At 43.8% G+C, this 57671-nt stretch carries 47 protein-coding genes; 25 read left to right on the top strand and 22 right to left on the bottom strand.

Annotation, left to right across the window (positions count from 1 at the left end; genetic code table 11):
* Nucleotides 1-302: 302 nt before the first annotated feature.
* Nucleotides 303-1058 (bottom strand): uroporphyrinogen-III C-methyltransferase, encoded by a 756-nt coding sequence (gene cobA / locus NG798_RS15165; RefSeq protein WP_317619604.1) that lies wholly within the window; start codon nt 1056-1058, stop codon nt 303-305.
* Between the two features lie 439 nt (nt 1059-1497).
* Here cobA and NG798_RS15160 point away from each other — a divergent pair, with 439 nt between their 5' ends.
* Nucleotides 1498-1947: a ubiquinol-cytochrome c reductase iron-sulfur subunit gene (locus NG798_RS15160; RefSeq protein WP_261224515.1), complete on the top strand. Its 450-nt coding sequence runs from the start codon at nt 1498-1500 to the stop codon at nt 1945-1947.
* Nucleotides 1948-2180: 233 nt separating this feature from the next.
* Entirely contained in the window at nt 2181-3509 is a 1329-nt protein-coding gene (locus NG798_RS15155; RefSeq protein ID WP_261224514.1) for a HEAT repeat domain-containing protein, read from the top strand.
* A 110-nt stretch (nt 3510-3619) separates the two neighbouring features.
* On the opposite strand, the gene NG798_RS15150 is transcribed toward NG798_RS15155, so the two are convergent.
* Nucleotides 3620-3811 carry a hypothetical protein gene (locus NG798_RS15150; protein WP_261224513.1) on the bottom strand — a complete coding sequence of 64 codons (192 nt, stop codon included), beginning with the start codon at nt 3809-3811 and terminating at the stop codon, nt 3620-3622.
* A gap of 723 nt (nt 3812-4534) precedes the next feature.
* On the opposite strand from NG798_RS15150, the gene NG798_RS15145 reads away from it, so the two are divergent.
* From NG798_RS15145 to NG798_RS15115, 7 genes are all read left to right on the top strand, one after another.
* Nucleotides 4535-6124 (top strand): glycoside hydrolase family 57 protein, encoded by a 1590-nt coding sequence (locus tag NG798_RS15145; protein ID WP_261224512.1) that lies wholly within the window; start codon nt 4535-4537, stop codon nt 6122-6124.
* 209 nt (nt 6125-6333) lie between these two features.
* On the top strand, nt 6334-6525 hold the full coding sequence (locus NG798_RS15140; RefSeq protein ID WP_263012993.1) for a hypothetical protein: 192 nt from the start codon (nt 6334-6336) through the stop codon (nt 6523-6525).
* 53 nt (nt 6526-6578) lie between these two features.
* A complete protein-coding gene (locus tag NG798_RS15135) occupies nt 6579-6719 on the top strand; it encodes a hypothetical protein (protein ID WP_261224511.1) in 141 nt (46 codons plus the stop codon).
* 62 nt (nt 6720-6781) lie between these two features.
* Complete coding sequence (locus tag NG798_RS15130; RefSeq protein ID WP_261224510.1) at nt 6782-6904, top strand: hypothetical protein; 123 nt, start codon at nt 6782-6784, stop codon at nt 6902-6904.
* A 350-nt stretch (nt 6905-7254) separates the two neighbouring features.
* Nucleotides 7255-8475, top strand: a complete 1221-nt coding sequence (locus tag NG798_RS15125; protein WP_261224509.1) for a pentapeptide repeat-containing protein — start codon at nt 7255-7257, stop codon at nt 8473-8475.
* A 46-nt stretch (nt 8476-8521) separates the two neighbouring features.
* Nucleotides 8522-9571 carry a pentapeptide repeat-containing protein gene (locus NG798_RS15120; protein ID WP_261224508.1) on the top strand — a complete coding sequence of 350 codons (1050 nt, stop codon included), beginning with the start codon at nt 8522-8524 and terminating at the stop codon, nt 9569-9571.
* Nucleotides 9572-9750: 179 nt separating this feature from the next.
* A complete protein-coding gene (locus NG798_RS15115) occupies nt 9751-11073 on the top strand; it encodes a pentapeptide repeat-containing protein (protein ID WP_261224506.1) in 1323 nt (440 codons plus the stop codon).
* Between the two features lie 72 nt (nt 11074-11145).
* On the opposite strand, the gene NG798_RS15110 is transcribed toward NG798_RS15115, so the two are convergent.
* The 5 genes from NG798_RS15110 to NG798_RS15090 all read right to left on the bottom strand — a co-directional run bounded on the left by NG798_RS15110 (nt 11146) and on the right by NG798_RS15090 (nt 24034).
* Nucleotides 11146-15027, bottom strand: coding sequence for a tetratricopeptide repeat protein (locus NG798_RS15110; protein WP_261224504.1), 3882 nt, complete (start codon nt 15025-15027; stop codon nt 11146-11148).
* 390 nt (nt 15028-15417) lie between these two features.
* Nucleotides 15418-19605, bottom strand: a complete 4188-nt coding sequence (locus tag NG798_RS15105) for a fibronectin type III domain-containing protein (protein WP_261224501.1) — start codon at nt 19603-19605, stop codon at nt 15418-15420.
* Nucleotides 19606-20396: 791 nt separating this feature from the next.
* Nucleotides 20397-21017, bottom strand: coding sequence for a heme-copper oxidase subunit III (locus tag NG798_RS15100; protein WP_261224499.1), 621 nt, complete (start codon nt 21015-21017; stop codon nt 20397-20399).
* Between the two features lie 135 nt (nt 21018-21152).
* Nucleotides 21153-22973 carry a cytochrome c oxidase subunit I gene (gene ctaD, locus NG798_RS15095; protein ID WP_261224497.1) on the bottom strand — a complete coding sequence of 607 codons (1821 nt, stop codon included), beginning with the start codon at nt 22971-22973 and terminating at the stop codon, nt 21153-21155.
* A 68-nt stretch (nt 22974-23041) separates the two neighbouring features.
* On the bottom strand, nt 23042-24034 hold the full coding sequence (locus NG798_RS15090; protein ID WP_261224495.1) for a cytochrome c oxidase subunit II: 993 nt from the start codon (nt 24032-24034) through the stop codon (nt 23042-23044).
* 468 nt (nt 24035-24502) lie between these two features.
* Between NG798_RS15090 and NG798_RS15085 the strand changes: the two genes are divergently transcribed.
* Both NG798_RS15085 and NG798_RS15080 read left to right on the top strand, forming a co-directional pair.
* On the top strand, nt 24503-25456 hold the full coding sequence (locus tag NG798_RS15085; RefSeq protein ID WP_261224493.1) for a heme A synthase: 954 nt from the start codon (nt 24503-24505) through the stop codon (nt 25454-25456).
* A gap of 78 nt (nt 25457-25534) precedes the next feature.
* Nucleotides 25535-26518, top strand: a complete 984-nt coding sequence (locus tag NG798_RS15080) for a heme o synthase (RefSeq protein ID WP_261224646.1) — start codon at nt 25535-25537, stop codon at nt 26516-26518.
* 146 nt (nt 26519-26664) lie between these two features.
* On the opposite strand, the gene NG798_RS15075 is transcribed toward NG798_RS15080, so the two are convergent.
* Entirely contained in the window at nt 26665-28110 is a 1446-nt protein-coding gene (locus tag NG798_RS15075; protein WP_261224491.1) for a serine/threonine-protein kinase, read from the bottom strand.
* A 279-nt stretch (nt 28111-28389) separates the two neighbouring features.
* On the opposite strand from NG798_RS15075, the gene NG798_RS15070 reads away from it, so the two are divergent.
* The 3 genes from NG798_RS15070 to NG798_RS15060 all read left to right on the top strand — a co-directional run bounded on the left by NG798_RS15070 (nt 28390) and on the right by NG798_RS15060 (nt 30764).
* Nucleotides 28390-29409: an ATP-binding cassette domain-containing protein gene (locus tag NG798_RS15070; RefSeq protein WP_261224488.1), complete on the top strand. Its 1020-nt coding sequence runs from the start codon at nt 28390-28392 to the stop codon at nt 29407-29409.
* 56 nt (nt 29410-29465) lie between these two features.
* The gene (locus NG798_RS15065) at nt 29466-30341 is read left to right on the top strand and encodes an ABC transporter permease (RefSeq protein ID WP_261224487.1); all 876 of its coding nucleotides are present in this window, start codon (nt 29466-29468) and stop codon (nt 30339-30341) included.
* 99 nt (nt 30342-30440) lie between these two features.
* Nucleotides 30441-30764, top strand: coding sequence for a hypothetical protein (locus tag NG798_RS15060; RefSeq protein WP_261224485.1), 324 nt, complete (start codon nt 30441-30443; stop codon nt 30762-30764).
* Between the two features lie 149 nt (nt 30765-30913).
* Here NG798_RS15060 and NG798_RS15055 read toward each other — a convergent pair whose 3' ends face one another.
* The 4 genes from NG798_RS15055 to NG798_RS15040 all read right to left on the bottom strand — a co-directional run bounded on the left by NG798_RS15055 (nt 30914) and on the right by NG798_RS15040 (nt 35331).
* Nucleotides 30914-33265 (bottom strand): C39 family peptidase, encoded by a 2352-nt coding sequence (locus tag NG798_RS15055; protein WP_261224483.1) that lies wholly within the window; start codon nt 33263-33265, stop codon nt 30914-30916.
* 119 nt (nt 33266-33384) lie between these two features.
* Entirely contained in the window at nt 33385-33828 is a 444-nt protein-coding gene (locus tag NG798_RS15050) for a peroxiredoxin (RefSeq protein WP_261224480.1), read from the bottom strand.
* 82 nt (nt 33829-33910) lie between these two features.
* On the bottom strand, nt 33911-34807 hold the full coding sequence (locus NG798_RS15045; protein ID WP_261224478.1) for a hypothetical protein: 897 nt from the start codon (nt 34805-34807) through the stop codon (nt 33911-33913).
* Between the two features lie 89 nt (nt 34808-34896).
* Nucleotides 34897-35331 (bottom strand): peroxiredoxin, encoded by a 435-nt coding sequence (locus NG798_RS15040; protein WP_261224476.1) that lies wholly within the window; start codon nt 35329-35331, stop codon nt 34897-34899.
* Between the two features lie 319 nt (nt 35332-35650).
* On the opposite strand from NG798_RS15040, the gene trxA reads away from it, so the two are divergent.
* Together trxA and sipA are read left to right on the top strand one after the other, a co-directional pair.
* Nucleotides 35651-36472, top strand: a complete 822-nt coding sequence (gene trxA / locus NG798_RS15035; RefSeq protein WP_261224474.1) for a thioredoxin — start codon at nt 35651-35653, stop codon at nt 36470-36472.
* A 62-nt stretch (nt 36473-36534) separates the two neighbouring features.
* Entirely contained in the window at nt 36535-36756 is a 222-nt protein-coding gene (sipA, locus tag NG798_RS15030) for a regulatory protein SipA (protein ID WP_261224471.1), read from the top strand.
* 52 nt (nt 36757-36808) lie between these two features.
* Here sipA and NG798_RS15025 read toward each other — a convergent pair whose 3' ends face one another.
* Nucleotides 36809-37969 carry an IscS subfamily cysteine desulfurase gene (locus NG798_RS15025; RefSeq protein WP_261224469.1) on the bottom strand — a complete coding sequence of 387 codons (1161 nt, stop codon included), beginning with the start codon at nt 37967-37969 and terminating at the stop codon, nt 36809-36811.
* A gap of 101 nt (nt 37970-38070) precedes the next feature.
* On the opposite strand from NG798_RS15025, the gene folK reads away from it, so the two are divergent.
* From folK to NG798_RS15005, 4 genes are all read left to right on the top strand, one after another.
* The gene (folK, locus tag NG798_RS15020) at nt 38071-38604 is read left to right on the top strand and encodes a 2-amino-4-hydroxy-6-hydroxymethyldihydropteridine diphosphokinase (RefSeq protein WP_261224467.1); all 534 of its coding nucleotides are present in this window, start codon (nt 38071-38073) and stop codon (nt 38602-38604) included.
* Between the two features lie 34 nt (nt 38605-38638).
* Complete coding sequence (locus tag NG798_RS15015) at nt 38639-39187, top strand: NUDIX hydrolase (RefSeq protein WP_261224465.1); 549 nt, start codon at nt 38639-38641, stop codon at nt 39185-39187.
* 82 nt (nt 39188-39269) lie between these two features.
* A complete protein-coding gene (locus NG798_RS15010) occupies nt 39270-40106 on the top strand; it encodes an ADP-ribosylglycohydrolase family protein (RefSeq protein WP_261224463.1) in 837 nt (278 codons plus the stop codon).
* 38 nt (nt 40107-40144) lie between these two features.
* Complete coding sequence (locus tag NG798_RS15005) at nt 40145-41578, top strand: FAD-binding domain-containing protein (RefSeq protein WP_261224461.1); 1434 nt, start codon at nt 40145-40147, stop codon at nt 41576-41578.
* Between the two features lie 9 nt (nt 41579-41587).
* Here NG798_RS15005 and NG798_RS15000 read toward each other — a convergent pair whose 3' ends face one another.
* Nucleotides 41588-42532, bottom strand: a complete 945-nt coding sequence (locus NG798_RS15000; RefSeq protein ID WP_261224459.1) for an NAD-dependent epimerase/dehydratase family protein — start codon at nt 42530-42532, stop codon at nt 41588-41590.
* A gap of 136 nt (nt 42533-42668) precedes the next feature.
* On the opposite strand from NG798_RS15000, the gene purD reads away from it, so the two are divergent.
* The gene (gene purD, locus NG798_RS14995; protein WP_261224457.1) at nt 42669-43952 is read left to right on the top strand and encodes a phosphoribosylamine--glycine ligase; all 1284 of its coding nucleotides are present in this window, start codon (nt 42669-42671) and stop codon (nt 43950-43952) included.
* A 51-nt stretch (nt 43953-44003) separates the two neighbouring features.
* On the opposite strand, the gene NG798_RS14990 is transcribed toward purD, so the two are convergent.
* From NG798_RS14990 to NG798_RS14970, 5 genes are all read right to left on the bottom strand, one after another.
* On the bottom strand, nt 44004-44396 hold the full coding sequence (locus NG798_RS14990) for a hypothetical protein (protein ID WP_261224455.1): 393 nt from the start codon (nt 44394-44396) through the stop codon (nt 44004-44006).
* A 550-nt stretch (nt 44397-44946) separates the two neighbouring features.
* Entirely contained in the window at nt 44947-45741 is a 795-nt protein-coding gene (locus tag NG798_RS14985; protein ID WP_261224444.1) for a YsnF/AvaK domain-containing protein, read from the bottom strand.
* Nucleotides 45742-45838: 97 nt separating this feature from the next.
* Nucleotides 45839-46726, bottom strand: coding sequence for a DUF2382 domain-containing protein (locus tag NG798_RS14980; RefSeq protein ID WP_261224442.1), 888 nt, complete (start codon nt 46724-46726; stop codon nt 45839-45841).
* A 247-nt stretch (nt 46727-46973) separates the two neighbouring features.
* A complete protein-coding gene (locus NG798_RS14975; protein ID WP_261224440.1) occupies nt 46974-47750 on the bottom strand; it encodes a DUF2382 domain-containing protein in 777 nt (258 codons plus the stop codon).
* A gap of 179 nt (nt 47751-47929) precedes the next feature.
* Nucleotides 47930-49741: a serine/threonine-protein kinase gene (locus NG798_RS14970; RefSeq protein ID WP_261224437.1), complete on the bottom strand. Its 1812-nt coding sequence runs from the start codon at nt 49739-49741 to the stop codon at nt 47930-47932.
* Between the two features lie 69 nt (nt 49742-49810).
* Here NG798_RS14970 and NG798_RS14965 point away from each other — a divergent pair, with 69 nt between their 5' ends.
* Nucleotides 49811-50458, top strand: coding sequence for a bifunctional 4-hydroxy-2-oxoglutarate aldolase/2-dehydro-3-deoxy-phosphogluconate aldolase (locus NG798_RS14965; protein ID WP_261224435.1), 648 nt, complete (start codon nt 49811-49813; stop codon nt 50456-50458).
* A gap of 106 nt (nt 50459-50564) precedes the next feature.
* Nucleotides 50565-51095 (top strand): L,D-transpeptidase, encoded by a 531-nt coding sequence (locus tag NG798_RS14960; protein ID WP_261224645.1) that lies wholly within the window; start codon nt 50565-50567, stop codon nt 51093-51095.
* 136 nt (nt 51096-51231) lie between these two features.
* On the opposite strand, the gene NG798_RS14955 is transcribed toward NG798_RS14960, so the two are convergent.
* Nucleotides 51232-52836 carry an Hsp70 family protein gene (locus tag NG798_RS14955; RefSeq protein ID WP_261224433.1) on the bottom strand — a complete coding sequence of 535 codons (1605 nt, stop codon included), beginning with the start codon at nt 52834-52836 and terminating at the stop codon, nt 51232-51234.
* A gap of 463 nt (nt 52837-53299) precedes the next feature.
* Between NG798_RS14955 and NG798_RS14950 the strand changes: the two genes are divergently transcribed.
* Entirely contained in the window at nt 53300-53518 is a 219-nt protein-coding gene (locus NG798_RS14950; protein ID WP_261224431.1) for a hypothetical protein, read from the top strand.
* Between the two features lie 310 nt (nt 53519-53828).
* Here the strand turns inward: NG798_RS14950 and NG798_RS14945 are convergent, their stop codons facing one another.
* Together NG798_RS14945 and speE are read right to left on the bottom strand one after the other, a co-directional pair.
* Complete coding sequence (locus NG798_RS14945; RefSeq protein WP_261224429.1) at nt 53829-54680, bottom strand: EI24 domain-containing protein; 852 nt, start codon at nt 54678-54680, stop codon at nt 53829-53831.
* A 209-nt stretch (nt 54681-54889) separates the two neighbouring features.
* A complete protein-coding gene (gene speE, locus NG798_RS14940; RefSeq protein WP_261224427.1) occupies nt 54890-55834 on the bottom strand; it encodes a polyamine aminopropyltransferase in 945 nt (314 codons plus the stop codon).
* A 313-nt stretch (nt 55835-56147) separates the two neighbouring features.
* Here speE and NG798_RS14935 point away from each other — a divergent pair, with 313 nt between their 5' ends.
* Nucleotides 56148-57476, top strand: a complete 1329-nt coding sequence (locus NG798_RS14935) for an adenylate cyclase (RefSeq protein ID WP_261224425.1) — start codon at nt 56148-56150, stop codon at nt 57474-57476.
* The last annotated feature ends 195 nt before the right edge of the window (nt 57477-57671 follow it).

Raw genomic sequence — 57671 nt, 5'->3', positions numbered from 1 at the left:
GGATAGGCCGGTGGGTGTGGTGAGGCCGTAGGGTGACAACTCGCTACTAGAGAAGCAAAGAGACTGAAGCCGAAAATTGAAAAAAACCGCCTTTCTTTTTATGGGGGCCGGTTTTTATTAAATGCAAAGAAACGGGGTTTCTCAGAAAGATTAAATCTCGATTAGATATCTCTTTTAGAAACCCGGTTTCTCGTGCCGGTTGTTATTGAATTTTCTAAAACCCGCATTTCTGTAGGGCAATCCCCCCCAGTGGCGCAGGCGTCTCGCCTGCCATTGCCCCCCTCTAATTACCCCAACTTAATTTAACCAAAAACCACCGGCCTACAACCGGCCAAAACCGAGTGCATATTCACCACATTTCCTATCACCGCAATCGCCGGCGCCTCAAAACCCGACTCCTCAACTTTCTGCACAATTGTACTCAAATTTCCTAACAACTCCTCCTGATCCGGTCGAGTTCCCCAACGAATCAAAGCCACCGGCGTCTCACCACCCAAACCGGCCCCCATTAATTCCCCAACAATATAAGGCAAATTCTTCACACCCATATAAATAACAATTGTCTCCGAACCATGAGCAATTGCTTGCCAATTTACAGCAGGCCGGTACTTACCCACCGACTCATGCCCCGTTACAAAAGTAACCGAAGAACTGTAGGATCTGTGAGTTAAAGGAATCCCCGCATAAGCCGGCGCCGCTATCCCCGAAGTCACCCCCGGAATCACCTCCACCGACACACCAGCCGCCACCAAATCCTCCATTTCCTCACCGCCGCGACCAAACACAAACGGATCTCCCCCCTTCAACCGCACCACCACCGCATAACGCTGCGCCAATTCTATCAACAACTGCGTCGTTTCTTCCTGTAACAACGAATGCCGACCACTACGTTTTCCCGCATTAATCTTCTCAGCATTCGGGCTAATCATTTCCAAAATCTGCGGGCTAACCAACGCATCATAAACCACCACATCAGCGCTTTCCAAAAGCGTCTTTCCCTTCAGCGTCATTAACCCCGGATCACCAGGGCCGGCACCCACTAAATAAACCTTACCCATACACTGATTCTCTTGAACAATGGGAGAAGTTTCTGCGATCATAGTAGTAGACGATGGTTGAATCTGAGCGGTCAGGGGCATGAAGTTTTAAGCTTTCCTACAATTCTAACTTTAAAAAGTTGTCCAGAACTTAATGGTATATTTAAATACACATCTTCACTGTATATGAAAATACAGAAAATTTTTATTCAATTTTTGCATATAACACCATTTATGCCAAAATCAATACGCTGAGGCTATTTGCTACCAAAATCCAGTGCCTTTGATTGCTTTGTTCCGCGCTTTGAGCCGGTGAAGCAATATCGAGGTTCAAAGTACCTGATTTGAGAGAATCTAGCCCTACAAGCTGTTTTCGGTTCAAAAGGCCGGCAACAGAGAGGGAAATTTCAGCAAATGGCAAAAAACAATCGTATAAATTACTTGACAAAGGAAACAATTTATGAAACGTCGGGAATTTTTAAAGTGGGTGGGAGTTGGAACGCTTGCCAGTTTTTTACCCGTCGTCATTGCTGCTTGTACCACTGAGAACAAAGAGCAAACCTCTGCACAAAACAGCACACCGGCCCCAACCACCAACGGATATTTAACTATAGGTACTTTAACAGAATTAGACAAAAACGGTCAACTTCTCAACAAACAAACAAAAGACAAGCCAGTGATGGTAATTCGCAATCCCCAAGACAGCAAAACCATCTTAGCCGTTAACCCAACTTGCAGCCACAAAGGTTGTTTTGTTACTTGGAAAATCGACGAAAAACATTTTGAGTGTCCCTGTCACGACTCCGACTTTACAAGTGATGGAAAAGTCTTAAAAGGGCCGGCAACTCAACCACTTTCTACTTATCCAGTCAAAATAGAAGGCGATTTGATCTTAGTCAAAACAGCTTAACCGGCCCTGAAGTGTATAATCAAACGCGCGAGCCGGTGCCGGTGCCTACAAATTTTAATTGTAACTTTAAATACAAATCAAGCCCTATATGAGTGTTCCGCATCATTATAATGAAATGTTTACATCAAGCCAAACAATCGCCGCCAATTTAATCGTAAAGTAGTATCTTTAACGCCTCCAAAATCAGCGAAGCGTCCCCAAAGCAACAGCCAACTTTACAGGCAAATTTAACCATGTCGCAAGTTTCTGTCTTAGAACAAGCAACCATCGCCGCAGATCAAGCCAACTGGTCATTACTTCTCCACTACTTGCAACAACTCCTAGGAAAAGAAAATTCAAGCCAAAACGAACTTAATAAACTCCAAGATCAACAACACAATCAGCTACTCAATTGGGCAGTAAAAATTTTAGAAGAAGGAGACTTTCAAGAACGCTGGGAAATCGCAAAAATATTTCCTATTTTTGAAACAAACGCCCTAGAAACCCTAATTGAAATAATCGAAGACGAAGACAGCGATACAGAATTGCGCTGGTTTGCCGGTCGAATTTTAGCAGAATTTAATTGTCCCGTCGTTATTGAAACCTTAGTCAATCTTTTAAGAACCTCAGAAGATGAAGAATTAAAAGCAATGGCAGCCAACGCATTAGGCAATATGGGAAGCCCCGCCATAGAAGCCCTAACCGATTTATTATCAGACGAAGACAGCCGCTTATTTGCAGTGCGAGCCTTAACTCAAATTCGCCAACCTCAAATTATCCAACCCCTCCTAAACATCGTCAAAGATCCCCATCCTCATATCCGAAGCCTTGCCATTGAAGCCCTTTATAGCTTCCACGATATCCGCTGTTTGCCGGCGTTAATAGAAGCCCTCAACGATACCGCAGGAATAGTCAGAAAAGAAGCCACAATAGGCATCGGTTTGTGCGCCGATTTAATACCAACAGAAGAAAGCGTAAACTTGCTAAAAAATCGGCTTTGGGATTTTAACTTAGATGTGTGTCGAGAAGCCGCCGCCGCACTAGCGCGAGTCAAAACACCGGCAGCCGCAGCAGCCTTATTTGAAATATTAAAATCTCCATCCACCCCAGAAATATTGCAAATAGAAATCGTGCGATCTTTAGGGTGGATGGCAACCCCAGAAGCCGTAGATTATTTAGCAGAAACCCTCGCCTTACAAACCCAAACATTTCTACCCCAAGCGACGCTTACCAAAGAAATTATCGCTGTTTTAGGACGCATCCAAAACCCAAATTTATCCCAACGCCTTGCCGAAATTCTCAGCCAAACTTTAGACTCAAAATCTGCCCTCATTCAAAATCCAAGCATTAAAGGCACAATCGCCTTAGCACTAGGGCAGTTAAAAAATAAAGAAACCCTAGAAAGCATAATTCATTTACTGGCAGATAGCGATGAAACTGTGAGACTTCATGCCATTGCAGCCCTCAAACAAATAGCCAGCCCATCCACAAAGCAAAACTTAGAATTATTAACCCACAAACCCTTAAATGCAAACCTTCATCAAGGAATAAAGCTGGCCTTAGAAAAATGGCCGGTAGCCTAATCGTAGGGTGGGCAAAGCCCACCTTTTTTTGGGTATTTTATACTTCGCCCTACATCTACCCTAACCCTCGCCGCCGGCGCCGCCAACTAAAAAAAACCAAAGTATTAACCCTAATCAACCACCCGCAGCAAACCCTGACGCAAAGCCTCAAAAACCCGGTCAATTTGTTCTTTTTCATAAGAAGACAAAATATCTTGAGATAACAAAGTTTTCATAAAAAGTTGTTGATCAGTCCGCGTGATCCGGTGAGTCGAAAAGATTCGCTCAACAACTTCTTTAAATGACGATGTAGATGATTGCATACAACTCCCGAAACACTTTTACATCCTGTACTTAATTTGCAGTAAAGCCAAAACCGTTTACCAGCGGTAACTCAAACTCAGATGACTTGAAAAAGGGTCAAGCTGAGAGCAAGTGAGGGATGTCAGCTTCACAAACTTGTTAGCCATGCACGGCTTGACAATTCACTCAAAGTTATTTTGCCCAACAAAAGCCAGTCATTTTCATAAACAAACAAATTTATTAAAAACTTAATCTTTTTTCCACCCAGAATATTCTTGCCGCAAAATGGACAGCATCATAAGCTGATGACAGCAAAACCTTCAACCGGCAAACCTTAATTGATTAAGCTCAAATCCATATTCAACCTCAAATCTTCCATTTTATCTGCAATGCTTACTCAAAAAAACAACCCCTCGACATAAATAACATTTATTGCGCCCAACCGATGCTGCCGGCGCAGAACCCAGCGAACCCTTGCCCATTGCAAAGCAAATGACAGAGGATACTTCTGACGGCCTTTTTTTTACTAGAAGCGAGAGCATTGTGTCTGTGGGAGTTATTGATACCATGCAAAGCAAAAAGAATGCTTCAGATCAAAAGCCTGAACTCCTCTAGCTGACAGGCTTGTTCAAATCAAAATCAAAAATCAAAAAATCAAAATGATTGGAGCGCCTATGCAGTTTTAAAATATGAAAATACTGTAAACTTTTCCCAGTGCTGCGACACCCCCTCAAGGAACTCTTATGGCTATCGGCTACCTCGCCCTCGTTCTTCACGCCCATCTACCTTTTGTCCGCCACCCCGAAAGTGACTATGTATTAGAAGAAGAATGGCTCTACGAAGCCATCACAGAAACCTACATTCCGCTGTTGCGAATATTTGAAGGCTTAAAACGAGACGGCATAAACTTTAAAATAACCATGAGCATGACACCGCCCTTGGTGTCAATGCTACGCGACCCCTTATTACAAGAACGCTACAGCCAACACCTGGCCAAACTGCAAGAACTGGCCGAACGAGAAGTCGAACGCAATAAGCACAACGGTCACATCCGCTACCTCGCCGAACACCACGCCACAGAATTCAACCAAGCTCGCCAATATTGGGAAGAAAACAACGGCGATTTGGTAGCGGCATTTAACTCTTTTGCCCAAACTAATAACTTAGAAATTATCACTTGCGGCGCCACACACGGCTACTTGCCCTTAATGAAAATGCACCCGCAAGCCGTCTGGGCCCAAATCAAAGTTGCCTGCGAACATTATGAAGAAAACTTTGGCCGCTCCCCCAAAGGCATCTGGCTACCAGAATGCGCTTACTTTGAAGGCTTAGAGCGAATGCTGGCCGATGCCGGTTTGCGATACTTCCTCAACGATGGCCACGCCGTCCTCTATGCCAGACCCCGGCCTCGATTTGGTACCTACGCCCCTATTTATACGGAGTGCGGTGTTGCCTCTTTCGGACGCGATCACGAATCTTCCCAGCAGGTTTGGTCAAGCGAAGTGGGCTATCCAGGCGATCCAGAATACCGAGAATTTTATAAAGATTTAGGCTGGGAAGCCGAATATGAATACATCAAACCCTACATTATGCCCAACGGCCAGCGCAAAAACGTTGGCATCAAATATCACAAAATCACCGGTCGCGGTCTAGGTTTGTCGGATAAACAACTCTATGATCCTTATTGGGCAAGAGAAAAAGCTGCTGAACACGCCGGCAATTTTATGTTTAACCGCGAGCGTCAAGTTGAGCATCTCTACAGCCTCATGCAGCGCAAACCGATTATTGTCTCGCCTTATGATGCAGAGTTGTTTGGCCATTGGTGGTATGAGGGCCCTTGGTTTATTGATTTCTTGTTCCGCAAATCTTGGTATGACCAAAGCAGTTATGAAATGACGCACTTGGTAGACTATTTGCAAAAGCATCCTACGCAGCAAGTAGCTCGTCCGGCTCAATCAAGCTGGGGTTTTAAAGGTTTTCACGAATATTGGCTTAATGAAACCAACGCTTGGATTTATCCTCACCTCCACAAAGCCACTGAGCGGATGATTGAACTCAGCAAACGCGAGCCTGAAGATGAACTGGAAAAACGAGCGCTCAACCAAACGGCACGGGAGTTACTTTTGGCGCAATCTTCTGACTGGGCTTTTATTATGCGTACCGGCACAATGGTTCCCTACGCGGTGCGGCGCACTCGTTCTCACCTGATGCGCTTCAATAAACTTTATGAAGAAATCAAAATTGGCAAAGTAGACTCCGGCTGGTTAGAAAAAGTCGAATCCATTGATAACATCTTCCCGAACATTAACTATCAGGTCTACCGGCCTTTGTAATGGCCATTCAAACTGGGAAACTTGAATACATTTATCTGACAAACCTCGTTTCTGGCAGCAACGGGGTTTTTTTGTGGCTCGGTGAGAAAATTATTAAGTTTTATTAAGAAAAAGCAATTTGTAAAAATAGATACAGAAATGTCTGTTATATTAAAAATGTGGACAAACAACCCCGACTATAAAACTTATAAAATCAGGAGATATCTATCATGTCAGACGAACAAGCTCGCGCCCTAATGATGCGCCACCACCACCAAGTCAAAAACCGCCAGCAATCGATGCTCAACCGTGTGGCGGCTGAAGTGGGAATCGAAGCTGATGATTACTGGACAAATATTCAAGGCAAACCGATGTCTGGTTTCAATGTTTCCTACGACCGCTCAAACGCAACCATGAGCTAATTTTGGCCTCGATTGTTGACTGAAACTATTTAATAACAAAGGAGAGAAGGAAAATGAATACTCAAGAACAAGCCCGCGTCCGCATGATGGTTCAACAACACCAAGTTAAACACCGCCAGCAATCAATGCTTAGCCGTACTGCTGCTGAAGTGGGACTTGATGAAGCCCAAATAAATCAACTGCCCCGTGCTTAATACCTGGCACTGGCGAGCAGGATAAAAACAATATCTTATAAGCCAATGCAGGGCGTTCTTCAGTGAAGAAAGCGCCCTTAATTTTTTTTCGGGGGAAAATTTGGGCAGATACGGCTTTTGTGGCTGAGAAAATTTTGAGTTATGCTTATGGCACAACCGAGCAATTACAAGCAGACAAACATTGATGTTAAAGTTACAGTGCGGTCAATTGCCGGAGAAATTAATTGAGATGAAGAAGCGGCAAAGGCAAAGGTAAAAACTTAGGATTCAGCTTTTGTTAAAAAATAACTTTTTAATTTTTTCCAATAAATTTTGTTATCAGAAAAATTGCTCTTTCTAAAAAACTGCAACTTGCCTCGATGCCAAGCCGGAAAATTAGTCCGCTATCGCCTTGATGAGCCAGGAAAAAAGACCGGCAGCGGGGGCACAACAAACTTAACTATTAAACTTTTTGAAAAAAAAATTCAATGCCGGTGCCGGCTCGTGGTAAATTTACAGATTAGGTAAATTATGCCCACGCACGTTGAAATTGACCATGCAGCAACCACTCTCGCCAATACCGCAAACAGATTGCCTGTTAATGGAACTAACCGCTGCCAGCGCCTCTGAGGGGAATTTGCAGCAAATCGACTTGTATGTGACTCTGCATTTTGATGAAGCTTGCCAAGCTTTGATGACAGGATATGTCAAATATGCCTTGAGGGGAGGCCGGTTAAAACTTAAGTTAGAAAACGCTACATTTGTTGGGCCGTCTTGCCAAGAATCTCCTCAAACTCAAAGGCTGATTTCTAAAAAAGATAGCGCTGCAAAGGAGGTCTGTCAAGTGAGTTTTGTTGAGTCAGAAACTCAACCGACTTGGGAGTTTTCTCTGCCAAAACAGACGAACCAAAGTAAGCTGGAAAATTTTAAATTAGCAACGATAGAATTGCAGGCTTTTCCGGCCAAAATTCAAACGTTTTTTCAAATTTCACCGGGCTGTCTGAGAGTCACCGGCGCTGAGGGGTTATGGCATTTTGATATCAGCCCCAATAAACACGCGATTTTAGAAACAAAACTTGCGCTATGGCTGCAAGAAAATCAGCAAATTGGCGGGGGTTGGGTAGGGGTTTTGAATTATCAATCTCCAGAGATGTCGGAAAGAAGCGGTTACGAAATATCGGAGAACCCGTTTAGAGAAACGGCGAATTTAAGCCAAGCAATTGAAGAAGTTTTAGGGGCCAAAACTGAGAATTTTAGGGAATTGGCAAAGCTGGCTGGGTTGAATTATATGGTTGATTTTGCCGGTGCAAATTTACTGGGAGTTTCTTTAGAGGGAAGTGATTTAAGTAATGCCAATTTAGAGGGGATTAATTTGCGGGGTGCGCTGCTTAGTGATGTGGATTTTAGTGGGGCAAATTTAAGTGGGGCAAATTTAGCTGGGGCGGATATTTCGGGTGCTTTGCTGAGTGATGCTAACCTGCAAAATGCCGATTTACATAGGGCTTCTTTAGCTCTGGCAAACTTGGGTGGGGCAAATTTAGCTGGGGCAAATTTAAAAGAAGCTAATTTGAGTAATGCGAATTTAAGTGATGCGGATTTAAGTAATGCAAATTTAAGTGATGCTGAGTTAAAAGATGCCGGTTTGATGTTAACAAAATTGGCAGGGGTGAATTTGGCCGGTGCAAATATTGAGGGGGCGAGGTTTCGTCACGATTCGGGAATAACAGAAGAAATGCAGAAAGATTTAATCGAGCGGGGGGCAATTTTTGAAGTTTAAAAGCAGCAGAAATGAGTGTGGATAAAAACTAAATTAGGGAATTAGTATGAGCGAACAGGCCGATTTATTACTTAAACAAGGGATTTCTGAATATCAAGCCGGTGAGTTTGAAAGTGCTTTGCAGTTGTGGAAAGAAGCGCTGGAAATTTACAGGAAAACATCAAATCCTCGCAAGGAAGGTGCAGCTTTAGGCAATTTAGGGGCGGCTTATCAAGCTTTGGGAGATTTTCAATCAGCGCTGAATTGTTATCAGCAACATTTGGGGATTGCTAAGGAAGTTGAAGATGTGATCGGCCAATGCAATGCGCTTTTAAATTTGGGTAATAATTATTGCCAAATGGGGGAGTTTAAAAAGGCTATTGAGTGTTATCAACACCGGTTATCTTTGGCTAAAATGATAAAAAATAGCTTGATGGAAGGTCAATCTTTGGGGAGTATCCGCGCTTGTTATGAGGAAGAGGGAGACTCGGAAAAGGCTCAGGAATGTTACCGGCAGCAAATAGAAATTTTGCGAGAGTTTTTGTTACAAGAAAAAGGGGAATTAGCAACAACTGCTGAAAGTTTAGGATTAAATATTTTGGAGGATTTAGCGGGGGCTGATTTGAGTCATTTAGATTTGCATTATTCTGATTTGGAAGGTGCGAATTTGGCAGGAATAAGGGCAGAAAAGGCAAATTTAACGCTGGCGAATCTGGCGGGGGCAAATTTGGCTTTTGCTGATCTTAGTTATGCGGTGTTGGTGAATGCTTCTTTGGCGGAAGCAAATTTAGAATCGTGTAATTTAACTGGGGCTGATTTGCGAACGAATATCAGTAATGCTAATTTAACCGGCGCGTTGTTATGTGAGGCAAATTTAAGTAGTGCTTATTTATGTGGGGCTTCTTTGGCCGGTGCCAATCTAACTGGTGCTAATTTAAAAAATGCTGACTTAACTGGGGTGAATTTTGCCGGTGCAGATTTAAGGGGGGCTGATTTAACGCGAGCAGAATTTAAGGGGGCAAATTTAGAGAAAACTCGCTTGGGAAGTAACCCTGGGGTTTCTGAGCAAATGAAAGAGAATTTTATTGAAAGAGGCGCATTTTTTGAAGAAGAATAAGCTGGAAAGTTGGTGGCTGTCGCGGCGGCTGTTGTTTTGGCAAAATTAAGGCTATTTTTATATAAGAGTTGCTAAAGTGCTGTGCTTAACAAACAAAAATTGTAAGCGAAGGGTGACATTAGCCGGTTGTATCAAGTTCAATTAAAATAATGGCTATTCCTATTGGGCAGAGTTGAGCTATGGCGGATGAAGCTTCTATTAAAAAACTTCTCAGTAGCATTATAGGGCGTCCTGCCGGCACGCCTGCTGATACCTTGTCCGCGCCGGCCCAACCAGACGAACAACAACCACAGGTGCATTTTGACGGCGTTAACTTGGCCGGTGCTGATCTGACTCTGGCCGACCTCAGCGGCCTTATTTTGATTGGGGTAAACCTCCGCTACAGTTATCTGCTTTGTGCCGACCTCAGCCGGTCTGATCTAAGCAAAGCCGACCTTACAGGGGTCAATCTCAGCGGTGCTTACCTGAATTTGGCAAACTTGACCGGCGCGACTTTAACTAAAGCAAATCTCAGCCGCACGAATTTTAGTTGCGCCACCCTGACGAATTCTCAACTGTGTGACGCTTCTTTGTTGCATAGCGACCTCAGCACTAGCAACCTGACGGGCGCCGACCTCAGCGACACCAACCTCAGCGAAGCCAACCTCAACAGTGCAAACTTAACAGGAGCAACGCTTAAGAAGGCTAAGTTACACCGCACCGACCTCAGCGGGGCCAACTTAACAAAAGCAAGAATTAATCAAGCGGATCTCAATGGTGCGAGTTTAAACCGAGCAAACTTGGCCGGTGCGGATCTAAGCCAAGCACAGCTACATTATGTTTGCTTGATAAATGCCAATTTATCAGGGGCAAATTTGGCCGGTGTTAATCTCAATAATGCCGCTCTCAATGATGCCATTTTATATGATGCCAACCTCACCGACACCGACTTTACCGGCGCCAATCTTCGGGGAGCTAAAATTAATGAAGCAACTCAATTTGTCGGCAAATGGCGTTTAATTTGGGAAATTGTCAACCTGAAAGTAGAGGGGCGGGAACTCAAAGGAGCGAACCTCAGCGATGCTCTTTTGTGCGGGACAACGCTGCGGCGTGCTAACTTGATGGAAGCAAATTGTGTAAATACAAATTTCCGAGTTTCTAATTTTTGGCGAGCAAATTTGAGTGGGGCTAACTTCAGCGACGCCAACCTTTCTGATGTGAATTTGTGCGATGCAAATCTCAGTAATACTAACCTAAGCGGCGTTAATTTGACAATGGCTTTTTTATTCAATACCAATCTAAAAAATGCAATTCTCAAAGGTGCCAAACTGAATAAAAGTCAATTAAGAGATGCTCAATTTATCAATGCTGAATTAACAGAAGCGCTTTTTATTGGGGCAGATTTAACCGGCGCAGACTTCACCGGCGCTCAAGTAAAAAATGCCCGATTTGGTGAAAATGTGGGCATGACTGAAGCGTTGAGAGAAGATTTACTCAATCGCGGCGCAATTTTTAAACTTTAAATTATGATAATTAAGCGGGATATAAAAACCCGGTGAATGCCCCTAGTTACCGAGTTTTTTTAAACGCTTGTCTTATAGCTTATCCATCAATTGTTTAGCTTTAATTTTCTCCAGTTTTTCCATTGTTTCTTCCAGACGATCTTTATCACCTCGTTTGCTAAAAATTTGCGCGGCTTTTTGCAAATCTTTAATAGCTAAAGCACGTTCCTTTAACTTATTGCGAGTTGAACCACGCTCAAAATAAGCCTCGCCAAATTCTGGGGCAATTTCAATGGCTTTCGTGTAATCTTCAATGGCACCTTGATAATTTTTGTTTTGAATTTTACTCACTCCCAAATTATAGTAAGCAAGCGGATTATTTGGATTAAGTTCCACAGCGCGATTCCAATCAGCCACCGCACCTTCAATATCATTTAAAACCGAACGAGAGACACCCCGGTTATAGAAAGCATCAGCATAATTTGGATTGAGACTAATGGCTTTATTGTAATCTTCCAGCGCTCCTTCAGTATCTCCCAAATCTCGACGCACCGCACCTCGGTTATTGTAAGCAGCGGCTAAACTGGGGTTAATCAAAATAGCCTGGTTTAAATCATCTATAGCTGCGTGATGATCGCCTAAACTAGAGCGAGCAATGGCGCGGTCACTATAGGCAGCAGCGTGGGAGGGATTGCGTTTAATTTCTTCATTGAAATCATAAATAGCAGCTTGATAGTTTGCCACCGCTAAATAAGCATTTCCTCGTTTGTAATGTACCTGAGAAATTTCTGGGCTGCGCTGCAATTCGGTAGTAAAATCTTGAATGGCGGCTTGATAGTTTCCAACAGCTAAATAAGCGTTGCCTCGGTGATAAAACAGTTGATTTAAAGAGGCATTGTATTTAATAGCTTGAGTTAAATCATCAATGGCACCTTGATGATTTCCCAGGGCTGATTTTGCCGCGCCTCTGTTGCCAAAAGCGAGGGCGTTGGTGGGGTCTTTGCGTAACACTTGAGTGTAATCATCAATGCAGCCTTGATAGTCGCCAAGACGGTGACGAGTAGCGGCGCGGTTGTTGTAGGCGCTGATTTCCGAGGGGTCAATTTCGATGACTTTATTATAGTCTTCTAATGCTGCTTCATGGTCGCCTAAAGCAGCGCGTGCGGCGCCTCGATAGCCGTAAGTTTTAGCAGCTTTGACGTCATGGATAGCGACAAGTTCGAGGGCTTTTGTGTAGTCTTCAATGGCACCGCTATGATCATCCAGCCGGTGACGGGCAACGCCTCGATTATGATAGGCATAACCAAAATCAGGTTTAATTTTAATCACTTCGTTATAGTCTGCAATCGCACCATGATAGTCACCATTGCTGAGGCGTTCGTTACCTCGTCTACCAAAAGCTGCTGCATCTTCGGGGTATTCAACCGGCAATTTTGCGCGGCATTCTTTGGCTTTTTCAAAATTACCGCTTAGTTCATATTGTTGAGCAGCATTTTCCCATTGTTGGCGTTTTTCAAATTCTAAAGCCCGACAGTGGGCAACTTTGTGGGGAAGTTGGGCAAGTTCATAGTATTCGGCGGCTTTTTGCCATTGTTTTTTCTGCTCAAATTCTTCGGCTTTGTATTGAGCTTTTTTGGTTTCGTTGTTGCTTTTTAGCCAGCAGCGTTTAGCATTTTCTGTTTCGCCTATTTCTTCCCATTTTTGGGCGGCTGGTTGCCAGTCACCGGCAATTTCGAGGGCGGCAATTTCACAGCGGATCTGTTGATTTTTGTTTTCGGTGTTTGCCCAACATTCTGCCGCTTTTTCCCATTCTTTATCTTTTTCAAACAAGCGGGCCGCAGTTTCCCATTGAGAAAGTTGGGCAAACAATTCACCGGCTTTACTATACTGTTTTTGTTGGACAAGAGATTTGGCTTCAGCCCAAGTTTTGTTAAGCAAATCTCCGGCTTTTTCAAAACACTCAATAGCTTGCCGGTAAAATTCAGCTTTGAAGTAATAAAGGCCGCGTTGTTGCCAACTTTCGGGCGTAGGTTCTTCACGAGATTTCTGGACTAATTCGGGGGCGAGAGGCAAGACACATTGGGTTAATTCCGGTTGTTGCCAAAGTGCAGAAAGTTCAGTTTCCCAAATGTTTAAAATCCGGCGGGCGCGGGTGATGGCAACATAGAGGAGATTGAGTTCTAATTGCAGTTGTGGGGTTTCTTTGATTTGAATAATACTGTTACGGAAAAAGCGCCCCCAAAGGTCTTGGGAAGGTCGGAAAAACTCAAGCAGAAAAACCGTGTCAAATTCCAGTCCTTTTGCTTCTTCGACGGTGAATATCAGGGTGGATTGAAACTCGGTGCCGAATTTGTCTTTTTCTTCTTCGGTTCTGACTAAGATAGCATCGCCTGGGTTCAGTTCTTTGAGGGTGTCTTTAAGGGCGGTTGGAGAAGCAGAAATTAAGCGGGCCGGTTCTCCTGCTTGACGGATTTTTCTATCTTCCGAGACGGGGTTTTTCTCTTGTTCAGAAAGTTCTGCTAAGCCGATTTTTAAGAGTCTTCCTCGCAAAATTAAAAATTGATTGGCAAGGTGAACAAGACTGCCAACACTGCGGAAGTTGAAGTATAAAGTTTTTTCGAGAACTTCTTGATTTTGGCGATAAAACTTTTGTTTTAAGTCTTCCCAACGAAAGCCACTGGGGCTAATAGTTTGGTTTAAATCGCCGGCAAAGAAAAATCGAGCGCCAGAGGCACCAAGTTGTAGCAAAAGCTCTAAGTGTAGTTCGGTGAAGTCTTGAACTTCATCGCAAACAATAAAATTATATTGTTGGGGGTTTTGTTTGAGGATGCGGAGGACGTTTCTGGCTAGGTCTATTTCATCAAAGCTGTTGGTTTGTTTGAGTCTTTTTTGATACCATTCGGCGAGACTATAGACTTCACGGCGCTGGTTTTGGGGAATGACTGTAGAGCGTTTTTTGCCTAGTTTTTCGTAATCTTTTTCGGCAATTAAGTCAAGGTTTGGAGAAAGTTGGGAACCTTTGATAATGCTGCGAATTTCATCCCAAATCAGGGCGCTGGGGTATTGTTTGCGTTTGGGATGGGCGCGATAAATCAGCCAAAATGCTTGAAAGTTAACTTCATCTTCGGGGCGATAGGGTTGGGCTGCGTTTTCAAGAATTTCTAGGCATAAATCGCGCATTGTTTTGAATTCAAAAATGCTTTCGGCGCTGGGGTGACTATTGCCAAGAAGCTTTTTAAATTGTTCGCGGGCGTTGGCAACAAGGAGGGGATTTTGGGCGATGTAAAGACGTTTGCCGGCGGGGGAGTTTTGCAGACTTTGGAGGAGGCGATAAAGGGCGACGGTGGTTTTGCCGGTGCCGGCGCTTCCTGATAGTAAAAGGGTGCCGGGAAGTTGTACAAGCTGATATTCTTCCGGGGTAAGTTTGAGGGGAAGTTCACTATTTTGAGCGATAATTGCTTGATGCCATGCTTCCTCAGATTCGATAACTTGCCAGGGAATATTGCTGAGTAATTCGTCTTGAAATTCTGCCGGCAAGGTGAGTTCTTCATCTCGCACTGCTTGGAGGGCAGATTTTTGTTTGATGGTAAGTCGGGGGCTGTCAATATTGCCGATAGTTTCGATAATTTCTGCATCTAACCATTCGGTATCAGGCGTTCTTTTTCTAGCTTTGGCATTGCGTGAAACGTCATCGTGATCAAGGCAAATATCTTGCACAGCAATGTAAATTTGAGCGGTGCCGGTTTGCGGTTCTCTGGATTTTTCGTAGGTAAAAATTAGTCGGGAGGCTTTGGTAATGCGTGCTTCCCAGACTTTTTTGTTAATACCTTTTAATTTTTTGACTCGCAAACCGCTATTAAATTGTTGTTCTCGCACTTTTTCGATGCAGTTCCAGATTTTTTTCTTGAGACTGCTTTGGGGAATTTCTCGGATAAAATTTACTATTTCTGGGTGTAATACGGCTGGAAGTGACATAGTTTGAATAAGTTTAGGTGGTTCTAATTTGAGGTGCCGGCAGCCCTAGGCTGTTTAGGGGGAGTCCACAGCGCCATCCCAAAGGGGTAACTTTTAATTATAAGTCACTTTTCTAATGTCTTGCTCGTTTTTGAGGAGTTTGGCCCGGAATGGGGATCAATGCCAAGATGTTACGATTATGCTCGTCTATTTTGATTCTAAGACAGTCCTAGCAATTCGATTTAAATATTCATCTGCGTTTATCTGCGTTCATCTGCGGTTAAAAAAAAACCTTCAATGCAATAAAAATGATTTTTATATAAAAAACCCCTCTTGGGGGAAGAGGGGGGAGTTTTTAAACCGCAGATGAACGCAGATAAACGCGGATGGGTTTTTGGTGGGTGGTAAGGGTTATGTGGTGGCCGGTTCTGGTGGGGAATTTAAGAATGTGAAGCTGTTATCTGTAAATGCGTTGGTGTCAGTGACACCGGCCAAAATAGCCACTAAATCTTCCTGGCCCTTTGAATTGACATAACCAATGCCAATACCAGAGGGCAAATTGCTTTCAGCGGTGATATCAATCAACAGATAACTATCAGGATTACCAGGCAATAATAGGCTATCTTTGTCAAATTCAAAGTTTTGAATCAAAACATAGTCATCATTGCCAAAGGCACTATAAAGCGGTTCTGCACCTTCTCCCAGCGAGAAATAATCCTCACCTGTACCTCCTGTGAGAGTATCAATTTCCGGGCCGGTTATTTCGTTTGCACCTTGCAAAAAGTTATTGCCATCGCCACCGGCTAAATTGTCATTTCCCTTATCGCCGTAGAGATTATCATCGCCAGCACCACCGGCCAAAGTATCATTTCCTTGGCCGCCTGACAGTTCATCACTATCATCTCCGCCATCGATAAAATCATTGCCGACATTGCCATTAGCAATATCATCTCCTATACCGCCGCTGATGCTATCCTCATCCATACCGCCATACATCTCATCTTCACCGGCCCCCCCGTTGAGGACATCGTTGTTTTTGCCACCGGCCAGCATATCATTGCCAAGATCACCAGACATCTGATCTGAACCCTCGTTCCCAAAGGCCATATCATCATCTTGACCGCAGTATATCTCGTCAGATCCCTCACCGCCCATCAGTTCATCTTCACCGACGTTGCCATACAGTTTGTCGTCTCCCTTATCGCCATCCACGATGTCATCATCCGCACCGCCAAAGGCTGCATCGTTGCCTTGTCCGCCTTGCATATCATCGCCGCCGGCTTCACCAAGTAACTGATCATCGCCGCCGTTGCCATACATCTCGTCATCGCCATCACCACCGGCAGACTCGTCATCCCCTGCACCGCTGGCTAAGAGATCATCATCGGCATTACCAGTCAGATTATCAGCAGCAGTGCTACCAATTTCTACATCGCCCTCTGCTTCGGGAGGAGTGCCGGCAAACAAATCAAAATCATAAACTGATGTTTCATTCGAGTTATCTGTTTGCAATACTCTCACATTGTACCAGCCATAGGCATCTGTGGGAACATTCCAGGTAAATTCGCCGGTTGTTGGGTTCAGAGCTACACCTCGCGGGGCTTCCAGCAGCGTCACACTTCCTTCAAACGGAACGGGTATAGCTTCTGTATAAGTTGTGCCTGGTGTAGCATATACACTCCACTCATCTGCATCAGGGGCCATATCTTCAACGCTACCCCCGCCAACTTTGGCAATGGCTGCGAGGCTAGGCAACGAATGATCGTCCTGTTCATCGACTGCTGTAACTGTGAAGCGGTAGGTTTCACCGGCCTTTAAGCCGCTAATTGCAGCATTATCGTCATACACCACCATCGTCGAGTCTTCGATGCGCTCAACTTCCGAACCGGCAGCATTAGTATCATAATCAACGATGTAATAAGCAGCACCTTCCACCGGCTGCCAAGATACCAAAACTGTATCTTCACCCACAGACGAAGCCCCCACATCCGTTACGCGGGAGAGACTGCCCGGTTCAATAACTGTGACGGGGTTGGGTGCGTAGACAAACCGAGGTGCGTTGTCATCGTCTTGCAGCATCGCATAGATATAGTATTCGCCACTGGGAAGATCCGTTGCATTCCAGCTAAAGTTTCCTTGACCATCGCTTTCTACCAGTTCATCGGAAATAGGTGTGCCGTTTTTGCCGGTGCCATCGGTGTCGTAAAAGAAAGTGATGGTAGCTTCAGAGTCGGGGTCAGCAGCTTGGTAGTTGATATTGACGTTGCTGGTGGTTGGGTCAAAATCGATGGAGTTAAAACGAATTGTCGGGTCTGGTGCATCTAGGCTTCCGCCATATTCAAGGGCACCTAACGTGTCTGTGTCGGTCATCGAGAGCGTCCATTCCCCGATTTCTGGCTCTTTGACTAAAATCGTTAGTTGTTTGTCATCGCTGAATTCTCCGATGATACCGACTTTCCAAGGTTGCTCGTATTCAGCTTCACTTTTAGCAATGGGGATAGTCTCGCTGCTATAAACGGTGCCGTCTGGGCCAATGACTTCAAAGGGAACGCTGCCAAGAGGGGCCGAGTTTTCCCAAGACACGGTAAACATGAAGTATTTTCCGCCGGTGACACCATAGGTGACTTCGCTGCTATTACCGGCTTCGATGTCATATAGTTCGGCTTCGTCTTCGTCTTCTTGAGTTGGTTCTGTTTCGTCTGAGGGGACAAGTTCTGCGTCTGGTTCTTCGGTTAAGGGGTCATCAGTGGAGGAGCCGGATATTTCTTCTACTTCTTCGTCAATTTGCTCGGTTTCTTCTGCTGTGTCTAAGGGGTTGGAAGATTCGACAATGGCATTCTCAAAGACGGCACCTTCAGCAAAACCTGCTAGGGCTGGATCGTCGGGGGCTTCAGGGGCCGGGGCTTCTGGTAAGGACTCTTCAACCACTGTGCGGGCAAGAGGCACACGGGAGCTTTTGAAAGGGGAGGGTACAGCTTGATTTAATTCTTCCTTGAGTTTTTCGTCAATAAAGCGCACTTGGTTGTCTTTTTCTGCACTGATGGGGTTGATATTGTTGCCGGTGAGTAATTCAAACTTGCCATCAAATCTAAACTTACCCCCAATATTCAATAGCCTGTAATTTGCCCAGGCAGCAATATAGTCGTTGCTATAGTTACCATCGTTGGTGAAGTTTAATAAAGCATACCCACCCGCAACAGTTCGGCCGCCAATTTTGGGGACAGCATCAGGTATTTTTAGAGCTGCTGAGCCAGCTAAAAAGATGCGGTCGCTATTGACCATACCGCTACCTCTGATTGTTGCTATGCCCAACAAAGTTGCTGTAGAAACATCAAACAAAGCTTCGCTGTTTTTGTAATTGTAGGAAAAACGAGCTTGGTTAGGCTGGAAGATTCCGCCCAAAACTTTGACATTGGCCTTTCCTCCAAATCGACTTGCATCAATACCTACATCAGCATCAGCGCGAGCCATGTAAATTTGGCCCTCACTATTCGCAATAGCACCGGCTGCTTTCTGTACAATTGAGCCAATATACGGAATATTTATTGACTTGACATCAAAGGATTTGCCAAAGGTCATACCTGTGCCAGCAAAAAGAGTGGGAAACCCCCCACGGGCTAAGTTGCTAACTCCGCCTTCTATGCGTTGTAAAAAAACACCACTACTACCGAGTGCTATATTGAGGTTGTCAGCTTTGAGGGCGATGGCATCGAATTTTCCTTCAACAACTCTTAATCTTGCTCCTAAGATATAGTCTTTGGCCCAGGGTAAACCAACTTCTCCAAGGATGTCGTAGGTGTTTTTAGTGCTGTCTATGAGGGTGGAAGCTTTGCGGATAGATATGACTTTTGGGATAATCGCTCCCTCTGCGCTAAATCGGCCTACATAACGGGTTTCTCCGGGGGCTATGGAAATATAGCTTTCGGGTTCGCTAAAGTCGTAGGAAACCTTAAAAAACTTTGATGCTTCTGCTGATCCTGGGAAAGAGGGCAGAATATCACTGAGGTTTAAGTTGGTGCCTTTACCTTTTAAGATCAAAACGTCTTGGCCGGCTGAATTTTTTTCTGTCTTGGCCGTCGCATTTTCTAGTTCTACCGGCAGACTAAAAAAGGGTGAAATACCGAAATAGCTGTTACTTCCGTTGAATTGGGCATAGCTGGGAAGTGTAATTTTACCAACGGGTATTTCTACTTGTGGGACATTTAATCCTTTGGATGTTACGGAAATTTCGACTGGTTTTCGATTTCCATCCACAGTAAGCTCATTCGATGCCGGTGCCCTTAAAATTTGTTTGCTTCGTTCAGTGTTTAGAACTTTTCTAATGGCAGAATTAACAATCGTGTAGCCTAATTTCTTTAATTCTGATCCTAATCCCAACCCAAAACCGGGGATAACAGTTGCAAGAACTTGATTTTCTGTAGGGGTCAAGTCTGAGAAAGTACCCAAAATAGAAGATAGTTTATCTAAAACTCCTTGTAGGGTCTGCAATTCTTCCTTACGCCGAGCATAGCTATAGGAAGTTAAGAAAAAATTGTCTAATTCTCCTTGCAGCTTAACTTCTTCATCAAGTATTTCTAACTTTGTAGGTATGACTCGCAACGGACCAAAACTTTCAGTTTTTTCATTTGATAAGCTTCCTATAATAGATGATGATGTGGTTTGACCAGCCCTAAAATTAGCAGATTTGGTCGTTAATAGGTTTTTAGATGGATCGGAAAGGACATTTAACGGTCCTTCAATAGTAATTTTCTCGTCTCCATAAATATTAATTTTGAAAGCTTTTATTAAATATTTTGAGGAGTTTTGGGTTCCTATTTCGACCTGAAACGCCTTTTTTATATCTGGGGAGAAAAAGTTGTTTATCTCATAAAAATTATTTGAGCCAAATTTAAGAGGGCTGATTAAGTTTTGATCGATGGGTGGCATAGTCTTAAGTAGGAAGGAATTGTGAAAGGTTGAGTTTTTGTACCCATTTTCAGAAATCATACGACATCCTTGTTGATTTTAAGCTCCACTTCGATGTTTGAAGCGAACTTTACAAAAATCAACATTAACCTGCCCTAATACGCCCTGAATTGGGATGCGAGTTCAATATATCATAATTTTTTTTTAATCAGGGAAATATTTTGGATTTTTGTCGCGGAAATTTAGGCTCTTATTTTTGTTTCACAGGAATTTGTTTTTGTCAATGCAAAACTGTCGGTTCTTTTTTGATTTGAGGGGGTTTTTGATGAGGCTGGGTAGTTGATCAAATACGGGCAAATTGGCTGGACATTTTATTAAGAACTATAAAAAACCCCTCTTGGGGGAAGAGGGGGGAGTTTTTTAACCGCAGATTAAAGGCAGATAAACGCGGATGGTTTTAGGGTTTTTTGTCTGAGGTTTTTGGGTTAGAGAACATAGAGTAAGAGAAACAAAATTACCCAAATTACATCAACGAAGTGCCAGTAAATTTCGGAGGCTTCGGGGCCAAAATGAGAGGCGCTTGAATAATGACCTTCTTTGCGAGAACGCCACAGCATTGCCAAAATTAACAACACACCGAAGGTAACGTGCAAGCCGTGAAATGCAGTCATTACATAAAATGAACTGGCGTATAAATTGCTGGTTAAACCAAAGGCTAAGCCACTATATTCGTAAACTTGGCCGGCCAAGAATATTGTCCCCATTAATGCGGTAAGTCCGCCCCAAAATTGCAATCCTTTAAGGTCATTCTTCTTAATAGCAGTATTGCCTCGGTTAAAAACAAAACTACTAGAAATCAGAATGATTGTGTTAATTGATGGGACTAATAGCTCGCGTTCCACATCTTCGGGGGGCCACACCGGCGCCATTGCTCTATAAATCAAATACGCCGCAAACATTCCAAAAAAGATCATTCCTTCCGCAATTAGGAACACATAAACCCCAAAAATTCGATAATCGTGGTGTTCCTCTGCGTGCTCGTGCGTCTCAGCCGCACCGTGATAATTTAACTCGACTTTTCCTTCATCAATTGTTGGGCTTTGCATGAATCTTATCCTGTTTTTAACTTTACCTTTCCTCATGTCCAGACTCGGCCTGGGAAATTACTTCGTTAGGCTATACCTGTTCTGAAAAAGCACAGTCTCCTTGAGGCATTCCCCGGCTGAGCCTGGAAGGGATATTTAACTTTCGCCGTCCCGTTGTTCGGGGTTGGCTGCAACGTTTGGATCAGGTTGCGCTCTCAAAATTGAACCGGGGCCGGCGGCCAAATTTGGATCATTGGGGTTATCAAAGGGCACATCTACACCCGTAGAACGCTTCACCCCACCCTGCCAAAGCAAACCGGCATCAATTTCGGCAATTGCTCGTTTGCTGGGCCCTGGCTTGATTACGCCGTAATCGTAGGGGCCGGTGGCCAAAACCGGCGTTTTCTCAAAGTTCTCGATGGGTGGCGGTGAAGATGTCATCCACTCCAACGTCAAACCTTGCCAAGGATTATTTCCCGCTTTCGGGCCCTTCATCCAACTCCAAATCGCATTGACAATAAACGGCAAAGTTGACACCGCCAAAATGTAACTGCCAACGGTACAAACCATGTTTAAACCGGCAAATTTCGGGTCATACATGGCAACCCGGCGCGGCATTCCCATTAAGCCGAGGGCGTGCATGGGCATAAATGTCAAATTTGCCCCAATTAACGTTAAGACAAAGTGAACAACGCCCCAGGGTTCATTTAACATCCGTCCGGTCATTTTCGGGAACCAATGATAAATAGCCGCGTAAATCCCGAAAACAGAGCCGCCAAACAAAACGTAGTGGAAGTGAGCCACCACAAAATAAGTATCGTGGACGTGAATATCAAACGGCACCGAAGCCACCATTACGCCGGTAACACCACCCATCACAAAGGTGGAAATAAAACCCATGCAAAACAACATGGCACTGGTGAGACGAATTTTGCCGCCCCACATTGTTGCTAACCAGCTAAAAACTTTAATGCCGGTGGGCACAGCAATCACCATCGTGGCGATCATAAAAAACATCCGCAACCAGCCGGGGGTGCCACTGGTAAACATATGGTGTGCCCAGACAATTAAACCCAAAAAGCAAATCGCCAAACTCGAATAAGCAATTGCTTTGTAACCAAAAATCGGTTTACGGGCGTGAACGGGGATCACTTCCGACATTACCCCAAAAAAGGGCAACACCATGATGTAAACCGCTGGGTGGGAATAAAACCAGAACATATGCTGGTAAACAATCGGATCGCCGCCGCCGGTGGGGTTAAAAAAGTTGGTGCCGGCCAGTAAATCAAACGACAGCAAAATCAGCGCACTTGCTAATACTGGGGTTGATACTAAGGCTAGGGTTGATGTGGCGATCATTGCCCAACAAAACAGGGGCATTTGATTAAAACCCATCCCCGGCGCCCGCATTTTTAAAATCGTCACCATGAAATTTAGGGCACCCAAAATCGAGGAACTCCCCAGCAATAAAACGCTGAGAATCCAGATTTCTTCCCCAACTTTGCCGCCAATTAAACTTAGGGGCGGGTACGATGTCCAACCGGCTTGGGGGCCGGTGGTAAAAAAGCTGGTTAAGAGCAAAATTCCCCCAACAGGAATCAGCCAAAAAGCAACGGCATTTAAACGCGGAAATGCCATGTCTTTTGCGCCAATTAAAAGCGGAATTAAGAAATTAGCAAACCCAGCCCCTGCCGGCACAATCCACAGAAAAATCATTACCGTGCCATGCAGGGTAAAGAGGGTATTGTACATTTCTGGCGAAACAAAATCTGGGTCTGGGGTGGCTAGTTCTGTCCGTACTGCCGTTGCCAGTGAACCCCCTACCAAATAAAACAGAAACGAAGTAACCAGATATTGAAGTCCGATTACTTTGTGGTCTGTATTAAAGCCGAAATAATCCTGCCATTTTCGCTGAGGGTCGTGACCTTCTGCCCCAGCATTGGCTGATTCTTGAAAGTCTACTTGTGCTGTTGTCATAGTTTAATATCACTGTTTGTCTTTTGGGCGTTGCTCTGCTCACCAAACCTGTGTGGGCATAGCCTACCTTAGTTGTGTAACTGGGAAAGCATTTCGGAATTCATGCCCATTTCGTGAGCGTAGGGGGCTAAATATTGGCCTTCTGACATATCAGCAGGATTGATTGCAACGGCAGTTTCCATTGTTTCTGCCCTAGCGATTTCTTGCTGACTTTTTACCCAGCTATCGAATTCTTCGGGGCTTTGGACAATTAGCTGACTTTTCATTGCGCCATGATAACCGCCGCAGAGTTCTGCACAAAGCACTGGATAGTCGCCGATTTTGGAAATGGTAAACCGTAGTTCGGTGGTGCGTCCGGGGATGACGTCTTGTTTGAGGCGTAATTCAGGAATCCACATGGCATGAATGACATCTGTGGCTGTCATGTTGAGTTGGGATTCTTTACCGGCCGGCAAGTGCAGTTCCCCAGAGGTGATGCCTAAGTCGGGATAGTTAAAAATCCAGGCAAATTGTAGGCCGGTGACGTTCACTAGCACGTCGGCTGTTCTGCCTTCTTTGCCGGGAGATGCACCGATCCCCAGGGCGATCTGGCGGGGTTCTGTTTGGGCCGGTTCTTCTGATCCGGGTAAAGTTGCGGCAATAGCAGCGCCTTTCATGTTGTGGTTGTGGGCCACATTTACGCTGTGTTCATGGGCCGCCATTGGATCGAGTCCGCCCATTTCGTTGTAAATTTCAAAGCTATAAACGGAGATTCCCAAGACGATGACGGCGGGGATCGCTGTCCAGAGGATTTCTAGGGGAATATTGCCGTGTATCGGTGGGCCGTCTGTGTTGTCGCCTCTACGCCGCCGGTATTTGATGGCGGAAATGATCAGCACGCCTTGAACGAGAATTACCAGGCCGATGGAGATAGTCAGCATGACGTTGAATAGACTATCGACGTGGGCGGCTTCTTCGGAGGCTGCGACCGGCAATAAATTGTGATTTTGACCGTACCACAGGCTCACCAGCGTTAATACTATGCCGGCGAGCAGGGTTAGGATTGTGTTAGGGATGTTCACGCTTTTCTGGAACCTCCAGGGGATAAAACTTCTTAAACGTTAGCTCAAAGGTTACGGGATGAAGGTTGTCTTTGTAACCTTTATTTGGTAAGCCTTTGACAAGGCGAGGCGGAGTTTCGTTTGGCTTACTTTACTTAAAATAAAGCACTCCAGCCTGTATTTTCTCGACCGCCAGACAGCTTTTGTATTTATTTAACAATCTTGCTGGGGCCGGTTGGCCTTTTTTGTGCCTTAGCACCATCTGCCATTGTAACGAGTTTATTTCTGGTGAAGTTTTTGGCCCAAATTTTGCCAAATAGTAAAGAAATAATAACAAGTTAAAAAAAATACTAAAGAGGTCGCCGCTTCAAAGTTGTTGATATTAAAGTAATTGCTAGGATCAAGTCGGGATTGAAAAGGCCATCGGCAAGTGTGAGTGATGGCTCAGACTTTGATTAACTTTGTTTAAGGACGAATAGTGAGGTGTGCATGGCGAACTCAATGCTAAATCCAAATGCAGGAAATTCTGTGTTGCAAGCTAGTGCTGGGGATCATATAGTCGCTCAGAGTGACCGCATCCGCCGTTTGGTTTGGAAGCTGGCTTTTGCAACTTGGCTGTTGATGGCGGTGGGAAGTGCGACGCGGGTGATGAATGCCGGTTTGGCTTGCCCTGATTGGCCTTTGTGTTATGGCGAGTTTGTGCCGGCTTCGCAAATGAATTTTCAGGTGTTTTTAGAGTGGTTCCACCGGCTGGATGCAGGGCTAATTGGTTTGGGATCGTTGTGGATGGCGGGTTTGTCTTGGTGGTACCGTCGTTCGTTGCCGGTGTGGACTCCTTTTGCCTGTACGTTTGCTGTGTTTTTGATTGTCTTTCAAGGCCTTTTGGGCGGGCTGACGGTGACGGAGTTGTTACGCTTTGATATTGTGACGGCTCACTTGGGGACGGCTTTGCTGTTTTTTTGTACCCTTTTAACGATTGGCGTTTTGCTGATGCCGTTTAAGGGGACTGGTACGGCTGGAAATCTCCGCTGGGTGGCTCCTTTGGCGGCTTTGTTAATTTATTTACAAAGTTTGTTGGGGGCTTTGGTGGGCTCTCGTTGGGCGCTGCATCAGTGCTTTGGGGCTGGTGAGTTGTGTGTGGTGATGAATAGTCACATTGCTGGGGTTGTACCGGCTACTTTGGCTAGTTTGGCTGTGGTGGTTTTGGCTTGGCGCCGGCCGGCTCTTCATCCCCGTTTACGTCTGCTTGCCGGTTGGGTTGGGGGTTTGTTGGTGTTGCAGGTTTTGCTGGGAGTCGCTACATTTCGTTTACGGTTGCAGGTTGAACCTTTGACAGTGGCCCATCAGGCGATGGGTGCAGCTTTGTTAGGGGTTTTGGTGGCTCTGACGGTGTTTGCTTGGCGGGATGTTAAGGCTGTGGTGCCGGTGTTGGAAGAAGTTTAGGGAGGGTTTTTTTGAACCATCGATGAGTTGATTTGTTGTTTTTTTGTTTTACAGGTCTTTTTTTAAGGAAATAAGATGATGCAAGAAGTTTTGGGAAATTCCGCTACAAGGCACCATGAAAATTTTGGTCAGGTTTTGCAAAGTTATTATCAACTTACGAAGCCTCGGATTATTTTGCTTTTGTTGATTACGACGGCTGCGGGGATGTGGGTTGCGGCTGCCGGTGAGGTTGATGCTGTTAAGTTGATTGTGACGCTTGTGGGAGGGGCTTTGGCTTCGGCTTCGGCGAATACAATTAATTGTCTTTACGACAGCGATATTGATTATATTATGGAGCGGACTCGTTGGCGTCCAATTCCTTCGGGGCGGATTAAACCTCGTGATGCTTTGTTCTTTGCGATTGTTTTGGCGGCTGTTTCTTTTGGGTTGTTGACGGTTGTTGATAATTTGTTGACGGCGCTTTTGGCAATGTCGGGAATTGTTTTTTATGTGTTGGTGTACACTCATTGGTTGAAGCGTCATAGCACCCAAAATATTGTGATTGGCGGCGCTGCTGGGGCGATTCCTCCTTTGGTTGGTTGGGCTGCTGTGACGGGAGAATTGAGTTGGGCTGCTTGGCTTTTGTTTGGGATTATTTTTCTGTGGACTCCTCCTCATTTTTGGGCTTTGGCTATGATGATTCGTGATGATTATGCGGCGGTGGGTGTGCCCATGTTGCCGGTAATTGAGGGGGATGAAACTACGGCTCGTCAAATTTGGTTTTATACGCTGATTTTGGTGCCGGTGAGTTTGCTTTTAGTTTTCCCGCTTCATGCTTGCGGGTTGGTTTATGGGCTTTTTGCTGTGGTTTTGGGTGGGGTTTTTGTGGTGAAGGCTTGGCAGTTGTTACAAAATCCCTCTCAGCGCGATGTGGCGAAGTCTGTGTTTAAGTTTTCGATTTTTTATTTGATGTTGTTGTGTGCTGGGATGGTGGTTGATAGTTTGCCGGTTGTTCATCAATTTAGTGTGGCTTTTTCTGACAAGATGTTGTGGATGCTAAGTTTGATGCCGGTTTGTTCCTAATTGTATGTAGTTGCGCTTTAGCGCTAAAGCGCAACTATAGCGTTTTTAAGTGAATTGTGAAAAGCTGATGGCATGATCGTGACAGGCAAGATGCCTGTACCACATTATTATTTACATCTCATTTAAAAATGCTATACATCAAAATTTTAATTGTTTTGACAGGCTTCTAGTTTAAGAAAAATACAGATTATTTCTAAGGCTCTTAAGGAGGCTTCTCGCAAGTAGGGAAGATGCCCTTTTGGGGCTTCATCTTCACTAAAAATAATCTCATAATAATTTTTCCATTCGGAGGTTTTGCCAATTTCAAAAAACAAAAACCAATCGGTTATTTCTGTTCTCCAGCCCACTCGCTCTGCAAAGGTAAACCAGGTATCTAAGTCATAATTAAGAGGAGATTGAACTTCCCCCAGTCTTTCCCAAATTAATTTTTGGACGCTGAAACCAAAACGTTTATTACTATATTTAACCCAAAGTTCATCTATAATTTGTAAGTCTTCACAGGGAAATTCTTCGATATCTTCTGGGTAAAGACAGCCTTGTTGTTCTCGATCAGCGATTTTTAACATTAAACCGGCTGTTTCTTGATCTGCTTCTTGCCATTTACCCTCTGCTAGTAATTCTTGCAGTTTTGTGTAATTTACACCCGCTGCTGAAATGAGGTCATTTCCGGTATAATTGTTTTCTGTGTGTAAAATTTGGTTGTTTAAATCTTGCAAAACTTCCTCAGCCGACTGATATCTGTCTTTGACATAATCTTCAACTAATTTATCTAAAATTTTGCCTAACTCTTGATTAATATTCGTCTCATGTGGCAAATTTTCTCGCCACAGCCACCGGCCATTAATTCCATCATATAAATTATCATTTTCATCGGGTAATAACCCTGTTAATAAGCGAATACAAGTCACTCCTAAACTGTATAAGTCGCTGGCGGGGAAAACTTGACCGCGCATTTGTTCCACCGGCACATATCCGGGGGTTCCTACGGTTGTTCCCATTTGTCCTAAAATCGTTGCAGTTGCTTGTTTGGAAACGCCAAAATCTATCAACATTAATTTGCCATCTTTTTGCCGGCGCATGATATTTTCTGGCTTGATATCGCGATGAATTACATTACTTTCATGGACAATTTTAAGCACCGGCAATAAATCTGCCAAAATCTGCCTAATTTTGTCTTCACTAAAGTTTCCTTCGGTGTCTAATTCTTCTAATAATGTCTGCCCTTCGATGAGTTCTTGGACTAAATAAAGGCGGTTATCTTGCTCAAAATAAGCGAGTAAGCGGGGAATTTGGGAATGTTCGCCAAGTTCATAAAGTCGCTTTGCTTCTTGTTTAAATAATTCGCTGGCTTTTTCGAGTGCTGCGGTGCCTTGAAGTTGCGGTACAAATTGTTTAATCACACAAGGATCGTCCATTCTATCGGCATCCAAGGCATAATAAGTTCTGCTAAATCCCCCTTCGCCTAAAACTTTAATAACGCGATAACGGTTTCTAAATAAAGTTGATAAATTTGGGGAACCGCAACTAATACAAAATTTATTTCCGTCTGGGTTAAAAGGGTTGGGGCAGTGAAGATTAGAACAGTAAAGCATAGTTTGGCAGGTGAGGGATTTATTTTATGATAAAACTTTTGGAGCTTTTTTAAGCAGCCGGCCTTTTTCCTGAGTAGCTTTTTTCTAACAGTTTTATGCGGGTTTATGAAGACACCGGCACGATTAATGCTCAACTTCCTTAGCTGATTTTAGAGTTTAATTTTACCAGTGAAAATATTAAATTGAGCCTCACTCAGCGCTAGAAGTGGGGAGAGTAGATTAAAATAGAGACAGAGAAATGTATAGTTTTGTAAAAATAGCAGACTCCCAAACAACATTATGACTGCCGCCGTTTTAATTGAAAAGCTGCAAAAGCGCTACGGCTCGGTTGAGGCCGTCAAGGATGTATCATTTGAAATTCAACCAGGGGAAATCTTCGGTTTGCTGGGCCCAAATGGTGCCGGTAAAACGACGACGATCCGCTGTCTGTGTACGCTTGCTAACCCGGATGCGGGACGCCTTGAGGTTGCGGGCGTGAATGTGGTGGAAAATCCCAAGGCAGCCCGCCGGCTTCTGGGCTATGTGGCGCAAGAGGTGGCGCTGGATAAGGTGCTGACCGGCAGAGAATTGCTGGAATTGCAGGCGGCATTATATCACATTCCGGGTAAAATTGCCAAAGAACGCATCAATAATGCCATTGCTTTGTTGGATTTGGAAGAATGGGCAGATAAATTGACCGGCAAATATTCTGGAGGTTTGCGCCGGCGTCTTGATTTGGCTGCCGGTTTGCTGCATCAACCGCAAGTTTTAGTATTAGATGAACCGACGGTTGGCTTAGATATTGAAAGCCGGATGGCGGTGTGGTCTTTTTTGCGGAATTTGCGCGATAATGGCACGACCATTTTGTTAACAAGCCATTATTTAGAAGAAGTTGATGCGTTGTCGGATCGGGTGGCAATTATTGATAAAGGTGTGGTGATTGCTTCTGGTACGCCTTCACATTTAAAAGATAAAGTGGGAGGGGAGAGAATTACTTTACGCATCCGCGAATTTTCACCTCTTGAAGAAGCTAAAAAGGCGAGTGAAATGTTGCAATCGCTGCCGTTTGTTAAGGAGGTGATTATTAATAATGCTCAGGGTAATTCGCTGAATTTGGTTGTGGCTTCTCAAAGTGATGCTTTGTTGACGGTTCAGCAAGCTTTGCGGGAGGCAAATTTGCCGATTTTTGGTATTGCCCAATCGCGTCCAAGTTTGGATGATGTTTATTTGGAGGCGACGGGTAAAACGTTGCTGGATGCGGAGTTGGCGGCGGCGGCGAGTCGTGATCCGAAGGCGGCGAAGAAGGAAAATATGAGATAAAACCGCAGATAAACGCAGATAAACGCAGATAGTTTTTGAGAGAATAAGGAGAAAACATGAGTACGACTATTTCAAGATATGAGCGGGATAATGAGTTGCAAGGGAAAGTTGATGGCGGCAATGCTGTCGGTGATTTTTTGCAGGAAACTTTGGCTTTGACGAAGCGGTTGTTTATTCAGTTGAAACGCCGGCCTTCGACTTTGATTGCTGGGGTTATTCAGCCTTTGATGTGGTTGATTTTGTTTGGGGCTTTGTTTCAAAATGCGCCTAAAGGTTTGTTTGGTGATGGTGTAAATTATGGGCAGTTTTTGGGCGCTGGGGTGATTGTTTTTACGGCGTTTGCTGGGGCGCTTAATGCGGGGTTGCCGGTGATGTTTGACCGGGAATTTGGGTTTTTAAACCGGCTGCTTGTTGCGCCTTTGGCTTCGCGTTTTTCGATAGTTGTAGCCTCGGCGATTTTTATTTTGGCGCTGGGTTTTATTCAAACGGCGGTGATTGTGGCGGCGGGGGCTTTTTTGGGTGCCGGTTTGCCAAATATTGCCGGTTTGTTGGCAATTGCGCTGATTATTTTCTTGTTGATTTTGGGAGTGACTGGTTTAAGTTTGGGTTTGGCTTTTGCACTTCCGGGGCACATTGAATTAATCGCGGTAATTTTTGTTACCAATTTGCCGCTTTTGTTTGCCAGCACTGCTCTTGCGCCGCTTTCTTTTATGCCGAATTGGTTGCAATGGGTGGCAAGTTTGAATCCTCTTAGTTATGCAATTGAACCGATTCGCTATTTGTATTTACATGGCGATTGGGCGTTAAATAATGTGGTGATGTCTGCACCGTTTGGGGATGTGACTTTTGGCGGTGCTTTGTTGGTTTTGTTGGTGTTTGATGTGGTGGCTTTAGTCGCAATTCAACCTTTGTTACGCCGCAGTTTCGCTTAGTGAGGATAAACCGGGTTTCTTTAAGAAACCCAGTTTCTTTAACCCACAGGGTGGTTTGGAGTTAGAATATTGGGATAAGAAGTGTTTTGAGGAGATTTTATGAATTTGAAGTGTTTGTTTTTAGGTGGAGTGATGGTTTTGGGTTTTGGGATGCCGAGTTTTGCTCAAAGTTGCACCGGCGCTGCGGCTTTGCAAACAAATTGTCAGCAAAATAGCAATGAAATTGATACTGTCAGCGGTGCGGGTAATGGGCAATTAAATATGATGGAATTAATTCACCGGGCGCAAATGGGAGCACCGATAGATATGCAAAATTTTACGGAGGAACAAAAGCAAAATATTAATAGTGCTGCTGATGCTTTCCGCACTCAACAAATGCAGCGTTTAGAACAAAGTCAGCAGCAGGAAACGGGTAATAAGTGATATTAACCGCAGATGAACGCAGATGTACGCGGAGCGGCGCGATAGCGCTACGCAGATGAATAGGATAGGTTAATTGCTTTATCAACCAGGCTTTTATCTATGCTAAAACTATTAACTTATCTGCGTCTATCTGCGGTTAAATTTATAAATCACCGGCTAATGAAATGGGCCCAAATATTGCCATCCGGGCCGGCAACTCGGTTTAAATAGCTGTAGGGATAAAGTAATTTTGCGCCTTCTGTGTCGGAATATCCGGTGAGGGCGTCTCCCCAAGGATCGTTAACAATTAAGCCTTGTGAGGTGTATCCGACGACGCAAACGATATGGCCGGTGGCGGTAAAATCACCGGCTAAAATGCAAGGACGCCGGTTAATTATTTCTGTTTGAATTTCTGACCATGTGCGGTTCGTGTTAAAGGTGCTTTTGTATCCGTAGGCGCGTATTAATTGCGATAAAACGCTGTGATCTGTTTGCGAACCTTCGCCATATTTGTTGAAGCACCATTGCAATAATTCGTCTTCTAGTTGTCCGCCCCAACTTGTCCGCATTCCATAGTAATATAATGCCATTGCGATTGATGTGACGTTACAAGTTGACCAATAAAAACGGGGGTTATCTCGTTGCGAAAAGTGGGGAACGTTGAGTTCAACTTGATTGGGAAAGGGGTTGAAAATTCGCCCGCCTCGTCGCATTTTGATGTGGGGAGGATAAAGAAAGCCGGTGTTTCCAAAGTTGGTAAATTCTTCGGTAAATGCTACTTTGATATGTCCGTCTTCTAAACCATAACTGCCTACGCCATAAATGCGTCCTTTTGGCAAGGCTGTTTTTTCGGCGTTGCCTAATTTTGCTGTATCGATTGGTTTCTTTTTCAAGGCGGTACTTTCGACAACTGTTGCGCTTAAAGCTTGGGGATCGTAGGGGATGATTTTGTTGTCTTTTTTTAGTTGAATATGTCGCCAATAGATATAACCAACTTTGCCAAAATTGGGGATATTTTGGGCAAGGGTGATGCGATAATGTCCTTTCATGCAAGCATAGCCGGTGATGGCAAAGTTTTGCCCTAAAAGTAAGGCTGATTTTTGATTGGCTGGTAGGGTTCCTGCATCCACCGGCTTGCTTTTTATGAAGGTGGTTTCTGTTACTAACATTTCGGCAGCAAGTTCGGTGTCTGGTACGTCTTCAATCTCAAATTTTAAGATTTGATTGCCTTTGCTTAGTTGGATATGTTCTTCATAAAAATAGCCAAAGGTTCCCACCGGCTGTAAGGCAGAATTGAGGGTGACTTTTAAATGTCCGTCGATAAATCCGTATTTACTGACTGTGAAGTTTTGGCCGGCTTTTATCAAGGTTTTTTGTTGGTTATTTAAGCTTGCTGAATCAACCGGCGCGATTTTAAAAAAGGTGTCTGTTAGGACTTTTAAGGTTAATCCTTGTCCGACTGTCATGGCATCATCGCTGACAGTAATATAGATAATTTGACTGGCGACAATTTTGCCGCTGCTGTCGGTTCCTCTCAGGCGTAACCAACGGGCACCGGCTTCTTGGAAGCCTTGATTTAAGCGCACTTGCCATGTGCCGGCGCTGCGGTTTACGCTGACTTGCAAGGCAAATTTATCTTCTGCTAAAAGCCGGATATTTGCGACTTGTTTGGGATCAAAACTGCCGCTGAGGGTTGCGGGTTGTTTGGCTAAAAATTCGGTGGGGCTTTGGTAGGTTAAGGCGGGGGAAGAGTTGAGATTTTTTCCGCCTTGGCTGAGTTGTACAAAGTCGGGGAAAAAATAGCCTGTGTTGCCAAATCCGGGGATATTTTCTGTTATGCTAACTTTTAAGTGTCCGCCTTCTAAAAGGTAGCCGGTTACGCCATAAATCCAGCCAGCAGGTAGGGTTATTTGTTCTTCAATTTTTAGGGTACTGCCGTCTACAGGACGCTTTTTAAAAAGGGTGGTTTTGAGGACGGTTAAAATAACTTGGTTGGTGTCAAATTGTACTATTTTACCGTCTTTTCTGATTTGAACGTGGGGGGCGTAAAGATAGCCGGTTCTGCCAAAGTTGGGGATTTCTTGTAAGAAGCTGACTCTGAAATGTCCTTCTATACAAGTGTAGCCGGTGATGTAAAAGTTTTGTCCTTGGGGAATGTCTAGTTTTTGTCGCAAAGATAGTTCTGCTGAGTCTTCAGGTTTAGTTTTTAATTTGGTGGCTTGGGTGATGGTTAAAAGGCAGCAACCAGGGGGAATATTGGCAGTATCAACTGTAGGAATAGAGGGCAGGTTTTGAGTGATTTGAACGTGCCGATCATAAAGATAGCCAACACTTCCCACCGGCACTAAGGGGGAGGTTAATTCAACTTTGAAATGTCCGTTTGTGGGTTCGGAAGTGTTAATTTTAAAGGTTTGTCCGGCTGTTAGTCTAACTTTTTGATTGTCGCGGAGGCTGCTTGAATCTGCCGGTGCGGCTTTAAAAAAGGTATCTTGGATAATTTTAATGCTGGATGAGTCGCTCATTGTTATTCTTTGCCAAATCTGATAGCTACATTTTACGGGGGGTGGGTTGTTTGTTCCGTTAAGTTTTTTTTAGAATTTAAAAAGCCGGCTTTTTGGCGAAACCGGCTTTTTGAATAAAATTAAACTAAGGTTTTTAAAATGTCCTGGGCGTGGGTTTCGGGAATGAGGCTGTCGCCTTCATAAACTTGAGCAATTCTGCCAATTTGATCAATTACATAGGTGACTCTTTTGGCTTTTTCGTCAGATTTTTGGGCATCATAAGCCTTGGTGATAGTGCCATCGGTATCGGCGATAAGAGGGAAGGGTAAACTGTATTTTTCGCTGAATTGTTGATGGGAAATTTCATCATCACGGCTGACTCCCAAAACGGCGATTTTATGTCTTAAATAGGCGCTGTAGTTATCTCGAAAACTACAAGCTTCTTTTGTACATCCGGGGGTGTCGTCTTTGGGATAAAAGTAAATAACGAGAATTTGGCCGGCAAAATCTGATAATTTGATGGTGTTACCATTTGTGTCTTTGCCGGTGAATGCTGGGGCTGCGGTGCCGGTGGGTAGTGTCATATTTATGAATTAGGAATTGAGAGTTGGTAGGTTGGGTTAAGCGTCAGCGGTATCCAAAAAATTAGCGTTATTCCACACAAGTTTACGGTGTAAATCTCGCTAATAATTCCTCACGGGATAATTGCAAAAGCAAAGGGGTAGATTCTTCTGGTGGAAGCGCTAAAATTGCGTCAATAATTCCTGCCAGTTGCGAGTCTAATTCTCCAAAACGTGAGCGCAGTAAACTTTCAATAACGCGGCGCTGTCCCTGTTGGAGTCCCTGTTGGAGTCCTTGCTGCTGTGCCTGTTCAAGTTGTTGATCAAAAAGAGGTGATAATCGCATAACTAACTCCTGATCTTCTGAATCTTTATTTGGTGTAATTTGTAGGTCAGCTTTTAACCGATTGAGTAGCGTTAAAGCATTTTTTCGGAATGGATTATTTGCCGGCAGTCTCTCTAATTCGTCAATCGCTTTTTTCTGCACTGTACCCTTTCCAAGAATTCTTAACCACAATGTTTCTGTGGTGCGGGGTAACTGGTGAATGACTACTATTGCTGTCCTAAAATAGGATGGCATAAAATACACTCCGGGCAACCCGTTGTCATCTATTATAGCACCAAATCCAGACAGCACTGATTCGGATGCGGTAGGGCTAAAAATCCACAATTTCGCTAAGTTTGAATCCTCAATATCGGTATTGTTGCGATTGGCTTCACGCCACAAATGCCGGCGAATTTCTAATATTTTTACAAGACAATCTCCTATTTCTTGCGGCGTGGCAGGATTGCGAAAAGGTTCAAAAATACAGGGTGTTGTTGCCAATCTTCCTAATAATCCTAAAGTTTCCGTACTTGCTTGATTTTCTGATGCCGGTGAAAACCAAACATCTATTTCTCGGACTTCAGCAGCAACACGCCGGGGAGCTTGAACTGTTCCGAAAGGACTTAATAATTCCTCTAAATAATCTTTAGCAAATTGGTCGTGAATAAATCGAGTCATTATTTGGTATTAACGTATTTATGAAATTCCAATTTCCAAATAATAAAACCGGCCTTGGTGATGCCGGTTTTGCTTAAAAAAGGAAAAAACTAAGCGATGGCTGCTAAAATATCTTTAGCGTGGGATTCGGTGTTGATTTTATCCAAAACTTGGGAAATTTTGCCTTCGCTGTCAATAATATAGGTGACACGCTTCGCATAGTCACCGTTCTCAACATCGTAAGCTTTGGTAATAGCACCATCGGTATCTGCTAACAATTGAAAAGGTAAACCATACTTTTCTGTGAAGGCTTTGTGCGAAGCTTCATCATCGCGGCTAACACCCAAAACAACCATTTCTTTTCCTTGGTATTCTGGATAAGAATCGCGGAAACTTTGTGCTTGTTTGGTGCAGCCTGGGGTGTCGTCTTTGGGATAGAAATACAATACAACCGTTTTGCCTTTAAATTCAGACAATGTAACGGTGTTTCCGCTGGTGTCTTTGACGCTGAAATCTGGGGCAACAGTGCCGACAGCTAAAGTCATAGATGCAAAATCCTCTTTAATTTTTTGACGCTTTCTAAATAGTAACACTTTGCTGACCCACAGAAAAGTCCCCTAAACCTTAAAAATTTTTATGTTGTGAATTTATATTGTTAGGGAAATGATATCTAGCAGTTTTTAGTTGGTACCAAGATAAAAACCGCTTTTCTTAAAGAAAGCCGCTTTTTCTGTCCCCACTCCCTAGAAAAACGCTAGGAAATAAAGACGAGGTGATTCTGGCTTGGCCAACGGTTTCTTTAGAGGCTTATTCGATGATGCCAATAAAATGCTATGATTAAGTTAACTACAAAAGGAGAAAAATATGGGTTCCACAATTAGTGTTAATAACGATACATTTGAAGCAGAAGTTTTTCAAAAATCATTTGAGAAGCCGGTGTTAATTGATTTTTATGCGACCTGGTGCGGCCCATGCCAAATGTTAAAGCCAATTTTAGAAAATATCGCCCAAGAATATGATCTGGTGGTGGCAAAGGTTAATATTGATGAAAATCAGCGATTAGCGCATGATTATGGAGTAGAGGGAATTCCGGATGTACGGTTAATGAATCAAGGGGAAATGGTAGATAAATTTGTGGGAGTTTTGCCAGAACCGAAAATGCGAGAATTTTTAGGTAAACATAATATTAAATCCGGTTTAGAAAAAGGACTTTATGCCATTGAAACCGAAATTCAGGCGGGGAATTTTGAAGCAGCAGGCAGAATTATGGAAACCTTGCTTGGCGAGTATCCACAAAATAAAGGCTTAATGTTAGAAGCGGCTAAGTTGTACATTGATTGCGAACAATTGGAAAAAGCCGAAACTTTATTATCTTCAATTCCCGAATCAGAAAAGCAACTTTACAGCCAAGCGCAAGCCTTGAAACAGTTTATTGTTCTCGAACGCGCTTGCAAAATTCCCCAAGGAGATAGCGAACTGGATAAAATGTTTTCGCAGGCGGCTTGTTTGGTAGTAGAAGGTCATTATCAAGAAGCTTTGGAGGGATTTTTAGAAATTGTCAGGGAAGATAGAAGTTATAAAAATGATGGGGCAAGAAAAGCAATTTTGGCGTTATTTGAATTGCTGGGAGAAGAGAACCCGCTGACAAAAGAATACCGCAAAAAATTAATGATGGCATTGTATTAAATCCCCAAAGTTGGGGCAAAATCCAAGTTAAACTAACAAAAACTCCCAAGGATTAGCAAGTGATGACGAAAGAATTTAGCGTAGGTCAAAAAGTAAAATTGGTAATGCAACCGGCCTATTTTAAAACTGCCGAACCGATGCCAATGTTGCGTCCGCCGAATGTTGTTCAACTCGGAGAAGAAGGGATAGTTTTAGACCGGCGCCCAGGCGGATATTGGGGAGTGCGATTTCAAAAAGGCGCCTTTTTAATTGATAGCCAATATATTGAGCCGGTGGAAGCTTAAAACACCAGTGGCGCAGGCGTCCCGCCTGCGATTGCTGGCGCCCAGCCCCCCATTACCACTTCCCAACTTTCCGTAAAGATTGAATCGTGGTGATGGCGTGTTTTGACACAATTTCTATCTCTTCTTTTGTATTAAACCGGCCAATTCCAAACCGCAAAGAAGCAAACGCCAACTCATCAGGAATTCCTAACGCTTTCAACACATGAGAAGGCGCAATTTTTGCCGAAGTACAAGCAGAACCAGACGACACCGCCATAACCGGCTGCAACCCCAATAATAAAGCCTGTCCATCCACCCCCGCAACGCTAATATTCAAATTTCCGGGTAAGCGTTTTTCCGGGTGTCCGTTGAGAAAAATGTCTCCAATAATCGCCATTTTTTCCCATAATAAATCCCGCAAACTTTTAAGCCGGCTTCCCTCACTTTCCATCTCCAAAATTGCCAACTCTACCGCTTTACCCAGTCCCACAATTTGCGGTGTATAAAGAGTACCAGAACGCATCCCTCTTTCATGTCCTCCCCCGTGCATTTGCGCTGCAATTTGTACTCTGGGATTTCGCCGGCGGACATACAAAACACCAATACCTTTAGGTGCGTAAATTTTATGGCCGGTGATAGACATTAAATCAATTTTCATCGCTTGCACATCCAACGGAATTTTACCTATAGCTTGCGCCGCATCCGTATGGAAAAAAGCCCCTCTTTCTCGGCAAATTTCCCCAATTTCTGCTAAAGGTTGAATCACCCCTATCTCATTATTAGCAGCCATCATAGACACTAAAATAGTATCAGGACGCAAGGCTTTTTCAAAAGCATCTAAATCCACTAAACCATCTTGTTGCACCGGCAAATAAGTAACTTCAAATCCCAACTTTTCTAAATACTCACAAGGATCGAGAACAGCATTATGTTCTGTTTGCAGAGTAATAATGTGCCGGCCCTTGCTAAAATATGCCTCAGCCACACCTTTTATCGCTAAATTATTCGCCTCCGTTGCACTACTGGTAAAAACAATTTCTTCTGCTGTACAATTAATCGCATCCGCGATAATTTGCCGTGCTACTTTTACCGCAGCTTCCGCCTCCCAACCATATTGATGATTAATACTGGCTGGGTTGCCGAAATGTTGCGTAAAATAAGGCAACATTGCCTCTAAAACCCGTTCGTCTACCGCAGTGGTGGCGTGATTGTCAAGATAAATAGGACGCTGCATTTTTAGATTTTTGATTAGGTTATCACTTGTCAAAGCTAAGAATATATTGTTACATATTTTTGGGTTAACAAAAAAATCGATTTATTTCAAAAAAATCCCCCATGCAAACCAACATCAAAGAAGAACACAAACCCCTAACAGCAAAAGCCGCTATTTCCCTTGGCAGTAACTTAGGAGAATCCCCCATAATTTTAGAAAAAGCCTTAGAAACCCTAGAACAAACTAGCGACATAATTATAGAAAACATATCTAACTGGTATGAAACCGTGCCGGTGGGGCCGGCCCAACCCAATTATATCAATGGTTGTGCAATTATCCAAACAGAATTATCACCGCAAAATCTATTAAAAACCCTGCTGGAAATAGAAACAAAATTTGGCAGAGTTCGCGCCGAACGTTGGGGGGCAAGAATTCTTGACTTAGACTTAATTTTGTACGAGAATTTAATCCTAAACACACCCCAATTGCAAATTCCTCACCCGCGCATGAGCGAGCGAGCCTTTGTCCTAGTTCCCCTTGCAGAAATTGCCCCAAATTGGATCGAGCCGGTGACAGGCAAAACCATCGCAGAACTGCTACAAAAAATAGATACATCAGGAATTATCAAAAAGATTGAATTAAATCCAGAAAGATGAGAAACTATTAAAAGTAATCTATCCCAAAAATCCCATGCCCCTCGGAAATGAACCCGCAGAAATCTTAAAACAGCGCCTATTCTATCAAGGCAGAAAATTTAATTTTGATGTTAACCGGCTCAGACTTCCCAACGGCGCAGAAGGAGACTGGGAGTGCATACATCACCCCGGCGGAGCCCTCGCAGTACCCGTCACCCCCGAAGGCAAACTGGTATTAGTAAAACAATACCGTTTTGCCGCCAAAGGACGCATTTTAGAATTCCCCGCCGGCACAGTTGAAGTCAACGAAAACCCCGCCGAAACCATCAAAAGAGAAATTGAAGAAGAGACAGGATATCGAGCCGGCAAATGGCAAAAATTAGGCGAATTTCTATTAGCCCCCGGCTACTCCGATGAAATTATTTACGCATTTTTAGCCCAAGACTTAGAAAAACTTGAAAAACCACCCCAACAAGACGAAGACGAAGACATCGAAACCGTGTTATTCACCCCCGAAGAACTAGAAAAAGCCATACTCTCAGGAGAACCCATCGATGCAAAATCAATTTCAAGCTTTTTCCTTGCTCGTCCATTTTTAAGCTAAAATAGTTTAATTTGTCGGTTGGGTTTCGTTTCTCAACCCAACCTACTAAAAAAGCCTACAAACAAATAAAACCGAGGTAAAAATGCTCTTAGAATTAGCAATAGGCGACGCTTATGGAGCCGGTTTTGAATTTGCCGATCCTCAGATTATCAAAGAACATAACAACCTAAGCAAATATATTCAACACCCCCGCCACAAAATCCAACCAGGATGTTATACAGACGACACCCAAATGAGCCTCGCCATAGCAGAAACAATCGTCTTTCAACAACCTTGGACAGCCGAAAACTTAGCAAATAAATTTGTCGAAGTTTTTAAAAGAGATCCCAGAGAAGGATACGCAGGAAGATTTTATCAATTCTTGCAAAAAATCGAAACCGGCCAACAATTTTTAGAACAAATAATCGGGACAAGCGACAAAAGTGGAGCCGCCATGAGAGCAGCCCCCATAGGCATATTTTCCACCCCTCAAAAAGTCATCCAAAACTGCAAAATACAAGCCGCAATAACCCACAACACCCCCGACGGAATAAACGCAGCCTGCGCCGCCGCCTTAATGTCTCATTACTTCCTTTATAACCTCGGAGAAAAAAAAGATTTAGGCAAATTTTTAGAAACTCACATTGCCGGTAACTGGACAGAAACTTGGCAAGGAGAAGTAGACACAAAAGGAATAAGCTGTGTAAAAGCAGCCATCACAGCCGTAATGAGAAATAACAACATGAGCGAACTTTTAAAAGACTGTATAAACTTCACCGGCGACGTCGATACAGTAGCAGCCATAGCCCTAGCAGCCGGTGCGTGTAGTCAAGAAATAGAACAAAACCTCCCCCAACACCTCATCACCAACCTAGAAAACAAAACCTATGGCAAAGACTACCTAATAAACCTCAACCAACAACTCCTAAACCTCCTCTAAAAACCTTCTTTTTATACCGATAATCTTTTGCAAAAACCATGTCTAATTTAATTTTATTTTGGCACCGGCGCGACCTCCGAATAACCGACAACATCGGCCTATCAGAAGCCAGAAAACGCACCCCCAAAGTCATCGGAATATTTTGCCTAGACCCCAACATCTTACAACGAGATGACATAGCCCCAGCCCGCGTAAAATATATGCTCGGCTGCCTAGAAAACCTCCAACAAAACTATCAAAAAACCGGCAGCCAACTCCTGATTTTAAAAAACGACCCCAAACAAGCCATCCCCAACCTAGCCAAAGCCCTCAAAGCCAAAGCCGTATTCTGGAATTGGGACATCGAACCCTACGCCCAACAACGCGACCAAACCATCAAACAAATACTCCAACAAACCGGCATCGAAGTTCAAAACTTTTGGGATCAACTCTTACACTTTCCCGACGAAATACGCACCGGCACCGGCCAAAAATACACCGTCTATACCCCCTTTTGGAGAAACTGGAATAGCAAACCAAAATCTCACCCCACACCCACCTTAGAAAACACAGAAAACCTCACTGAAACCGAACAAGAAACAGCAAAAAATGCCGGTGCAACCACCCTCCCCACCCTCAAAGAATTAGGCTTTGTTTGGGATAACCCCCTCATCCTTCAACCCGGAGAAATTGCCGCAAAACAAAAATTAGATGAATTTTGCTCTCAAGCCATCTTTGACTACGATACAAACCGAAATTACCCCGCCATAGAAGGCACATCAACCCTGAGTGCAGCCCTCAAATTTGGCGCAATTGGCATCCGCACAGTTTGGCAAGCAACCGAAACCCTAAAACCAAAATGTCAAACAGAAGAACAGCAGGCCGGTATTCAAACTTGGCAACAAGAAATCGCCTGGAGAGAATTTTATCAACACGCCCTTTATAACTTCCCAGAATTAGCCGAAGGGCCCTATAGAAACCCCTTTAAAAACTTCCCCTGGGAAGGCAACGAAACCCACTTTCAAGCCTGGTGTGAAGGCAAAACCGGCTACCCCATAATTGATGCAGCCATACGACAAATGAACCAAACCGCCTGGATGCACAACCGCTGCCGAATGATAGTAGCCAGCTTCCTCACAAAAGACCTAATTCTTAACTGGCAACTAGGCGAAAAATACTTTATGCAAAAACTTTATGACGGCGATCTTTCAGCCAACAATGGCGGCTGGCAATGGAGTGCATCAAGTGGCATGGACCCCAAACCCCTACGCATTTTTAACCCAGCAACCCAAGCCCAAAAATTTGACCCCAAAGCCGAATATATCCGCCAATGGGTACCCGAATTAGCCGGCATCAATACTAAGGATATCTTAACCGGCAACATCACCCCCCTAGAAAGAAAAGCCTGCGGATATCCAGCCCCCATTGTTGACCATAATAGACAACAACGCCGGTTTAAACAACTCTATCAACAACAAAAAGCCGACATTTAATATTTAACCCTACAAAGATAAAATCCAGTCCCATTCCTGCCTTAAACCCTCCGCCAAAGAAACCTGCGGTTTATACCCCAAAATATCCCTCGCCCGACTCACATCAGCCCCCGTATGGCGAGCATCTCCCAACGCAGCCTCTAAATAATTACGTTTAATTTTTTCCCCGGAAATTTCCTCAATTGTATCAATCACTTTTGCCAAAGAAACCCGACTTCCCCCGCCAATATTAAACACTTTTCCCACCGCCTTCTCAACTCTTGCAGCCGCTAAATTTGCCGCCACAATATCACCAACAAACGTAAAATCTCGCGTTTGCCCACCATCGCCATAAATCGAAATTGGCTGATTTTCAAGCACCGCTTTAAAAAACTTGTGAAAGGCCATATCTGGACGTTGACGGGGCCCATAAACAGTAAAATAACGCAACATCACCACCGGCACACCAAAACTGCGATGATAAATTTTACACAAATGCTCACCGGCCAATTTTGTCATCCCATACGGTGAAACCGGCATCGGACAAACCTCCTCAGAAGTCGGCAACATTTCCGCATTTCCATACACCGAAGAACTCGAAGCAAAGACAAATTTTTTTAAATTAGGCGCATTTTTTGCCGCTTCCAATAACACCTGTGTAGCATTAACATTGCGCTCAGTATAAAGCCCAAAAGTCTGCCCCCAACTTGCCCGCACTCCTGCCTGTGCTGCTTGGTGATAAATTACTTCCGCATCTTCCAACAAAGCCGCCCAAGGTAACGATAAAATATCCCCTTCAATTAACTCAAAATTAGGGTGACATTCCAAAAAAGATATATTTTTTCGCTTCAATTCGGGATTATAATAATCATTAAAATGATCGACACCAATCACGCGCTCACCCCGAAGCAGCAACGTTTCCGCTAAATGAGAACCAATAAAACCAGCCGCGCCGGTGACAATAGATGTCGGCATATTCCCCACAACTCATAAACTTGTAGAACGGTTACAAAAACTCAAAGCGAGAATCCGTAATAGCTTAGGATAATAAGATGTAATCGCCCGCCCTAGCAAGCAGGGCCGGTAAAATTAAGGTTGGGAAACTACGATTGTGAAGGTTTTAGTTGTTGGTAATGGCGGGCGAGAACACGCCCTCGCTTGGAAATTATTGCAATCAAGCAAAGTTGAGCAAGTGCTATGCGTTCCTGGCAATGGCGGAACTGCAACCCTCGAACGCTGTATAAACCTGCCTTTGACGATAGATGATTTTGAAGGCATCCGAAAAGCAATTCAAAAACATCAAATCGATTTGGTGGCCATTGGCCCAGAATTGCCCCTGGCGATGGGAATGACGGACTACTTGCAACAGCATGATATTACGGTGTTTGGCCCCACGCAAACGGGGGCGCAAATTGAAGCGAGTAAGTCTTGGGCAAAAAAATTAATGCAGGATGCCAGTGTTCCTACGGCAAAGTCGGCCACCTTCACTGATAATGAGGTGGATGCAGCGCTCAGCTATGTGGCCCAACAAGGTGCACCGATTGTAATTAAAGCTGATGGACTTGCCGCCGGCAAGGGGGTAACGGTGGCAACAACTATCGAGGAAGCTGTTTCGGCTATCCAAGCTTCGTTTAATGGACAGTTTGGACTGGCCGGTGAGTGTGTGGTGGTGGAAGAGTTTTTAACCGGCCAGGAAGCTTCTGTGCTGGCCCTCACCGATGGTAAAACCATTGTCCCCCTGTTGCCGGCCCAAGATCACAAAGCGGTAGGAGAGGGAGACACCGGCCCGAATACCGGCGGGATGGGAGTTTATGCACCGGCGCCGGTTGTCACGCCCGAAATGCTGACGCAAGTGCAAGAACAAGTTTTGCAACCCACCCTCAGCGCTTTGCAAGAACGCGGTATCGACTATCGGGGTGTGCTTTATGCCGGTTTGATGATTTCGCCTAATGGTGAAATAAAGGTTTTGGAGTTTAACTGCCGGTTTGGCGATCCTGAAACTCAGGCAATTTTGCCTTTGCTGGATACGCCTTTGGAAGATTTACTGCTGGCTTGTGCTGAAGGCCGGCTGGCTGATGTTGAGGTGCGCTGGAAGTCGGGCGCGTCTGCTTGTGTGGTGATGGCTGCCGGTGGGTATCCAGGGGACTACAAAAAAGGCGATACCATCACCGGCCTGGATAAAGCGGAGGCTGCTGGAGCGGTGGTTTTCCACGCTGGGACTCGTCTCAAAGATGGTCAAGTGGTAACAGATGGCGGTCGCGTTTTAGGTGTAACAGCCACCGGCCATGACTTTGATGATGCCTTTGCTCGCGCCTATACTGCTGTTGACAGCATTGAGTTTGAAGGCCGGTATTTCCGCCGCGATATTGGTCATCGCGTCCGCAGCAAGAGTTAACTTCACCCCCCAACCCCCCTTAAAAAGGGGGGGATAAACCAGAGAAAGCAGTTAGTTTTTTTCAGGTTTATTTTGCCAATTTAAATAAATGATTTTTGTGGAAACATTGGGCAAATGCTCACATTGCTGCTGCTCAAAACGCAGAGTTAAAGATTGATTTGTTTTCACAATTAACGTGCGGTCTAAACTGCCTTTTACTTGTGCAGATAAGGCGTAAAGAACACCGGGGGCGTTATTCAATTTCTGTCGAGCGTGGAAGTTTGCCCATTGCATTTCAATATTTAAATTGCCTTGCCAGGGAGCTAAATAAACACACACCGCACCGTCGTATTGAGAATTAATAGAATAGGTTTTTTGCGATTCTCGACTTAAGGCCGGTTCGCTTATAACCATTCCTAAAACGGCTGCACCCAGCACAATTGTTTTTAGCTGATTTTTCTTCATTGAAAAAATAGTCGTTGGTGATGATTATTTTTACCATGAATATCCCTTATTAGTTGCACGACGGCAGCACAAGGGTCTAAAAACCGGTTTTTTTTCAAGCTCTTGACAAAAGGTTATAGATATAGTATTTAAAATCTCTTGCTGGCAGCCATCAAATAAATGTAACTTTTTGTTAAGTGAAGTAGGGGGTGAGACCCCTCAGTGTGCTAGATTAATATCATGTAGATGCACCCTGATGGACGCGCCCAGTTTTTGGGCGTTTTTTGTTTTTCGGGGAGATGCCGGTGCAGCACAGTATTGCGAAAAGAGCCTTATAAGCGAATTAAATTTACAAATAATTTACGGCTAGATAAATTTTTGACAAAGAATGAAGGGTTAAACCCCCAAGCGGACTAAAGTAGAAATATATAGATGCACCCTGATGGAGACGCCCAGCCGTTGGGCGTTTTTTTATAATTAAGAGCCGGCGGGAAGCGAAAAACTCCCGCCAAAGCCACAAGAAATATCAAAATTGTGATTTTTCCAGCAACCGGGTAAAGTGTCGAGAAATTTAACGAGTCTCCGAATAGCGATCAAACCATTCTTGATAAGTTTCCCGCACTTCCGAGTCATGCAAAACAAGTTCAATACGCACCTTTGCACATCCGTGACGCGGTTGAGCAGAAATAGCTTTTAAAATGCGGGCTGCAACTTGCGGCGAAACAAATTCTCCCCGTACCACCGGCCCACTTTCGAGGCGGGTAATATCGCTAAACTCAAGGCCGGTGATTTCGCCTTCACCGAGATCAATTTCTGCTAGTTGTTTGCGTTCTGGGCTAATTTGTTCGACAATCAATTTTTCCCGACGCACCGGCACTTGCACCATCCGCGTTTCAATTTCTTTGCGAACAATTACATCCCCAACTTTTTGCTTTTTGCGGTTAATAACCAGCCGTTCTTCTAATAAACGAATCGACTCGTGAGCCTCAATTTCGTCGTGTTCGGGTTTGTTTTCTGACAAGTCTGAATTTTCTGTGAGGGGGACTGGTGAAGTTTCGCGTAATTGTTCGAGCCGGTCTGCCGTCACATTGATTAATAAAGATTTAGTTGCGTAGTCAATTTTTTGAATTAAATTGCTACTTAATAAAAATTGTCGGGAATTTTGGCCAGAGGTTGTTTGAGAGACAACTAAATTAATCTGGCCATTGGGGGCGAGAAAAACATCCTTAACCGTTCCTAAAATTAGGCCGTTGGGGTCTTTTACCAATAAATTATTAAGCCGATTTCTAAATTGGTCAATACGGCTATCAAAGCCCGAATCACTATTAACCGAGGTAAAAGTTTTAGCAGAGGAATTATCAATCATTTTTATCACCAAGTTAGCACGGTTAATGAAAAGCACAGGCAGAGCAACAACATCTCCGCCTGGCGCAAGTTTTTATCTCAGGCTTACCTCGAAAAAGTTAGCGAGGCCCCTCTACAATTGGAGTACCTTGAGTTTTAATGTCTAATTCTTCGCGGCGGAGTTCTTCTTGGGCATCCACAGTATCGCGGTCAACTTCTTTGCGGACATTCACTTGTTCACGCACATAAGCTTCTTTGTGGATGTCGGCAGTTTCTTCGTACACTTCGATGTGTGCAACTTCGCCAGAGGTGAAGTCTACAGAACCCGGAGTTACAACCTGACCAGCATTGGTAGGGGTGACTCTTTCAATAACAACCCGCTCTTTTTCCACCGGCACTGAAGCGCGAGCCGTTTGAGTTTCCACACGCTTGCCAATCGCAACTTCGCCTGCTTTGATGCGGCTTTTGTTAGCAATTAACCGCTCTTCATACAGTTTGAGATTTTGGTGATTTTGCTCGTTGAGATTATAAAGATGCGGTTCTTTGTCGTAGCTGTAGCTGCTGCGATCATAAGAAGGAGTTGCAGGCGCCGGGGTAGCAGCAGCAGGTGCCGGGGTTGCAGCAGCAGTAGCACTAGAAAGGGGAGTGCGGTAAATGTCGCGGACTTGTTCTTCTTCGTCGTAATCAATTTCTCGCAGTTCGTCAAAAGCAGGTAAATTTTCTGCTTGAGCTTTGCTGGTGAGGTTGGTGGCATAGACGCGATTCCCTGCATAGTCGATGCGACTTGCTCCCACCGGCAATAAAACTTTTTTACCAAAAATCCATCCGCCAGTGTCAATGATCAAATAGCGGAAACGTCCGGTTTCTTCCTCTACCAGAGCATCGTGGACTTTTCCGATTTTTTCATTCGTATTTCCGGCGTAAACTTCCATTCCCTTAATGTCATCGCCGCCAAAAATTTCGTCTTTGTAATCTGGATAATAATCAGAAATTTTCATTAAAGCCATTGGGGTTTTCCTCCAATTCAACATTACTTACACTTTAATTAAGAACTAGCTTAAAAGTCATCTAACTACCGAAGTAACTTCTATCAATATCTATTTTTTTTCTCATACTCCAAAAGAAATAGAGATATTTTTTGACTAAACCTGCTCGTATAATGGCTATACAAACCCAACACCCGCCGCTGCATTGCGGAGTCGGCATAAAAAATCCCCCGCCGGCGCGGAGGGGGAAAAACATTCTTAATTAAACTTAATCAAAAAAACCAGACTCTTCGCCCGAAACTTCCAACTCTTCCCGCCGTAAAGTCGCTTGGGCCTCAATTATTTTTTGTTCAACAGTTTTTTTGATGCTAATTTCTTCACAGACAAACGCTTCTTTACGAATATCCGCAATTTCTTCATAAAGCTGAATGCGAATCACTTCACCTTCGCAGAACTTAACCTCAGCAGCGCTGATCATTTCACCCGCATTTTGTGGGACACTTCTTTCGATAACAATTCGCTCTTTGTGAACCGGTACAGAAATGCGTGCAGTTTCGGTTTTAATCCGCTTACCAATCACCACCTCACCTTTTTGACGGCGCTCTTTGTGAGCAGTTAGTTTTTCTGCATAAAGTTGAAGCGTTTGCGATTCTTCTGTCTCGGACGTTCCCAGAAGTGCAGGGGGATTTTGCTCAACTTTATGAAACGGTTCTTGATAATCGTAATCTACTGTAATGCCGCCTGTATAATCTGGAAATTCTGCAATATCTTGTTTGGTTGTAATCGCAATCGCATAGACCCGCTCATTCGGAAAATCAAGCCTACAGGAACCCACCGGCAATAAAATTTTTTTAGGAATGCCCCACAAACTCGTATCAATAACTAAATAGCGAAACCTACCAGTTAAGTCGATGACATCATCACAGACAATGCCAATTTTTTGATTACTTTTGCCGGCGAAAACATCAAAACCATAAATATCATCGCCGCCTAAAATTTCTTCCCGGTAGTTTGGATAATATTCTTGCAGTTTGATCAGGGGCATAGTAAGTATCCTCTCTTGTTATCTTATGATAAATTCTAAAAAACTATCGTTCCATTCCTCTCTCCCGCCAGGTGGATTTAAAAGGCGGATATTTTTTGAAAAAATTTCAAAGCAGCCAGCCAATATAAACAATGCTGCCGTTTTCCCGAGAGAAAATAACCCGTCAAAAATGCAAAAAACTATAGCCTGCTAGGAATTGTTATAAATTTAGCCGGCGAGCCGAGGGAGTAATCCTCTAGGGTGAAATCTGCAAAAGGTTTCTTTTCTAAACGAGAGCGGAGGGCTTCATCTAAAAGAACCCCATCTGATTTTTTGCGAACGCCAATAATAATCACACTTCTTTGATAAGACGTAGCGTCTCTATCTGGCTGACAAACGCCCCCAACAAATTGACCCAAATTTAAGAGCCGGTAGCCTTGCAAAGTGCGACTATTGCGAAATAATTTTTTGACTAACAGTTGAATTTGCTGCGCTCGCTCCAAAGCTCGGCGCTCTTCGGTTTCTGGCACTCCCTCACAAGAGGCTGTCCCCACAGAAACAATTTCTGAGGGATTTTCCATAATTTTTTGGATGCCTTCTTCCGCCAAATTTGCTCTTAAATCATCTAAATTGATCACCCGGTCATTGTATTGAATTTGATAAGAACTGCCGAGTTTCCATTTATATTCACTGGAAAGAACAGCAATATTAAATTCTGCGGTTCTGCCTTGACTGTCTCTGCCTTCTAGGTAAGGAAAGTAATCAATTTTTTGAGTTTTTCCTTTTTTTTGCACCGGCTGTCCGGGGGGTCGTTTGACCGTAGAAAAACAGTCGGAAGCTAAACCCAAAGAACAGGTCACAGGACGGTATAAAGCCAAAGCAGTCAGCGCAATTAAGGGGGAAATAATGGCAATTAATACCAGCCTAGATAATTTATTGACTGGGGAAGTTTGGGAAGTTTGAGCAGAGGAATTATTACTGCCGGCCAGATAGCCTAAAAATCCTAACAACGCTCCAAAAAGTAAAAATAAAGGAAATTTCTTTTGTTTTTGAGGTTGAGACACCGGCACCGTTTGATGAAAACCCCCCACCACGTTGAGAGTTTCTGCCAGTTCAATTTCAATTTCTTTGAGCCGGTTTAAAATTGCCTGCGTATTGGCGGGGCGTTTATTGACTTCCCTCGCCATCAATGAATCGATAAAATCTAACAGTAAAGGAGAAATATGTACAGCATAAGGTCGCCAATTTAAAAGATCATTTAGCCCGTCATACATATCTAAAGGATAACGCCCTGTCATTAAATGCACAAAGGTACGTCCCAAGGAAAAGAAATCCGATTGCGGCACTGCGTGACCGTTGGCTTGTTCGGGTGCAGTATAACCGCGTGATTCAATGGCGGTGACAGGATTGCCGGCATTAACAGCCGCCAAATAAGTGTAGGTCATTTCTCTGGCGGTGCCAAAGTCAATTAATACCAATTGTCCGCCATTTCTCAACATAATATTAGAGGGTTTTATATCGCGGTGGAGATAATTTTGGCTGTGAACAAGATGGAGAATTTCTGTGAGTTGTTTTAACCAAGTGAGGGCGAGTTCTTCTTTGATTGGTTGATTATTTCGCTGTTGCAGCCATTCGCTTAAGTTGGGGCCGTCGATTTTTTCCATAGCAATACAGTGTAAAACCGGCCCGTTTTTAGTGGAAAATTGAAAGTATCCGTCAACTTTGGGAATCCCCGGATGATTTAGCTGTCCTAAAACGTTGGCTTCTTGTTCAAAAAGTTCTACAGCTTTGAGATTGTTGTTAAGTTCGTCTTTGAGAATTTTGAGAATTTTAGGATTTCCGGCTTCTTCGGCTTCATAAATTTTTCCAAATCCTGTTTTATCGCTTAAAATGCGCTGAATTCGGTAGCGATTTTCTAAAAGTAAGTTTGTGCCGCAACTTTGACAAAATCGACTATTATTGTTAGCTTGGTTGTTGGGGTTGGGGCAATTTGGATTGATGCAAAGCGTCATAGCTGGGAGTCAAAAAGATTTATGCTTAAAGTATAGGCAAAATTTAAGGACTTTTAGAAAATTTCCAAGATGGATAATGAGGCTTGGTTAAGGTTATTGCAACAAGAGAGAGCAATTGCGGTGATTCGCGCTTCCCAGATGAGTTTGGGGATACAAATGGCTCTGGCGGTGGCAAGCGGGGGAATGCGGTTAATTGAGATTACTTGGAATAGTGATAGAGCGGCGGAAACAATTTGTTATTTGCGTTCCCATTTGCCCGATTGTGTGATAGGGGTGGGGACGTTATTAAATATAAATGATTTAGAGGAGGCGTTAGCTGCTGGGGCTGAGTTTTTGTTTTCGCCACACACCGATGAAAAAATGATTAAAATGGCAATAAATGCCGCAGTTCCGATTGTTCCGGGTGCTCTTTCTCCGACGGAAATTGTCACTGCTTGGGGTGCCGGTGCGGCGGCTGTAAAGGTGTTTCCCGTTTCGGCGGTGGGGGGTGCGAGTTATATTAAAAGTTTGCAAGGCCCACTCGGTCATATTCCTTTAATTCCTACCGGCGGAGTAACCCTAGAAAATGCGGCAAAATTCATTGCAGCCGGAGCAATTGCTGTGGGGTTAGCGGGGGAATTGTTTCCAAAAACACTTGTGGCTACGGGAAATTGGCAAGCGGTGGCTCAGCGGTCTCAGAGTTTGAAAACCGCGCTATTGGTTTATGGAAAGAATTAGAATTTTTGGAGGTATTGACCGAAATCTTCTTAGGGGCTGATGTAGCAAAATAGTAGAGAGAAGTTAAATAATAATAAAGGGTTTTAGAGTGAGGAGGTTCTCAATGATGAATTCTAGGAATATTAATGTTGGTTTGGGATGCCGGTCGGCAAGATGGTTTGCCGGTGCGGCATTGGTTATTTCAACGTTGGGGATTTTTGCAACACCTTTTGTGACGCTGCCGGTGAAAGCGGATGAGGTGCATAATAAAATTGCCAGCACGATTATGAATTTGCAAAGCTCTAAACAACGCTGGATACAAATTGATGTAAAGCGGCAAAGATTATATGCTTGGGAGGGAAATAAACAAGTTCTGGCTTTGGTTATTTCCACCGGCAAAAAAGGGTTTGAAACACCCCCCGGCACTTTTAATATTCAATCAAAACACGTTTTTGCCAAAATGGAAGGGGAAGATTACAACGTCCCTGATGTGCCGTTTACGATGTATTATCACAATGGTTATGCAATTCATGGCGCTTATTGGCATAACAATTTTGGCACGCCGGTGAGTCATGGTTGTACAAATTTGGCCGTTGATCGTGCCGAATGGTTATTTAATTGGGCTGAGGTTGGCACCCCAGTAATTGTGCATAATTAAGGCATTGGGAACTGGTAATTTTTGTAGGGGTGCTATCAAAAGTGGTGCAGGCATCTTGCCTGCACAATCACAGAAATCGCAGGCAAGATGCGCCACTTGGAGGGGTGCCCGCCCCCACCCCCAGCAATTCCCAAAATTAACTTAATTGCACAACTGGTGTATCTTCCAATAAAGTTTGATTGGTGAGCAAATCTTCGACCGTAAGGCGTAAAAAACGGTCTTTATCTACTTGGAAAAAAAGCTTTACTCGGTCACTGCCAGGAAACCCAGGGGGGTCAAGTTTAGCAATAGAGCGAGCACCTTCTTTATCGTTAAGCGCTTGGACGGAAGTTTCGCCCGAAGCAATATTTCGAGTCACTAAACGATCTCCATCAAAATACACTTCGGTGCCGCCGGTTTGGGTTGCCAATTCACCAATAATTAATTCAATACTCGGCTGATTTTCTAAAGAAGCACCGAGAACTAATTGCACCGGCTCACTCATGGGGTAAGATTGGCCGGTTTGAATAATTGGATGCCAACTATGGCGATTTTCGCGCCGGTTCCAATAGCGAATTCCGTAGCTGTGATAAAGGAAATCTTTAACTTCAATGCCTTGGGTAAGTTGTAAGGCACCTTGAGCGATAGCTTCAAATGGTTTATCACAGCGAATTTTTGAGCTATCAAAATATTGTTTAATCCAAGTTTGTATGGCGGGTATTTGGACGGTACCGCCGACTAATAAAACCGCATCAATATCGGAAACTTCGATACCTTGCCGACGTGCTTGTTGTAACACTTGAGTCATCGCTTCATCGAGGTTTTCAAAAAATTGATGTTCTGTAAGAATTTGCTCAAATTGTTGGCGAGTTAACGAAAGATCATAAGTTTCTAAGGTTTCATCATTAAAGTAGATTTCGCTGGCTTGTTGTTGTAAAGATAGCTGAATTTTTAAGCGTTCGCCAAGGCGGGTGGTGAGGGGGGTGGGTTTTAAACCTTGGGTTTTTGCAAAGTAATCAACGATCCAGTTATCAATGTCAGTTCCGCCTAAGTTTTGGCCGGCTTTTGCGATAACGCGAGCAGTTTTTGGTTTTTGACTAGAAGATTCTGCCAGGTTTTTTTCGCCCCATTTAAGGATAAAACCGAGGGGTTTTTTCGTGGTGTTGGTGGTGTTGTTATCGAGGCGAACAAGGGAGAGATCAAGGGTTCCACCACCAAAATCTACAACTAATAAAAGTTGCCGGTCTGCGAGTCCGTAACCTAGTGCGGCGGCGGTTGGTTCATCGAGCATTCGTATTTGTTGAACCGGCAATGCTTGACAAACGTTTCCTAACCAATGCCGGTAAGCTTCAAAGCTATCAACCGGCACTGTTAAAACAAGAGATTCTCCGCCATCATAACCGATGTCTTTTAGCTGGTTAATAATATTAGTTAGGAACCATTCCCCGATTTTTTCAAAAGTAATAATTTGACCGTCAATTTCGGGTAAAAATCCTTGAATATCTGAACCAATTCCGCGTTTAAAGCTGCGAAAAAATCGGGGATCGGTTTTGAGATCCAGTCCTTTGTCGCGTACTTGTTGTCCGACGATAACTTCCCCGCGAGAAGCGTCCTCAAGATAAACTAAGCTGGGAATAAGGGGGGGATTTTGCCCCATTTGCACCGATAAACCGGTTAGTTTTAGGGTTTCTGGTGTGCCGGTGGCGCTATTCCAGCGAGCGATTACCGTGTTGCTTGTTCCGAAGTCAATTGCAATGGTCATGCAGCCAAGTTACCCAGCAAGTAGAAATTTGATAATATTATGGTATCGAAGCTTGTCTGTAAATAAAAGATGATGAAGGCAAAAATTGAGATAAAGTTAATTTTTAAGAAGGTTAAAAAGGCAAACTAAGGCAGTTTAGAGCATTATTAGCCGACTAAAGTTTTTTCAAAAAATACACTTAAATTGCAGCCCCCAACGTCTCATCATGCCGGGGCAGCATTTTTCCTATTGGGAGGCCGGGCCGCAGTCACCCTTCTTTTGGCTTAATTTTTATTATACTTAGCTCAGTCTTTTGATAGATATGACAATTAGCAAATTATGCTTAATTCTCTCTGGGGAGACAGGGCAACATAACAAAACATTTCTTAACATAAAAATACAAAGGCAGTGAAGGTGTTAGAAAAACCTCCAGCCCTTGCAGGGTGAGCGGCAAAAAAATCTTTCAACAAAAAGGGCTGAAAATATGAACAACCCGCAAACTTCTGAACGCTCTAAATTTTTAGGAAATCTGCAAAATGGCATTTGGCTTTTGGGGGTTTCTTCATGGCTGTTTGGTATCACCGATAGAAGTATTGCTTCGTTTTCGGATGGCTATTTATCTGCCTTAGATTTGGTGCAATTATTTACAGCATCCTTCTTTTTTGTTGGGTGGTTGTTTTTAAAGCCAATGTCTAGGGCTTAAAAGGTAAAAGGCCGGCAACCCTACCGGCTTTTTACAACAAATTGATTTTAAACACAAGAACTTAAGGTCTGGAAAAACTATGATATATGGCGTAAGTTTTCCTTGTGTTTAAAATTTCCATTGCTAAGTGCCGGTTTTCCTATCCAGGGCATATAAATCTACGTCATCCCTGCCAAAGCATAGGGCTGTCAATCACAGGCTTTGAATTTACTGTTCCTTCCCTTAGCAATTTCCATTTAACGCTGGGGCTGTTTTTAATTGCTGAGATGAATAAGTGCCAGTATCCAGTAAATTTCTGCCTTACTGATCACTACTTACTCTCATTCAATTTTGGCAAAATTCGGTCACAAAAAAATAGCGTTCCTGAAGTAATACATAGGGGAACCGCCAGTAAATTAAGCAGGGGAATACTAATTAACCCCAAACAAGCTAAACCAAACGTGCCAGAAGCCGGCAAACTCCTAAGAATTAACTCTAACTTTTTCCGAAAATGAAGCCGGCGCCTTTCCAAAGGTGAATCTAAAAAATCAATACAAACAATCGTCGCCGCCAGCGCTATTCCGCCAATGCTGGCAATTGCCGTACCCAAACCTGGAATAAAATTTAAACCCAGCAAAGGCAAACCCACAGTAATAATTAACACCAATTTTTTCACTTCATGCAAAACAGCCCGCCCAATATCGCGTAAAAGAGTAAATAAACTCAAAGGTTCTGCTGGCGGTAATTTGCCGGTTCGCGCTAACTCCAATTGTTCGGAAAGTTGCCCATAAAACGGCCCTCCTAAAATTACCCCAAATTGCACCAATAAAAACCCAATGGCTACTAGCAGTCCCGTTACCAGCAATACCCTCAGCAAAAAGCCGAGAATAATTGCCAAAACGCTCAAAAAGCTTAACCATTGGGGTAAATTTGCGAGTTGAATATTCCACCAGGCATAGAAATCAACCAATAAATTGTTGACACTCTGCAAACCTGGGAATAGCAAGCCCACATACAACCCAACTGCGACAACCAAATTAACCAAAATCGGCACTAAAACATAACGCCAAAGACGCGGAGTTTGAGTGAGGTAAACTAAGGCTCGTAACGGGTAAGTGGCTCCCGCCACCAAACCCACCGGCGCTTGTATGATGGCCGGTTTTTGCTGTTGTTGATCTGCCATCTTGCCTTTCCAGCTTTTTCACTTATTTGTTTCATTTTAAAAGCAATTTTTGCTTAATTGCTGTTCGTAAATCCCGAACTTCTTACCAAGTTTTTATCCTTCTCTAGCTTAGCGGGAGAGGCGGTGAGGCTAATAAACTTTCAAATTAATGAGAGATTTGGGATTAAATATAATGGTTCATGGTGCAATAAACCATGAACCATAAGTAATTACTGACCTACCGAACCTTTGCCAAAAAACTTAGGCGGTTCTGCCAGGGTATAAACTTGTGTTTCTGTAGCAATTGCTTGACGCAAATGCCCCGCAGTATTCAAGCTTCCTAACAAGGTTGTGCCGTCAAACATCCGCAGACCGCCGGTGGTTCTTTCGTTCAAGATTTGGTCTACTTCTTCCGGGTTTGGGCGAGTATTAATTGCTTGCTCTGAAGCAATAGCAAAACCCCAAGGAGAGCCATAGGTAGAAATATAGCTCGTGTAAGATTGAACATTGGTAAAAAGCGATTTGAGCGTGTTAACAATGCGAGCGTGTAATTTTAGTTCAGAAGGAGAAACGGGACCCGCTTGCACTACAAAAAAGCCACCCGGAGAAAGCACTCGTTTTGCCTTTTCAAAATACTCTTTTGTAAACAGTTGGAAAGACGGCCCAGACTCAATAGGATCAGAAAGATCAGAAATAATTACATCCCATTGTTCAGTTGTGGTATCTAAATAATGCAGAGCATCACCTATTACCAACTCTGTGCGAGGATCATCAAAAGCGCCGGCGTGCATTTCTGGTAAATGTTCGCGGCAAGCTTCGACGACATCACCATCAATATCAACCATTGCTACTTTTTCAACGGATTTCCAACGCAAAATTTCCCTGACTGTTGCGCCTTCCCCGCCGCCAAGAACTAATACTTTTTTTGGTGAGCCATGAAATAACATGGCGGGGTGTACTAAAGGCTCGTGGTATAAGAATTCATCGCCTGTGCAAGACTGCCATTTTCCATCAAGAACCAGTCCTTTTCCATAGGCTCCGCTTTCCACAACATACATTTCCTGATATTGGGTTTTTTTGTAGGCAAGCACACGAGTAATGCCGTGAACGTAAATATCCCAAGGCGTGATATACTCGCTAATCCAAATATCGGCTCGAAGTTCACTACCGGCCATTGATGTCTCTACCCTTCTTTAAATTGGACAAACATCAATTAATACCACAAAAGGGTAAACTGTCGCTAGTCCCTTGGGTACAAAAAACTAAGTTGTCATTTTAAAAGTTAGTGTAAGTGGGATGTAGAAGCTGTTTTTATGGAAATGTTTTTAAGAGATGGTGGCAAAAAGCGGATACCAGGACTAAGGTTTTCAAACCTAAAACTTAAAATTTTATGGCGGTTGTGGGAATGGAGGCATTAAAGGTTAAAACTAAAAAAGGTGAGAGCAAGACTCAACAACGATTCCCAAACAAGGGCAAAGGATAAAATTAATGCAGCAGGCATCTTTTAGAAAAATGTGGCTGAGTTCGCTCCTCAAACGGGTGCTTAAAGCTATGCGTCCGCCAAAACCGGCTTCCCAAGCAGCCAATTACGAAACTTGGCGAAATAATTTTATGCAAAGTCGGCTGCATTTGGGATTGTGGGTGGCTTTGATTTTCTTTTTAACATTTACTGCTTTGGAGTTAAGAAATCTTTGGTTTAAACCGGCTCAATTTAAAGAGGAGTGGTTGATTACGCAAATTATTGTTGAAAGTTGTTTGCTATTTTGTTTGGCTTTGTTTCGCTTGCCGGTGGGCCGGCGGCATCCAACTTTAGTTTTCCTGATTTTATCCTGGTCTGTGACCATTGGCCCCCAACTTAGGAGCAGTTTTAATGGTCATTTTGAGCCTTCTTTATTAGTGTGGCCGTTGATGTTTTTTGGCCAAGCAACCTTGATGCCGGTGCGCTGGGGTTTGCATTTAATTTCGCAGTTAGGGGTGTTGTTTTATTGTGTGGTGGCTGTGGCGTTTTTGGGATTAAAAGTCAAAATGCCGGCTGTTTGGCTTACGCCATCTGCGATGATTTTATATATGTTTTGGATTTGTTTTATTTGTAATTTATCGGTTTATTTATACGAGCGTTTACAGAGAGCAGAGTTTAAAGCTCGTCGGGATTTAGAGGCGGCTTATTGCCAACTGCAAAGCGAACAAGAACGCTCGGAAAAGTTGTTGTTGAATATTTTACCCGAAACGATTGCCATCCGCCTTAAGAAAGAACATCAAACTATCGCCGAAAGTTTTGCAGAAGTTTCGGTTTTGTTTGCAGATATTGTGGGGTTTACGGAAATTTCGAGTCAAGTTTCGCCTCGAGAATTGGTTAAGTTACTCAATGAAATTTTTTCAGCTTTTGATCACCTTGCAGAGGAACATGGGTTAGAAAAAATTAAGACGATTGGCGATGCGTATATGGTGGTGGCGGGGTTGCCGGTGCAGCGAGAGGATCATGCGGCAGCTATTGCGGATATGGCCTTAGATATGCAGCAAGCTTTGGCAAAAATCAACTCTCAAACAAGTCAAAATTTTCGCATTCGCATCGGTATTGCTACGGGGCCGGTGGTGGCTGGTGTGATTGGGATTAAAAAGTTTATTTATGATTTATGGGGCGATACGGTGAATATGGCTTCTCGTATGGAATCTCAAGGCATTGCCGGCAGAATTCAAGTTACACGGGCAACATACGAATGTTTAAAAAAAGAATATATTTTTGAGGAACGGGGCCTTGTCGCCGTTAAAGGAAAGGGAGAAATGTCAACATATTTATTAGTTGGAAAAGGCCGGTAGCGATTATCAAACACTCCTCTCCTTGGTTTATTCTCGTCAGCCTATTATTGTGAAATGGCTAAACTTAGGGCTTAGCTTTTACTCGAAGAAAGATCCAAAAGAGTAGAAGAAAAAAAGTCGAAAAACCCAAAACCCCGACACCGAAGTGTAGGGGTTTGTGTTTGTTAAAAGAGCCCAGGCACCGAGCTATTGTTC

Source organism: Ancylothrix sp. D3o, assembly GCF_025370775.1.
In the GTDB taxonomy this organism is placed as follows: Bacteria; Cyanobacteriota; Cyanobacteriia; order Cyanobacteriales; family Oscillatoriaceae; genus Ancylothrix.
The sequence above is the reverse complement of the archived record's forward strand: the minus strand, read 5'-3'. Positions and strand labels throughout refer to the sequence as shown.

Excerpts from the sequence above, each read along its gene's own strand:
- NG798_RS15040 (WP_261224476.1), bottom strand. The coding sequence starts at position 35,331 with ATGACTTTAGCTGTCGGCACTGTTGCCCCAGATTTCAGCGTCAAAGAC.
- NG798_RS15050 (WP_261224480.1), bottom strand. The coding sequence starts at position 33,828 with ATGACACTACCCACCGGCACCGCAGCCCCAGCATTCACCGGCAAAGAC.
- NG798_RS14975 (WP_261224440.1), bottom strand. The coding sequence starts at position 47,750 with ATGCCCCTGATCAAACTGCAAGAATATTATCCAAACTACCGGGAAGAA.
- sipA (WP_261224471.1), top strand. The coding sequence starts at position 36,535 with ATGACGAAAGAATTTAGCGTAGGTCAAAAAGTAAAATTGGTAATGCAA.
- NG798_RS15125 (WP_261224509.1), top strand. The coding sequence starts at position 7,255 with ATGCAGCAACCACTCTCGCCAATACCGCAAACAGATTGCCTGTTAATG.
- NG798_RS15045 (WP_261224478.1), bottom strand. The coding sequence starts at position 34,807 with ATGACTCGATTTATTCACGACCAATTTGCTAAAGATTATTTAGAGGAA.
- NG798_RS15120 (WP_261224508.1), top strand. The coding sequence starts at position 8,522 with ATGAGCGAACAGGCCGATTTATTACTTAAACAAGGGATTTCTGAATAT.
- NG798_RS14935 (WP_261224425.1), top strand. The coding sequence starts at position 56,148 with ATGCAGCAGGCATCTTTTAGAAAAATGTGGCTGAGTTCGCTCCTCAAA.
- NG798_RS15015 (WP_261224465.1), top strand. The coding sequence starts at position 38,639 with ATGCCCCTCGGAAATGAACCCGCAGAAATCTTAAAACAGCGCCTATTC.
- NG798_RS15160 (WP_261224515.1), top strand. The coding sequence starts at position 1,498 with ATGAAACGTCGGGAATTTTTAAAGTGGGTGGGAGTTGGAACGCTTGCC.
- NG798_RS15110 (WP_261224504.1), bottom strand. The coding sequence starts at position 15,027 with ATGTCACTTCCAGCCGTATTACACCCAGAAATAGTAAATTTTATCCGA.
- folK (WP_261224467.1), top strand. The coding sequence starts at position 38,071 with ATGCAAACCAACATCAAAGAAGAACACAAACCCCTAACAGCAAAAGCC.
- NG798_RS14965 (WP_261224435.1), top strand. The coding sequence starts at position 49,811 with ATGGATAATGAGGCTTGGTTAAGGTTATTGCAACAAGAGAGAGCAATT.
- NG798_RS15140 (WP_263012993.1), top strand. The coding sequence starts at position 6,334 with ATGTCAGACGAACAAGCTCGCGCCCTAATGATGCGCCACCACCACCAA.
- NG798_RS14945 (WP_261224429.1), bottom strand. The coding sequence starts at position 54,680 with ATGGCAGATCAACAACAGCAAAAACCGGCCATCATACAAGCGCCGGTG.
- ctaD (WP_261224497.1), bottom strand. The coding sequence starts at position 22,973 with ATGACAACAGCACAAGTAGACTTTCAAGAATCAGCCAATGCTGGGGCA.
- NG798_RS14970 (WP_261224437.1), bottom strand. The coding sequence starts at position 49,741 with ATGACGCTTTGCATCAATCCAAATTGCCCCAACCCCAACAACCAAGCT.
- NG798_RS15135 (WP_261224511.1), top strand. The coding sequence starts at position 6,579 with ATGAATACTCAAGAACAAGCCCGCGTCCGCATGATGGTTCAACAACAC.
- NG798_RS14950 (WP_261224431.1), top strand. The coding sequence starts at position 53,300 with ATGAACAACCCGCAAACTTCTGAACGCTCTAAATTTTTAGGAAATCTG.
- trxA (WP_261224474.1), top strand. The coding sequence starts at position 35,651 with ATGGGTTCCACAATTAGTGTTAATAACGATACATTTGAAGCAGAAGTT.
- cobA (WP_317619604.1), bottom strand. The coding sequence starts at position 1,058 with ATGGGTAAGGTTTATTTAGTGGGTGCCGGCCCTGGTGATCCGGGGTTA.
- NG798_RS15065 (WP_261224487.1), top strand. The coding sequence starts at position 29,466 with ATGAGTACGACTATTTCAAGATATGAGCGGGATAATGAGTTGCAAGGG.
- NG798_RS15060 (WP_261224485.1), top strand. The coding sequence starts at position 30,441 with ATGAATTTGAAGTGTTTGTTTTTAGGTGGAGTGATGGTTTTGGGTTTT.
- NG798_RS15000 (WP_261224459.1), bottom strand. The coding sequence starts at position 42,532 with ATGCCGACATCTATTGTCACCGGCGCGGCTGGTTTTATTGGTTCTCAT.
- NG798_RS14980 (WP_261224442.1), bottom strand. The coding sequence starts at position 46,726 with ATGGCTTTAATGAAAATTTCTGATTATTATCCAGATTACAAAGACGAA.
- NG798_RS15080 (WP_261224646.1), top strand. The coding sequence starts at position 25,535 with ATGCAAGAAGTTTTGGGAAATTCCGCTACAAGGCACCATGAAAATTTT.
- speE (WP_261224427.1), bottom strand. The coding sequence starts at position 55,834 with ATGGCCGGTAGTGAACTTCGAGCCGATATTTGGATTAGCGAGTATATC.
- NG798_RS14955 (WP_261224433.1), bottom strand. The coding sequence starts at position 52,836 with ATGACCATTGCAATTGACTTCGGAACAAGCAACACGGTAATCGCTCGC.
- NG798_RS15010 (WP_261224463.1), top strand. The coding sequence starts at position 39,270 with ATGCTCTTAGAATTAGCAATAGGCGACGCTTATGGAGCCGGTTTTGAA.
- NG798_RS15005 (WP_261224461.1), top strand. The coding sequence starts at position 40,145 with ATGTCTAATTTAATTTTATTTTGGCACCGGCGCGACCTCCGAATAACC.
- NG798_RS15070 (WP_261224488.1), top strand. The coding sequence starts at position 28,390 with ATGACTGCCGCCGTTTTAATTGAAAAGCTGCAAAAGCGCTACGGCTCG.
- NG798_RS15150 (WP_261224513.1), bottom strand. The coding sequence starts at position 3,811 with ATGCAATCATCTACATCGTCATTTAAAGAAGTTGTTGAGCGAATCTTT.
- NG798_RS15075 (WP_261224491.1), bottom strand. The coding sequence starts at position 28,110 with ATGCTTTACTGTTCTAATCTTCACTGCCCCAACCCTTTTAACCCAGAC.
- NG798_RS14985 (WP_261224444.1), bottom strand. The coding sequence starts at position 45,741 with ATGATTGATAATTCCTCTGCTAAAACTTTTACCTCGGTTAATAGTGAT.
- NG798_RS15085 (WP_261224493.1), top strand. The coding sequence starts at position 24,503 with ATGGCGAACTCAATGCTAAATCCAAATGCAGGAAATTCTGTGTTGCAA.
- NG798_RS14990 (WP_261224455.1), bottom strand. The coding sequence starts at position 44,396 with ATGAAGAAAAATCAGCTAAAAACAATTGTGCTGGGTGCAGCCGTTTTA.
- NG798_RS15025 (WP_261224469.1), bottom strand. The coding sequence starts at position 37,969 with ATGCAGCGTCCTATTTATCTTGACAATCACGCCACCACTGCGGTAGAC.
- NG798_RS15055 (WP_261224483.1), bottom strand. The coding sequence starts at position 33,265 with ATGAGCGACTCATCCAGCATTAAAATTATCCAAGATACCTTTTTTAAA.
- NG798_RS15100 (WP_261224499.1), bottom strand. The coding sequence starts at position 21,017 with ATGCAAAGCCCAACAATTGATGAAGGAAAAGTCGAGTTAAATTATCAC.
- NG798_RS15115 (WP_261224506.1), top strand. The coding sequence starts at position 9,751 with ATGGCGGATGAAGCTTCTATTAAAAAACTTCTCAGTAGCATTATAGGG.
- NG798_RS15145 (WP_261224512.1), top strand. The coding sequence starts at position 4,535 with ATGGCTATCGGCTACCTCGCCCTCGTTCTTCACGCCCATCTACCTTTT.
- NG798_RS14960 (WP_261224645.1), top strand. The coding sequence starts at position 50,565 with ATGAATTCTAGGAATATTAATGTTGGTTTGGGATGCCGGTCGGCAAGA.
- NG798_RS15155 (WP_261224514.1), top strand. The coding sequence starts at position 2,181 with ATGTCGCAAGTTTCTGTCTTAGAACAAGCAACCATCGCCGCAGATCAA.